This is a genomic window from Pontibacter amylolyticus (genome assembly GCF_014638845.1).
Lineage (GTDB): Bacteria > Bacteroidota > Bacteroidia > Cytophagales > Hymenobacteraceae > Pontibacter > Pontibacter amylolyticus.
The window spans coordinates 57,672-115,342 of the sequence record NZ_BMFP01000009.1 but is presented as its reverse complement, the minus strand read 5'-3'; the positions used below and the strand labels follow the sequence as shown (position 1 = coordinate 115,342).

The following is a 57,671-nucleotide window of genomic DNA, read 5'->3' as shown; positions in this document are numbered from 1 at the left end:
CCCGCGAAGGCCGCAGTTGGAACACCCTGGCCGATGACCTGGCTGAATTTGCCAAAAACCTGCTGAACGAACAGGTATACGAAGCGGTGACAGACTTGCAGGGACTGACTTTAGAGGACTTCAGGGAGATCCGGAAGCAGCTCAAAACACTTCAGGAAGGTATACTGGCCGCCCTGCAGGAGGATGCGGGCAAAGCGCTGCAAGCCATCGACCAGGCCGGACTCTCCCCTTGTGACTTTTACCAGGGCAATCGGGGGCTCTATGGCTATTTTACCAAGTTCAACCGCGAAGCTGACCTTACTTACGGGAATAACTACGCCCGTCAGACGGTGGAGGAAGAGAAATGGTATGCCGGCAAAGCTTCTACGGCCACTAAAAACCAGATCAATGGCATCCGGCAATTGCTCACGGATCTTTATAATAACATAGAGTCGATAAAGGAACAGTATGCGGGTACCTTCACCCTGATCTCGGCGGTGGTGCCGCACTTATATAAGGTGTCGGTGCTGAACGAGCTGGAGAAATGCCTGCAGGAGATCAAGCTTGACCGTAACACTGTGCATATTTCGGAGTTCAACAAGCGCATTATCGACATTGTGCTGAAGGAACCGGTGCCCTTTATCTATGAGCGACTCGGTGAGAAGTACAACCACATCCTGATCGATGAGTTTCAGGACACCTCGGTCCTCCAATGGAACAACCTGCTGCCGCTCGTCGATAATGCGCTGGCCTCGGGGCACTTTAGCATGGTGGTGGGCGATGCCAAGCAGGCGATCTACCGCTGGCGCGGCGGGGAAATGGAGCAGATCCTGCACCTTTACAAAAACAACACGCACCTGCTCTACGAAAACCGACGTCACGGCCACATGATCCGGGAGCGCTACGAGTCGGTGCGGGAGAACCTGGCCCCTGATGTGCTGCAGCAGAATTTCCGGAGCCGTCGCGAGATCATCGAATTCAATAACAAGCTATTCACTTTCTTCAGCGAGCAACACAAGGTATACGGCACCTTCACCTCCATCTACGACGACAAGTTTGTGCAGGAAGCACCTGCATCAGGCAAGTCTGGCGGGCATGTACAGATCATGTTCACTTACCCCGACGATCTGAACTACAAATACGACCTGAGCAGCTGCGTCCGCACCGAAGTATTTTATGATGACTATACCCACGAGCAGGAACTGAGCTACGACGCCAGTACGCTGAACATGGTGATTGAGCTGGTCCGTCAAGGTTTGGCCGATGGCTATACCCTGAAGGACATGGCCGTGCTGTGCCGCACGAACGCCAAGAGTAAACTGATCGCCAATTTCCTGAAGGAAAAGCAGTACGATATCATTTCTCAGGACTCTCTGTCGCTGCAGTTTGCCGAAGTGATCAACCTGATCATTGCCATGTTCCGGGTGTTTAACCGGCCGAACGATACCCTGGCGAAATCTGAAGCGCTATACCTGATCTATACCGTTACGCAGGGCAAGGTGCCCACTACGGAACTGGCCCAGACGATCGCTCGCATTTCCAACCAGACGGATCGGCAGCTGTTCTTTGACTACCTGCGGGAAGTTGGTTTTGATGTGAAAGAGCGCGAGACGGGTAACCTATCGATCTATGAGCTGACCGAGCAGCTGATCCGCATTTTCAATTTGCTGGGGCATAACAACGAATGCGAGTACCTGTTTCGCTTCCTGGACCTGGTACTGGAGTACAGCCTGAAGAACAGCAACAACCTGAACAACTTCCTGGCTTATTGGGATGTGCAGAAAGAGAAACTGAGTATCAACACACCCAAAGACCGCAACGCCATCACCATCACCAGCATTCACAAGGCCAAAGGGCTCGCCTACCCGATCGTGATTGTTCCGTTTGCCGACTGGAGTACCGAACCGCAGACAAGGGCCCTGATGTGGAGCCGTTTGTCGGACGACAACAAGGTGATGGGCAAGTTGCGTAGCGTGGCGGTGAATATCAGCTCCAAACTGGAGCATACCGAGCTGGCCGGGCAATACAATACCGAGATCGAGAAGACCTTTATTGAAAACCTGAACATGCTGTACGTGGCGCTCACCCGCCCGAAGGACAGGCTATACCTGATCGGCAACGGGAAGGATTTGCTGGAAGAGCGAAAAGCACTGAAGGCGCTGGAAGGAACAGCCAAAAACGTGAGTCATCTGCTATACCGCTACCTGGTGGCGGAAAACCTGTGGGAGCCTGGCAAGCTGTGCTACCAGGTATACGCAGGGCAACAAACAAAACAGGATAGCGGCAGCCGTGAAATCGGGCCAGTCTATACCCTGGATTACCTGCAGACAAATGACTGGGCGCAACGGCTGCAGCTTAAGCAGCATGCCAACAACGTGTTCGACTTCGAGACGCAGACCGAGCAGCGCATCCAGAACAAAAAGCTGCACTACGCCCTCTCCCGCATCCTGACTGCCGCGCAACTCGACGATGTGCTGCGGCAGATGGTCTACCAGGGCATCATCAGCGACCGTGATAAACTCGCACTGAAAGAGCGTTTGCAGGAAGTCGTAAACCACCCAAAGATCAGCCATTACTTTTCGGAAAAAGTGATCGTAGAGCACGAAAAGGAACTGCTTGATGCCCGCGCCTACCTCTACAAACCCGACCGGGTGGTATTCGACGGCGATCAGGTGGTGCTGCTTGAATTCAAACTGCCGCCACCCCAGGAAGAGCACCGCAACAAGCTCGATCACTACGCCGTGCGCTTCAAGCAATTGGGCTATGAAAAAGTAAAATGCCTGCTCTACTACTTCGATACAGAAGAGCTATACGAATGGTCTTACGGCAGCAAAAGCCAACAGATAGGCTTGGCGCTTTAGGAAGGTATAATGAGTATTGATTAATGAAGAATTACTCTTTAGTCATAACTCGAACAATCATTATTCATTACTCACTTTTCATTAAATATTAAATAACAACATGGACAAAGCAGCGCAAACCATGATCGACAACCTGGAGAAGAACACAGGGAAGTCACTCGCAGAATGGATCAAAATTGTGCAGGACACCGGTTTGCATAAGCATGGCGAGATACTGAATTACCTGAAGTCGGAACACAACTTCACGCATGGCTTCGCTAACATGGTGGCCCTCAAAGCCAAAGGAACGGACGCGGGTTCAGCAGAAAATCCGGAGGACCTGGTGGTGAAGCAGTACAAAGGCAAAGAGCAGCTGCAACCTATCTACGAAGCGCTTGTGGCGCAGCTAAAGCTGTTGGGTACTGACGTAGAGCTGGCTCCTAAAACCGCCTACGTGAGTGTGCGCAGCAAAAAGCAGTTTGCCCTGATCCAGCCTTCCACTAAAACCAGGCTAGACGTGGGCATTAACCTGAAAGGCCGCGAACCGGAAGGCAGACTCGAAAAGTCAGGCAGTTTCAATGCCATGTGCACGCATCGTGTGAAACTGCAACATGCAGAGGAGGTCGATGCCGAACTGATCGGCTGGTTGAAAGCGGCCTACGAAGAAGCCAGGTAAGGTAGAGCAGGTATAGGTATAGGTATAGGTATAGGTATAGCAGGCAGAATAGAAATTAGCTGGAAAGAGAAAGAGGAAAATTATGGAACAGAGAATTACACTTATTACACTAGGCGTCCGGAATCTGCAGCGGTCGAGGGAATTTTACCAGCAGGTGTTTGGCTGGCAACCGCTGGAGAGCAGCACAGAGAGCATCATCTTCTTTCAACTGAATGGCCTGCAGTTGGCCCTGTTCCCACAGGAATCGCTGGCAGACGACGCCGGATTGGAAGCGGATGGCAAAGGCTTTAAAAGTTTTTCGCTGGCTTATGATGTTCGCTCTGAAAAGGAAGTAGATGACCTGGTAGCAGCGCTTGCCGGCAAAGGCGCCCGTGTGCTCAAACAGCCGGAAAAGGTTTTTTGGGGAGGCTACAGTAGTTACATCGCTGACCCGGACGACAACCTCTGGGAGATCGCCTACAATCCTTTCCTCCCGATGGATGAAAAAGGAAATGTATTAAGTTAGAAAGTTTAGAAGTCAGAAAGTTAGAAAGTTGAATAAGCAGTAAGGACAGGTAGCGTCATATCCGAATCGAGCACTAACAATTTAACCATTCAACAATTGAACCTTCAACAAAATTTAATAATTCACTCCATCACTCATTCACTAAATCACTCCATAACAAAGTGCAGACCTTTCTTGAGCTAGCGGCAAAATACGTATACGAGAAGTACAAAGAGAACATCAGCGAGCTGTGCATTGTGCTGCCGTCGCGTCGTGCGAGTTTCTTTTTCAAGAATGCTCTGGCGCAGGCCGCTCCCGAACCGATCTGGTCGCCGGAGGTGTCGGGTATGGAGGACTTCATCACCAAGCTGGCCAAAGTGGATGTGCTGGAGCCGATCAATCTGCAGCTCGAGCTCTACGACCTGATGCGTGAGCAGGACCCGAACCTCGACTTCGACCAGTTTATTACCTGGGGAGGCACTCTGCTCGACGACTTTAGCCGCATCGACCAGAACCTGGTGGATACTGCCAAGCTGTTTGATTATGTGAGTGAGGCCAAAGCCCTGGAGCGCTGGGACCCGGCGCACCTCGGCAAGGAATTGACGCCCGCCGTTAAAAAATACTTCAGCCTTTGGGACAACATCGAGAAAACCTACCATAACCTGAAAGACCACCTGGAGGAGCGTAAGCAGGCCTACACAGGGATGGCTTTCAAGATGGTAGCCGATAACATTGAGCAACTGGCCAAGTCGCCTGAATGTGCCCAATACCTTTTTATTGGTCTCAACGCCCTCACCAGTTCAGAGGAAAAGATCATCCGGACGCTGCTCAAACATAACAAGGCCGAAGTGCTCTTTGACTCCGACGACTTTTACATGGAGGAGGGAACGCCTAACCGGGCCGGTAGCTTCCTTCGAAGGTATAAGAGCACCTGGAATCTGCCGGACTGGCGCTGGCAGCAAAACATGTTGCTGACTGACGAAAAAGAGATCAACGTAATCGGGGTGGCCAACGCGAGCATGCAGGGCAAACTGGCGGGTCAGCTGATTCAGGAGATCCGCTCATGCGACAAGCACGCACAGGTAGCCGTGGTATTGCCCGACGAAACACTCCTGCTTCCGGTATTGCACTCTATACCGAACGAGGTCCCCAACTACAATGTGACGATGGGACTCAGCTTTAAAGGCACGCCGCTCTACAACCTGATCGACCTGCTGTTTGATGTGCACCTTACGGGCGTGACCCAGCTGCAGGAGTCGGGCTACAAGGTATACCAGTACCATCACCTCACGGTGACCAAGCTGCTCTCCCACCCTTTCATCCGAAGGTATGAGCTATACCTGAACGAGCAAGCCGACAAGCAGGAGTTCCACGGTTTTGTGCAGCGTGTGCTGGACCAGATCGTGCAGGATAACCGTGTGCTGATAACGGCCAATGATTTGCTGAAGATGGGCAAGCACGAGCCACTCTTCGAAGTGCTGTTCAAGTCCTGGCGCGACTGCGATGACATCATCGCCTCGCTATACCAGCTGATCGACCTGCTACACAAAATGTACAGTCACCAGCCCAGCACCATCGAAACCGAGTACCTCTACATTTTCTATACCATCGTCAAGCGCCTCGATACAATCTTCGACTGCCGGGAACAGAAGATATCGGTACGCAGTTTCCGCAAATTCCTCAACGAACTGATCGCCCGACAACGCCTGCCTTTCAGCGGGGAGCCCATCTCGGATTTACAGATCATGGGTATGCTGGAGACCCGTGCACTCGACTTTGAGAATCTGATCATCCTGTCGGTGAATGAGAATACACTGCCAGCTCCGAAGCGTCATGAGTCACTGATGCCTTTTGATGTGCTCAAGCAGTTTGGCCTGCCTACTTATGCCGAAACCGAAGGCGCCATGGCCTACAATTTTTACCGCCTGCTGCAGCGGGCCAAGAACGTAAACCTGCTTTATGTACTTCCCTCCGACACCTATGGCTCGGGCGAGAAAAGCCGCTTTATCCTGCAGTTGCAAAACGACCTGGCGCTGCGTAACCCGAAGATCAAGTTCCGCGACCTGACGGCCACCGTGGAGTTGCGCGACCAGAAAAAATACGACGAGGATATTGTCATCCACAAAGACGCCCAGACGCTGGAGCAACTGCGACAGGAGCTGAAGCGTGGCCTCTACCCTTCGCACCTGAACATGTACATCAACTGCTCACTGCAGTATTATTTCAGCCGCATTGCCAAGATCAGAGAAATTGATGAGGTGGAGGAGCAGCTTGGAGCAGACCAGTTCGGTACCATCGTGCACCAGGTGCTCGAGGATTTTTTCCGGCCATTCGAGCAAAACGGACAGCCGATCGAGAAGCAGCATGTGGAGCAGATGCTGCAGGCCTTACCGGCCAAAGTGGAAGAAGAATTCAGGAAAGTAACGCGCGGCGCCAGTCCGGAGCGCGGCATGAACTTTCTGCTGTTCAAAGTGGCCGTGCAGGTGCTCGAAAAGTACCTGGAGAGTTTGCTAAACTCAGAGGATGAACTGCCGCTCTACGTATTGCGCCTTGAGGAACAGCTGGAAACCACACTCGAGGTGCTGGTGGGCGATGAGCTTATACCTGTGAAGGTGGCAGGCAAAGCCGACCGTATCGACCTGAAAGGCGCCGAGCTCCGCGTGATCGACTACAAGACCGGCAAGGTGGAGCGCAACCAGGTGAACGTGAAGCCGGATGATGTGGCCCTGCATTTTATCACCTCGCCCAGGTATGACAAAGCCCGGCAGTTGTGGCTCTACGAGTACATTTTGCAGCGCAACCTGCAGCAAAAGCCGGGGCTCTTGCTTCGTAATGCCAGTCATATGGACCCGGCGCGAATCGTACCCAAGTCAGGTATACTGTCGTTCCGCAACCTCGACGCCGGTGTGCTCACCGCTGACTTTCCGTTTGAACAGGCTACCGGCCAGGATTTTATCACAGCATCTGAGGCCTTGCTCACCCGCTTTGTACAGGAACTGCTCGACCCGAAAGAGGTCATCCGGAAAACGAAGGAACTGGAGATTTGCCAGTACTGTCCGTACCGGGGCATTTGCGCGCGTTAAGCAATAAATATCTAAATTTTACAATATTATTTAATGGAACGTGCAACGTTTCGGCGATTATGGGTATCATGCATTTAAAAGAAAGCCCATGAAACGAAAGCATTTATTCAGAGCCAACGCCCTCTTCTGTTTATTACTGTTCCTGTTTTCTTGTGATAAAGAAGAAGTAATAGAACCTGTAGAAGCCGTCATTCCGCTGCAGGTTGGCAATGAATGGGTGTATGATGTCATCGAGTATACTTCGGATGGCAAAGTCTTGTCAACCAGCTCGTTCAGACGACAGGTGGTAAAAGACACATTGATCCATAAAACCACCTGGTACATACTAAATAACGGCATGATTGTTCGGAATGACAAAGACGGCTATGTGCACTATCGAAAGGATGCCAGAGAGCAGTATATCACGTACCCTAGTCCAGAAATGTCCGGTATAGCATACGGGTATCAATACCCGAACTATACCTTATGGATTTACCACAGAAGAGCGCCGGGCCTGGTGGAGGTGCCTAATTCATCTCACGCGAGCCAGGCGATTGAGTTCAGCTTTGAAAGGCAAACCGAACAAAAAGCATCCTCCGCTCTGAGCACTACGTGGGTGAAAGAATACGTGACTCCTGAAATTGGCATGATCCGGACGGACTGGTACTACGCCGACTCCGACAAGCTGATGCGGCGCTATGAGCTAGTCAATTACCGGGTACAGTAAAGCTTGGCTAAATCTACTTTGTCGAAGGCTCAGTCATCTGCTTTGCTCAGGTATAGCGCCTTGCTTTACTGATCTCCGATTTTAATGACGGGCTTCACTGTAACGCCTTTTTCAGAATCTTCCACCGCTTGGTTTATCTGGTCGAAAGGATATACCTTGATCAATTTGTCGAACGGGAACTTGCCTTGCTGGTAGAGTGCAATCAGACGCGGGATGAAGATGTCCGGAATGCTGTCTCCTTCCGTGATGCCTCGTAGCGTAAGCCCTTTCCCAACCAGGAGGTTGGGGTCGAGTTGCACGAATTTATCAGGCGGCGTTACCCCCACAATGCCGCACACACCTTTTGAAGCCAGCGATTCGAGCGCACTCACTATTACCTGGATGTTGCCGGTGGTGTCGAAAGCGAACTCTACCCCATTCTCCATAATTTGAGCCAGAGTTTTACCCAGGTCCTGGTCTTTGCTGTTGATGGTGTGCGTGGCACCGCACTGCTTGGAGAACTCCAGCCGCTCCTGGTTTATGTCCACAGCAATGATGGTGGTGCAACCGACCACGTTGGCAGCCATAATGGCAGACAAACCCACGGCTCCGGTCCCGAAAATGGCTATACTTGATCCGGCATCCGGGTTCAGATTATTCATGACAGCGCCCGCGCCTGTCTGAATGCCGCATCCCAAAGGACCGAGGATCTCCAATGGAACATCATTAGGCACTTTCACCACATTTCGTTCAGTGGCCAGCGCATAAGTGCCGAAAGAGGATTGCGAGAAAAAATTGCTGCTCAGGGCTTTTCCGTTCTGGTGCAGGCTGTGTGAGCCGTCGAGCCGGCTGCCTCCGAAATTTAGGGGCAAGATATAGTAACAGTAGGCGGGAAAGCCTTTCTGGCAGTTCGGGCAATGACCGCACGAGCCGAAGGACATTACTACACGGTCACCGGGTTTCACTTTGGTAACATCCTCTCCCACTGCTTCGACTATACCTGCGCCTTCATGCCCCAGCACCACGGGCAAAGGCGTTGGCATTTGCTGGTCGCGTACAGCCATGTCGGTGTGGCACATGCCGGTTGCCACTACTTTTACCAGTACTTCATTGCTTCGTGGTTCATCCAGCTCGACTTTTTCAAGCACAAATTCCCCACCCTTCTTTTTCGTAATCGCCGCTGTAATCTCCATAATTATAAATTTTAATAATTCTTATACCTAATTGTACGGAGATGTGTATAGAGAGGCTTTACTTTTGTTAAAATGTGCAGCTGCTGGCTGGGCGGTGAAAGGTTAAACACTAAGGAAAACAACTGACATGCTTAAACACCTGGCTGGAATGGCTTTTTCTTACACCTGACGGATTAAAGGCGCTATAGTACCAGGCAAAAACGTATCAACCTAAGTAAGATCAGCTATTAATACATGTTACCTTTCACGTATGTTATGAAAAGGTTTGTCATATCCGATAGCCACGGTGGGTACAAAGCACTGGTGCAGTGCCTGGAGCGGTGTGGGTTCGACAAAGGAAAGGATCAGCTGATCTTTCTGGGAGATGTGGTGGATGGGTGGTCGGAAACAAAAGAGAGTATAGACCTGCTGCTGAAACTAAAGCACCTGGTATACCTGCTCGGCAACCACGACCAGTGGGCCTTAAAATACTATACTGGCCAACTCACACAGGAAGCCGAACTAAAAAGCTGGCTTCGGCAAGGAGGTGCTGCTACCGTGGCTTCTTATGGAGAAAGTAAGTCCATGCCGCCGGAGCACTTGGAACTGCTGCAGCAGGCAAAGCTATACCTGGTTACGGACGATAACCTGCTGTTCGTGCACGCTGGCTTCGACACCAGTAAACCTTTGACTGAAACTGATGTATTTACCCTCATCTGGAGCCGGGACTTCATCGAGAATCATTACCGCAGCTACCAGAAAGGAAAACCGTTTCACATTAACGGCTACAAAGAAGTCTACATCGGTCATACGCCCACCATTCTGCTGGATAAAAAACAGACAACTCCCCTACGAATGGATAACCTGATCCTGCTGGATACCGGTGCGGGCTATACGGGGCGTCTTTCCATCATGGACATCGACAGCCAGCAAGTATGGCAATCCGACCCGGTGATGACCCTCTACCCGCAGGAGGAAGGCAGGAGCGGCCTTAGTTGGAATGACAGAAGAGCATTGGGCCTGGTATACATCTGATACCAGCACCTGTTAATTTACTTATGATAGTGTAGGATGTACTTAAGTTTCAGCGGAGGCTTCATGTTGGGCCAACAAAAATCCCGCATCAAATTACTAAAGCAAGCTTTCACCGCAACCGGTTTATACCGAATCACTTAGCCTGCTTTGGCTTTTCAGGAGGAAAAAAACAGGAAATATTTTCAGATACACCCCGTTAAAAAACAAACTCAGGAGCTGAAAAATTAGTATGGGTAACTTCGCTCCTTAAAATAGTTTTTATCCTTCAATCATTTTTAGTAATATCGGAAATACAAAATATGCCGGTAAACCTTATTGCATTGCGTACCTCTATTCTCACCCTTCTTCTTGCGCTTTCATCTTTTGCTGCGTTTGGGCAAAGCTCCCTCCTGGAAGTTGTTGCTATGCCCGGCGACGGAATCTATACCTTGCTGCGGCGGCACGGCCTTAATCCTCCGGAGCATCTTCAGAAGTTCGTGGAGATTAACAAGGACCGCTTCGGAAAAGACAATGGCCTGATCGTGGGCAAAACTTATACCTTGCCTGAGGGTGCATCTTTAGCAGAGAACACCACCGTCGCCACTGACAATACCCGGGTTGCTCCTGTGGAAAGTAAAACGCGTAGCGATGTAACCGCTGGTCCTGCCAAAGTGGCCGCCCGCGTGCTCGAGATGCCGCTGTTTGGTGAAAAATATTCCCGTGTGGAAGTAAAATCAGCTAAGCTACAGGGCGCTGTCTACTACCTAAGCTCCGGCCATGGCGGACCTGACCCGGGCGCTGTGGGCAAGTATGGCAACCACGACCTGGCCGAAGATGAATACGCCTACGATGTGACCATCCGTCTGGCCCGCGTGCTGATGGAGCACGGCGCTACCGTATACATGATCGTGCAGGACCCCGATAACGGTATACGGGACGAGGGAATTCTGAAAATGGATCGTAACGAGGTGGTTTACCCTAACAGACCGATTCCGCTCAACCACAGCGCTCGCCTTCGCCAGCGCACCGAGGCGGTGAACGGCCTATATCTGAAGCACAAAGGGGCCTACCAGCGCATGCTGGCCATCCACGTCGACAGCCGCAGCGAGAGCCAGAACATCGATGTGTTCTTCTACCATCACGAAAACAGCAAAGACGGTGAGCAACTGGCCAAGAGCATTCACCAGACGTTCACGAACAAGTACAGGCGCTACCAGCCCAACCGCGACTACTCCGGCAATGTAACGCAACGCAGCAGCCTCTATGTCATTAAGTATAGTCACCCGCCTACCGTCTTCATCGAGCTGGGCAATATTCGCAACGTAAAGGACCAGCGTCGCTTTGTCATATCAGACAACCGGCAGGCGCTCGCAAACTGGATCTATGAAGGTTTACTCTCTGATTATGTAACCCAATAAAATAAGGGGCAGGCGATAGTAGTATCGTCTGCCCCTTTTGCTTGTCATAATCTTTTGAATCGCCCCTCGCTTTTCCTTAGCCTTTTTCATGCTGACATTAACTGGATAGTTAGTGATTTTCACTACGGATCAAGAATTGAGTCCAATTTACATCAATTCCGATCATAGGTTTTAATTACATGTAACTATCTGTATATAAGGTGATTTAAACAAAACTCATGGAGTTGCGTTATTATTAATGTTTATACTTTAATAATTTAGGTACAATTAATTACTGATTTTTAATACTACTCCTATGAAAAGATTTTACATACTATTTACATTATGCGCCTTGTTTTCAACTGGCAAGCTGCTGGCGCAGGACACCGAATTAAATGTTGAAAAACCCCAAACTTCGGCTGATGTGGCCAATGAATCTGTAAGGCAAGGAAACTGGCTGGTGGGTGCCAGTGTGGGCTCACTTGGCTATAATTTTAAATCGGAAACTTTCCAGTTTATCCTGGAGCCTAGAGCAGGTTACTTTATCAGTGACAATGCCGTGCTTGGGGCGCAGGCTCAACTTGGCCTTACGTTTTATGATGGCGGTGAAAACTTCAGTTATGGTTTAACACCATTTGCACGCTATTATTTTCCGGAAGGAGCCTCTCCTAACAGCCGCTGGTTCGGTGAAGCCCTGGCAGGTTTTGCCGGCAGCTCATTGAAAGACAGCGACGGCGACCGTATTTTCGGTTCTGTATTAGGATTACGGGCAGGCTACGCGCACTTCGTTGCCCGAAACATTGCCTTGGAAGCCACACTCAACTATACCCGTACCAGCGCCGATATCACGGTCGACACCGGCACCTCCGGACTTTCGGTTGGGGTTGGTTTTCAAATTTACCTGCCCGGACGAGGCAATATGTAAAATACGTCCTTCACAGATAAATATAAAAGCCCGTTTCCTGAACAGAAACGGGTTTTTTGCGTGCTTTAAGTATATTTGATTACTGCAGTGCTTTTTCGATCAGGTGTCTGCTGCCATCAATTTTATGGGTATAAGGCAATCCTAGAATCTCGGCAATCAGCGGATAGACGTCTACGTTCTCGAAGGTGTCGACTTTCACCCCCTGTTTGAAGGCTGGTCCCCAGGCATAAAAGACGGCGTGCATTTCTTTCACCTTGGTGGCGTCGTACCCGTGCTGGCCAGGTGCTGGCGGACGGGATGAAAAATGGAACACCTTTGGGGCGTCTGACAGCAGCAGGATGTCGCCCACGCGACCGTACTTGTCGTCTTTGGCGCCATAATGCAGGTGTTTGGGCATCTTTTTTCGCGTGTATACCTGGTACTCCTTCGCTTCCTTCTTCAGTTTGCGGTAGGTAGGCTTGATGGCTTTCTTATCCTTAGCATGCAACTCTACTACCATACCTCCCCCGGATACCATAAACTTAGCCGTATCAATGGCGGCTGGCATGGGCAGCGTATTCTTCGTATCAACTCCAAGCATGCCGTGATCCGACACGAACACGTAGTTTACGGGCAGGCCTGTTTTGGCAACAGCCGCCGTCAGTATCTGCATGTGCTTGTCCAGGTCCAGAACCGCTTGTTTGGTTTGTGGCGCATCTGGTCCGTGGCGGTGTCCGGCATGGTCTACTTCAGGCAGGTAAAACGTGATCAGGTGCGGGCGCTTCTCTGCCGGCAGATTCAACCAGTCTACTACCGTCTGGATGCGGCGCTCGATCGGCATCACCTCGCTGTACTGGTAATGGTAAGTAGGCAGTATACCTTGAATCGGTGCCTCGGAGCCTACCCAGAAAAAGCTGGCTGCTACCATTTGCTGCTGCTCAGCCAGCACCCAAAGCGGTGTGCCGCCATACCAGCTGCCGTCTTCCACTTTGCTGCGGTCGCGCATCGTGTAGTGCTCTTTGCGTTGCGGGTCATAGAAGTAATTGTTGATCAGGCCATGACTGGCCGGGTAAAGGCCCGTCACGATGGAGTAATGGTTCGGGAATGTTTTGGAAGGAAAGGCCGGCAGCATCGACTCCGCCTCTATACCTTGCGCCCGCATGGATTTCAGGAATTGAGCGTCATACTTATCGGCGTAATCGTAGCGGAATCCGTCGGCTGAGATCAGGATCACATAAGGTTTTTCCTGTTGCGCCGGGCTGTTATACCTGTCAGAGATGACGCGCTGCACCGTGTCTACTTGTGCGAATGCCAGTCCTTGCCAGAGCAGGCAGACCAGCAAAAAGAAGATCTGTTTCATGGCGCAAAGATATGGCAAAAGCGGTGGAGCTGCCAGGCTGCTTCTTTTAATTTACTGTTAAGCATCAAACAGGAAGGCTACCCTAATTTAATTGTGAAAAAGAAACATTTATCATTATACAACATATCAGTATTGTATAACTTGTGCGTACCCACTAGCCTTCTAAAAGATGCAACAAGATATTCCTCCATTCACACTGACTTTCCTGGGCGGAGCCGGCACCGTAACCGGTTCCAAAATACTGCTCAAAACAGATAAGCACCAGTTGCTGATCGACTGTGGTCTGTTCCAGGGACTAAAGCAACTGCGCCTGCTCAACTGGCAGAAACTGCCCTTGGATGTAGAGCAGCTGGATGCTGTTATCCTGACGCACGGTCACCTTGATCATTGCGGCTATCTGCCCGTGCTCACGCAAAACGGCTATAACGGTCCCATCTACGCCACTACGCCCACCCGCGATGTAACAGAGATCATTCTGCGCGACAGTGCCAAGATACAGGAGGAAGATGCCGCGGAAGCCAACCGGGGAGGTTACTCCAGGCATCACCCGGCCAAGCCGCTGTATACCGCCGGGGACGTAGACCTGACCATGCCGCTCTTTGAAACGCATGATGACAACGAGTGGGTGATCATCAATGAGGATATGAAATTCTGCTTCCGGAAAAGTGGCCATATCCTGGGCTCTGCTTTTGTGGAGTTGAAATGCAAAGGCCGCACCATCGTGTTTTCCGGTGATATCGGGCGGCGCAAACCGCTGCTGATGGAGCCGCCCGCTTTTGTGCGAGAGGCCGACTACCTGGTGCTGGAGTCAACTTACGGGGACAGACTGCATGAACAGGCTTCGCCTTACGATGAGTTGCAGGCCTATGTGAAGCACACCCTGGCCAAAGGCGGCGTGCTGGTGATCCCGAGTTTTGCGGTGGAGCGGGCGCAGGAACTGCTGCTGATACTGAACACCCTGCGTGAAGAACGCAGCATACCCAACATTCCCATTTACCTCGACACGCCCATGGGCATTGATGTGACGGAGCTATACCTGCACCACCGCGACTGGCACAGTCTGAGCGATGTCGAGTGCCGCACCATGATGAACAATGTGCATGTGATACGTGATTTTAACCAGACACTTAGAGTGCTGGACAAACCCGGTCCGAAGGTCGTGATTGCAGGCAGTGGCATGGTAACGGGTGGTCGGGTGCTTTACTATCTGCAACGCCTGATTGGCGACTCGAAGAACACCGTGCTGCTGGTGGGATTTCAGGCGCCGGGTACCAGGGGCAGTTTGCTGCTCAGCGGCGCCAGCGAGATCAAGATGCAGGGCAATTATTACCCGGTGCAGGCCGAGATACAGCAAATCTCCTCCCTTTCTGCGCACGGCGACCAGGCCGATCTGCTGTGGTGGCTCAGCCATTTCAAGAAGGCGCCGCAGCAGGTGTTTCTGAACCATGGCGAAGCCCAGGCGCTGGAGGCCCTCCGCTTGAAGATAACGGACACGCTGGGCTGGGGCTGCATCATTGCTCAAATGGGCACCACCTACGAACTGCATTAAAAGCGGGTTATTTGATAAACAGGCGCTTGTCAAACACAAAGGGCTCCGTTTTGAGGATGCGCACCTTGTTGAAGTCTGGGTGTCTTGGGTTAACCAGGTAGTTGAACGTACCCTGTACGGTAGCGGAGGGTACTTTCAAGATCAGGTATACCCCGTCCCTAACGTAGCTGTCCCCGACCTTTTGGGTGACGCTGCTGTGCGGAAATGATTTCCAGGACGAGACCAGGTCTTTTTCCTGGACCTCTCCGATGGGGGCATCATCCGGAAGTTCGATGGTAACGAGGTAGTAGTCTTTGGGAACAATACCCAGCGGCATGTGCACGGCTATTTCCACGGTGCACAGCGCAATGGATTCGCTGGTGTAGAGTACGGCGGTGCCTTTGCTGTTCCAGCGGCCGCCCGCCAATTCGGCGCCTTTGCCAGACAGGTCATTGCAATACAGTTTTCTACTGAGACGGTATACGATCATGCGAGCACGCCGTGTTCAATGCGGGTCAGTTCGTCGCGCAGCAGACCAATGCCGAAGGTGCTGTCGAGCAGTTCTTTTGGGCGTATACCTCCCAGGGCCACGTTTTTGGCCTCCAGCCAGGCATCAAAGTCTTCTTTTTCGCCAAATACTTCTACCCCTTTGTTATAGACCAGGGTGATCTCCAGGATTTTCTCGGAATGCAGCGGATCGAACTTGCGCTGCTCTTTTTTATAGCGCTGAAACGTACGCTCTGACAAGTGCAGAAACTCCGACCATTCGCCCAGACTGAAAGGAATCTTGTTGGCGATATTCTGGAAGGTGGCATATTTTATGCCTTCCCTAACGGTCGTGATCAGCATAAAAACGTCCCTGTCGTCTAACAGACTAAAGTTTATGCCGCCGTTAATTTTTAGTGCCTTTCCCATATTCATTTCCTTTTATCAAATATACGAACATTGTCGTAAATTATACGACAAGTTGCGTGATATTTTTATCCCTTACCCTGCGTAGGTATAACTTGTCAGCGAACACCCGATATTGAATAGGGCTATACCTTTGAGAAACTGGATAATTAATCCAATCTCCACCAGATGGCTTTGGGATAGGCACTATTTCAAAACATGCGTCGTTTGAAGCCAGAATCAACCCGCGTTACGCATGCGAAGTACCCTTATTGCTTTTGGATTAATGATAGCAGGCTCGATGGCCGCCTGTACCTCCCAGAACGCCATCACCGAAAACAGAGAGTCTCCAAGACCAGAACTTACCATGGCCGATGTCATCCCAGCAAAAAAAACATTAACAGCTGCGGAAAAGCAAAGGCAAAAGAAGGCGCTTGACACCGATGCAAAACGCTTTAAAACCCGCAAGGCGGCTTCTGCCTACTATGTCCTGCAGGCAAAACGTACCTTCAATGAACAGAAGCTGGACTCGGCCAGCCAGTTTTTCGGGCGGGCCTGGCTGATGGACAGCACCAACAATGAGGTATACTGGGGCTATGGACTGGTGTACGGACAGCAGAAGGCCTACGACAAAGCGCTGTTTGCCCTCTATCACGCGCTGGAGAAGGAACAGCACAACCCGAGGCTGATCACCGACCTGGCCACCAGTCACCTCGGCCGCTTCTATGCCGAAAGCAACCCCGAAGACCTGGTGCAGAGCCGCAAACTGCTCGAAAGTGCCGTGCGCTACTCCCCCGACGCTGCGGACGCATATTACAAGTTAGCCATCAGCTACTATTATCTGCAGGAATACGGCAAGGCATGGAGTTATCTGCACAAAAGTATCAGCAAAGACAAAGGTATAGCCGACGCCGCGTTCATTGCCGCCCTGCTGGAGAAGCAGCAGGACCCGGCCGGGAAATACAGGTAAATGACAGGACGGCATTTGTAATTTCAAGACAGGTGGTGTAAATTTAAACCAGGAAGGATTTCCATACCTAGCTGATACCATCACACATGAAAAGAATTTTCCTGGCTGCGGCCACTATTTTACTGGGCGCCTCCATGTCCTTTGCACAGGAGCAGCAACCTGAATTACCCCCTAAAGTGCGCCCCATGTTTGGGCAGGTAGCCAAAACAGATGCGGAGCAGAAAGCCGATGAAAAATTCCTGACCAGTTGCGACAAGAGCTTTGAAAGCCGCACGGAGGCCAGCAACTTTTTTATGGAACGCGGCTGGGAGTTTATGAACGAAGGGCAGGTAGACACGGCTGTGTACCGCTTCAACCTGGCGTGGCTCCTCAATCCGGACAACTACAACACCTACTGGGCTTTCGGGGTGGCGGAGTACAACAGAGGCAATGTGGGCGATGCGATCGGGATGTTTGACCGCGCATTGAAATACCAGCCGAATAATTCTTTCCTGCTTTCTGATATAGGCTCTGCTTATCTGCAACAGTATATCGCAGACAAAAAGAAGAAGAACCTGAAGCAGGCCGCCGCCCTCCTCGACCGCTCATTGAAGGCGGATCCGAACAATGCCTTTGCAATGGCCAATTTAGCGCAGGTGCACTTCCACAACAAGAAGTACGCCGAAGCCTGGGATTACCTCCACCGCGGCCGTGACCTCAATATCATGTCGCTGGATTATAATTTCCTGTCAGACCTAATGGCCCGCATGCCCGACCCGAAGGGTATGTTCCGCCTCGAAACCGAAGCTCCTGCGCCAGCTAACTAAACAAAGGACCACACTTACGTACCATCCAACCTTAACGATTGATATGAAAAAGAATTTCTACAGAGCTTCCCTCTTCCTTTTGGTCGGGAGTCTTTCGCTATCATCCTGCGTTGTTTCCAAAAAGAAATACGATGACCTGATGACGCGCAAAAATGCCCTGGAACTGGACAAATCTGACCTGGAGCAGCAAAAGTCGTCCCTTGAAAAAGAGAAGGCCCAACTCGAGCAGGAACGCGCCGAATTGGAAAAACAGAAGGCCGAGTACCAGCAAAGCCTGCAGCAGGCCCTGAAAGAGGGCAAGGCACTGGGCGATAACCTCAACATGAGCAAGTCGCAGATCGACAAGCTGAACGCCGACCTCAAAGCCCGCGAGCAGCGCCTGGCCGAACTGCAGCGCATTCTCGACGAAAAAGACAAAGCGGTGAACGCCCTGCGCTCTAAAGTGAGCAATGCCCTGCTTGGCTTCAACGACAAAGACCTGACCGTGAACATCCGCAATGGCAAGGTATACGTGTCGCTGGCCGAGCAATTGCTGTTCAACTCCGGCTCTACCAAAGTGGACCCGAAAGGTGTGGAGGCGCTTAAGAAACTGGCCGCCGTACTCAAAGAGCAGCAGGATGTGAACGTAGTGGTGGAAGGCCATACGGATGATGTGCCGATCGCCCGTGGCACCGTGGGCATGCAGGACAACTGGGACCTGAGCGTGCTCCGCGCCACCGAGATCACCCGCATCCTGACGCAATCCGGGGTGCAGCCTGACCGCGTAACCCCTTCCGGTCGCAGCCTGTACGTGCCGCTTGACAATGCCAAAACAAAAGAGGCCCGTCAGAAAAACCGCCGTACCGAGATCATCCTCACGCCTAAGCTGGACGAACTGTTCCAGATCCTGGAGTCAGCCTGATCGGTATAAAGTATAAAAGAAAGCCAGCTTCGTTAAGGAGCTGGCTTTCTTGTTTTACAGGTCTCAGGTATAAGCGCTATAACTTATACGTGAGCCTGCACTTCGGTTTCAGGTATAGGTATGACCGGTACAGTCACCTCAGGTATAGAGTCGACAGGTATAGATTTGGTAACCACTGCCGGCTTTGGCAGAACCCGTTTTAATACAGGAAGTAGGGCTAGGTATAGCAGCCCTCCAACAGGCAAAGCCAGGATGGCCCAGGCCGAGACGGCAGCCAGGTTGGCCACCCAAAGCTTGTTGAGCGCCGCGAGCCAGTCCAGCCTGAACATGGCAATCATCTCGTCAAGGCTTAGTTTCAGCTCTTCGAGCCCAAACATGAAGATGCCCGCTTTGATAAAAGGTATGATCAGCAGCAGTTGCAGCGGATGCACCAGGTAACTCACCAGCACCGTGGCTGCGATGTTCAGTCTGAAGCGGGCCGCCAGCGCGGTTCCCATCACCGTCGTGACGCCCAGTGCAGGCAGTATACCGACCACCGTGCCGAGCGCAACCGTAACAGCCAGCTTGTGCGGCGTCATGCCCTGCCTAAGCAGGTTGAGCACGGGCTGTATAATGCGGCGTTTGAAAAAGGCGGTGATGATGGAGGTAGACAATCCGATGGCTGAGTTTAATTTCGTTGGGTGACAGGACTATAGAGAAGACGCCCTAAAACGTGAAAGAGTTGCATGTGCTGTGACTTAAAAAATGACGGGCTATATCTCTTGGGTTAATGCCGGAAATCCACTAAAGTAACCTGTCTGCACCTGCAATGTTTGGGTTATTTTCAATTATCAAATAAAGGCTTCGGATTTCGATTTTTATTTCCTGACACGCAGAAAACGTAGGATTTTATCTACTGTGAGCGCATGTTCTTCGGTGCCTTCCGTACCGAGCATGAATGCGTAGGCCTGCAACTCCGGACTATTGTCAAAGTAGATTTTGAACATGCCCATAATGGGCACCGCGACAAACATGCCCGGCAAACCCCACAGCATGCCCCCCACTATAATGCTGAGGATGGTGAAAAGGGGATTGATGTTGACACGACTGCCGGTGATATTTGGCGTGAGGATGTTGTTTTCGGTGAACTGAACCACCAGAAAAAAAAGCAGCACCGCAACCGTCTTCTGTGGATCACCCTGCACAATTAAGGTATAGAGCAGCGGAACGGCTCCGCCGATAAGGGTGCCGAAATAAGGTATAAAATTGATGAAGGCGGAGACGATGCCCAGTAAAATCGCGTACTCCACACCAATGATGAGTAGGCCGGCGGAGTTGATAAAACACAGGATCAGAATAACGATGACGACGCCACCCATGTAGTGCTTCGTGACATTAGAAATTTCGTCGATCATCACCTTTACTTTGCCATGTTTGTGGGAGGGCATCGCTCGGAACAAAAAACCCTCGAACTTATTGCGATAATACAGCATCAGGAAAATGTAAACCGGCATCAACGCAAACTTTGTGATGGTGCTGGTAGTGGCCAGTAAGATGTTTTTGATTGCGCTGCCGATCAGATCCAGCGCATTGCTCACCTGCATGCGGAGCCAGCGCTCGTTGGCCTGACTCTCGTCACCAAACTTCCGGTCGATGTGTGCCTGCAGCATATCAATGTTGGCTAGTGCCTTCTCCTTTAGCTCCGGAAAATCGGTCAGAAAAACAGACAGTTGTTTGTACAGCAGCAATAACAAGCCGACAAAAAGGGCCATAGAAATAATAATTGTCACGAAAGTGGCGAGTATGCGTGGAATCCCCCACTTCTCCAGGCGCTTTACAACAGGGTATAGCAGGTAGGCAAAAAGCATCGCCATGACAATCGGATAAAGAAACTCGCGGGTTTCAACCAATACAAATACCAGCAATACCAGAAACAATAGCCAGTAAGTAAGCTTTTTTACCCGCTTGTGATCATTTGCCATACCCCTCATACTGAAAAAATAGTGGAAGGGATATATTAGAGCTTAAGGGTTAACTAGTTTGGTAGTTTATAGATTGTATGGCTTGTAGAGATGAATTGAAAAGCAGGAGAGATGTATAGGCAAGGTATAAAAAACAAGTTGCAGGTATAAATCCGTACCTTTGCGCTTCACGTACGCATGCCTATGGCTTCTTTTGATCAACTGGGACTCTCCCCTGCGCTGTTGGAGCGCCTTGCTGAGCTTGATTTTCACACCCCTACTCCTATTCAGCTCGCCGCTATACCTGCGCTACTCAAAGGACAGGACGTGGCCGGACAGGCCGAGACGGGCAGCGGAAAAACTGCCGCCTTCGGTTTGCCGCTACTGCAACAGATTGACACAAACAAACAGGTTGTACAGGCGCTGGTGCTGGTGCCCACCCGCGAACTGGCCGTGCAGGTGCGCCATGAACTGAAGCAACTCGCCCAGAAGATCGATAACCTCAAGATCAGCGCTTTTTACGGAGGCCATTCCTTCTCGCAGGAGCGGGCATCGTTGGCTTTCCCTCCGCAGGTACTGGTAGGTACGCCCGGTCGCCTGACCGATCACCTATACCGCCAGACCGTTGACTTTGGTCAGGTGCGCATGCTGGTGCTCGACGAAGCCGATAAGCTCCTTGAAATGGGTTTTGCCGATGAGATTGACCAGATACTGGAAGCTATACCTAATAAGCGACAGGCCGTTCTTTTCTCTGCCACCATGCCCGACGAAGTGAAGCAGCTGATCGCAGACTCGCTTAAAAATCCGCAGTTTGTGCAGGTGTCGCCCAACGCTATACCTGATCAGGTGCGACTGACAGGTATAAAAGTGGCGCAGCCGGATAAGCAGCAGGCCTTGCTCCACCTTTTGCAAAGCATCAACCCAGCCGGTACGGTCGTGTTCTGCAATACCCGCGGCGCCTCCGACGATGTGGCGGCGATGCTGGCCAAGCACGGCTTCGGGGCCCGTTCCCTGCATGGCGGCATGGAGCAACAGGACCGGGATAAGGCCATGACGCTCTTTCGCAATGCCACCACACAGGTGCTGGTCGCCACCGACCTGGCCGCCCGCGGACTCGACATCGCCGCACTCAAAAACATCATCCATTACGAACTGCCAGACGACGAAGCCGCTTACCTGCACCGCAGCGGTCGCACAGGCCGTGCCGGGCGAAGTGGAGAAGTCTATACCTTCGCTAACACCCGCGACGAGCAAAAGCTGCGTGACTGGGGTTTGGTACGGATGGATGAATGGCTGAACACCGCTGAACTCGCTTCACGGGTTGAGAAAGCTGAACCAGAATCCACAGAGGCCTTTGCCACGCTCCACATCAACGCCGGCCGGAAAGACAAACTCAGTCCACGCGATATCGTGGGCGCCCTGATTGCAGCCGCAGGCCTGAAAGCTGACCAGATTGGTCGCATCGAGGTGCAGGACAAAGCCAGCTATGTGGCTATACCTGCAGATCGGGCAAATGAAATTGTGGAGGCACTGACTACTGGTAAAATAAAAGGCCGCAAGTTCAGGGTTGGGCTGGTGAAGTAAATCCAATTGTCATCTAGAACACTACTGAGAGATCTGAATAAATCTAGTATGATGCTTATGGTTCGGATTTCTCGCGATGGTCGAAATGACACTCACATCGGATCTTGCACTGGCTATACCTGAAACAAGAAGGGGTTTTCAGATAAATCTGAAAACCCCTTCTACTATGTTCTGAAAGCCTGAGGCTATTTCTTTATTTCCTTGGCAGCTTCGGCTTTCGGTGTGTCTTTTTTGGAACAGCAGGACTTTTCAGAGGCTGCGGTAGTTGCTTTCCCGTCTTTTGCGGTTGCGGTTCCCGCCATCATGTGGCAGGACTCAGCTTTGTCGCCTTTTTTGGATTTTTTGCTTTTGCCATCTTTACCGGCGTGCTCCATCTTGCATACGCCGCCTTCGCAGGCTAGGGCTGGTGTGGCCATTCCGGCACCTACAAAACCTGCCAGGGCCAGGGCTAAAACTAGTTTCTTCATATCCGTTGGTTATCGAATGTTTAAACAGAAATCAACCTTTCTTGTTGAGTGAGTAAATATACACGTTCTAGGCAATCAGCAAAATGATCATTCTCACTTTTTAATACCTTGAGCCACAAAACCAACAGTTTACTTGTCCTGACCGCCATTGCAATCCTGACAGCACTAAGCGTGTTCTACGCCTCCCGTTTGCGCTTCGACTATAACTTCGACAACTTCTTCCCGAAGGGTGATCCGGATCTGGCCTACTATTTCAGCTACCGCGACAAATTCGGCAACGACAATGATTATATGCTGATCGGCCTCGAAAATGCCGGTAGTCTGTTCGACCAGGCTTTTTTGCAGAAGGTAGACACCCTGACCCGCTTCATGCAGCAACAGCCGCACGTGGAGTCGGTGCTCTCTCCCACTACCGTCAAAAGTCCCATCATTGAGCAATTTGGTTACTTCGAGATCCCCTACCTGCACCCCGACGAGCCCGGACGCTATACCCAGGATTCCACGCTGATCTACCAAAGCCGTGAGCTGGTAGGCACCCTGTTTTCAGAGGATGCTTCGGCAGTTTCTCTTTTCGTGCAGACCAGCGACAATCTGGCAAAAGAGCCCGGCGACTCTCTGATCGCTGCTATGTATGGTGAGATTGAGCGACTGGGTTTGCAAGAGCACCATGTAGCCGGCAAGGTACTGGCGCAGTCGGTCTTTATCGAGAAGATGAAGATAGAGTTGGCCATCTTCATGTCGGCCTCCATCCTGTTGGTTATCCTGTTCCTTTGGCTCGCCTTCCGTACAGTCTGGGGGGTGCTGGTGCCTTTGGTGGTAGTGCTGCTGTCCGTGCTCTGGAGCCTCGGGGTGATGGAGCTGTTCAACAAACCGATCGATGTGATGACGGTGCTGCTACCGACCATTATGTTCGTGGTAGGTATGTCCGACGTCATTCACATCATGTCGCGCTACATCACCGAGATCGGGCAAGGGGCTACTAAAATTCAGGCGTTGCGGGTCACAGTCAGGGAAGTGGGCATGGCCACCTTGATGACATCCCTCACCACCAGCGTAGGTTTCCTGACCCTGCTCACTACCTCCATTGTGCCAATACGAGAATTCGGGGTGTATACAGCCATTGGTATTGCGCTGGCTTTTGTGCTGGCCTTCACCTTGCTACCAGCCATTTTGCTGCTGACGAAACGACCAAACCCCCGATCAGCGCGTCGAACAGACTTTTCCTGGCCGATGCTGTTGCGACGCGTCTATACCTTCGTATTACGTAAGCCATACCCTATTCTCTATACCAGTATAGGCGTGGTGCTGGTCTCCCTGATCGGCATCAGCATGATCAAAGTCGACACGACCCTGCTGGAAGACCTGGGCGACGACGATCCCATCATCAAAGACTTCCAGTACTTTGAGGAGAAGTTTTCGGGGGTGCGCCCATTTGAACTGCACCTGATGGCAGGCTCCGGAAAAAGCATGTACGATCTCGAGGTGCTACAGGAGATCGATCAGCTCGAGACTTACCTTTACCAGACATACGGCCTGAACTTCATCACCTCTCCTGCCACGGTTGTTCGTTCTATTCATCGCGCCCAGAATGGTGGTCTGCCGGACAACTATACCTTGCCCGCCAACGAGCGGGAGATGCAACAGATACAGCGACGGCTAGCTGCTTTCAGCAAACGAAGCGAGCTACGGGCGGTTGTGACGGCTGACCAGCAGGAAGGAAGACTGGCCGGAAAAATGAAAGACGTGGGGAGCGTGCGGGCGGCGGAGTTAAACGACTCGCTGGAGGCCTTCATCGACCAGCATATCAACCCCGGATTATTACAGACACGCCTCACCGGCAGTGCTGTAATGCTCGATAAAAATAACGATTACGTGGTCAGCAACATGCTGCAGGGCTTGCTGATCGCTTTCCTGGTGGTGGCGATTCTGGTGGGCTTTATCTTCCGCTCCCTTAGGATGGTGGTGATTTCGCTCGTGCCCAACATCATCCCTCTGCTCATGATCGGGGGCATTATGGGTTTTCTGGGTATCAACATGACGGTGTCTATCTCCATCATCTTCACCATCGCCTTTGGCATCGCCGTGGACGACACGATTCACTTTCTTGGCAAACTCAAAGTGGAGCTGCGCAAAGGCAAGTCACTGCCTTATGCCATTAAAAGTACATTTATTTCGACCGGCAAGGCCATCATCATCACCTCCTGTATCCTGATAGCCGGCTTCCTGACGCTGGTGCTGTCTACCTTTGATGCCACCTTTTACGTGGGGGTGTTTGTAAGCCTCACGCTGGTGTTTGCCGTGGTGGCCGACCTCTTGCTGTTGCCCCTGCTGATACTCTATTTTTACAAGCCAATCAAAAAATAATTTGTGCCTAATCCAATAAGGATGGCCATATTTGCGTGATAGATTAAAGCATTTCCCTTTTTTATGATGATGAAGAAACTACTGGCTATTTGTATTTGCTGCCTTTGGTTTGTGGGCGCGCAGGCACAGGAACAAGCAACACCGCAAGAGGACAAGCTTAGCCGCCTGATGGGCGAGCGCGAGCAGCTGATTCTGGAGTACCAGTACTACAGCGGGCAAAACAGCAACTTCTGGGGCAAGCAATCCAAAAAAGACCTTCTCAACATCATCGATACCCTCAAAGAGATCATCCGAAAAGACTCTGAGCTGATCGCGGCCGTGAAGGAAGCCAGTGTGCGCCGGATCGCCGAAAGCACCGTAGAGAGCCAGCGGGCCGGCAAAATGAACCAACAGGACGAACGCCTGATCAACAACCAGATCACCGACCTCAAAGGGCAGATCAGCACCCTGGAAAGCCAGGCCAAGAAACGGGAGCGCGTAATTCTGGACCTGAAAGAGCAACTGAAAGCGACCGATGAGGTGCGCTACGGCAAAGACCGCGTGATCGCCATACTGGGTGGTGCTGCCTTTCTCTTTTTCCTCTATGCCGTGTTCCTACAGGTTAGGTTGAGCAGCAAAAAGTCGCCAAAAAAACGTAAGAAGGCTTAAGGCCGTATAGTTGCCACAGGTATAGGAAACAGCCTGTTGCGGCGGAATTATTTAGCACACGCTTTTTGTTGTAAAACGATACCCTTTCAGGTATAGAAAACAAGACAAAAGCTATGGAAAAGGCTGGCGCTACATACCCAGCCTTTCTTTTTTAGATACGCATGATCGATATTTTTGAAGAACTGCGGCAGGTACAGGACCTGCTGAAAATTGAACAGGAAGAAGACCGGCAGCAATACAAGCTGAAGGCACTGAAAAGCACGATCACGGAGCGCAAGCAAATGGGCCTTTGCTGGTATCCAGTCGTGATTTCAAAAGAAGAGATCGGTTTTGGCAACAAGGTGGTGATTGAGCTGGAGCGTACCTCCGACCGCGATCAACTACACCTTTTCCAGCCCGGCAAAACGGCAGCGCTTTTCGTGAATAGCAGTGAAAAATCCAGCCTGAGTGGCGTAGTACTGGGCGTCAAGCGCAACAAGGTGATCCTGGCCACCAACAAAGAAGACCTGCCCGACTGGGTGGGGACCGGGCGTATGGGCATCGAGCTGACCTTTGACGAGATCAGCTACCGCGAGATGGAGATCGCCATGAAGAAGGTGCAGGAGGCCAAAGGCAGCCGGCTGGCCGAGCTCCGCGACATCATGCTGGGTATAAAACCCGCCACTTTCACAGACGAGAAACTGGAAGAGATTCAGGTGCTGAATGAATCGCAGAACGAGGCCGTGCAGAAAATTGCGCAGGCAAAGGATGTGGCCATCATCCACGGACCTCCGGGCACTGGCAAAACCACGACGCTCGTGCAGGCCATCCTCCATACCCTGAAATCGCAGAAACGCCTGCTGGTAACAGCTCCCTCCAACACGGCCGTTGACTTGCTCACCGAAAAGCTTGCCAATGAAGGCGTGAACGTGATCCGCATCGGCAATCCGTCGCGCGTGTCGGATGTGCTCCTGGAGCATACCCTGGATGCGCAGGTGATGGCGCACCGGGCATACAAAGACCTCAAAAATCTGCGAAAGACGGCTGAAGAGTACAAGCGCATGGCCTTCCAGTTCAAGCGCAAGTTCGGGCACCAGGAGCGCGCGCAGCGCCAGCTATACAAAAACGAAAGCCACCGCCTGCTCGAGGAAGCCGACAATGTGGAGCATTACATTACCGAAGACCTTCTGGACAATGTGCAGGTGATTACCTGTACCCTGGTGGGCGCGGCCAACAAAGCCATCCGCCACCTGACCTACGACACCGTGTTTATCGACGAAGCGGCACAGGCCCTCGAGCCGGCGTGCTGGATTCCGATCAGCCGCACGAACCGGGTGGTGCTGGCCGGTGACCATTGCCAGCTGCCTCCTACCATCAAATCACTGGATGCCGACAAAGGCGGCCTGAGCGTGACCCTGTTTGAGAAGTGCATCAACCGGCAGCCGGAGGTATCGGTGATGTTGAAGACGCAGTACCGCATGCACCACCACATCATGCAGTTCTCGAACCAGCAGTTCTACGGCGGTGAACTGGTGGCGCATGAAAGCGTGCACAGCGCCGAGCTGCATGGGTATAGCACCATCTTCGCACCCGACATGGCAGTGGAGTTCATTGACACGGCTGGCTGTGGGTATAACGAAGCCGAAATGCCCGACACCATGAGTTCTGCCAACCCGGAGGAGGGCGATCTGTTGCTCAATCATCTTTCAAACCTGTTGAAAGACTACGACGAGGATGCTGAAGTAGCACCGCTGAAAATTGGGGTGATTGCGCCATATCGGGCCCAGATCAACTACCTGCAGGACAAAGTGGAGCATACCCCGCGCCTGCACGACTTGCACCAGAAACGCCAGTTAAGCATTGGCACCGTGGACAGCTTTCAGGGACAGGAGCGCGATATCATATGTATGAGCCTGGTGCGCAGCAACGAGCGTGGTGAGATTGGTTTTCTGGCGGATGAAAGACGCATGAACGTGGGCATGACCCGCGCCCGTCGCAAGCTGATCATTGTAGGAGACAGCGCTACGCTTTCCACCAACCCGTTTTTCGCTGCCTTGATCGCCTATGTCGAAAGCATAGGGGCCTATAAAAGTGCCTGGGAGTTAACTGAGAGCCTTCCTTAGCGTAGGTATAAGTTTAGATTTTAATTTATTCATCGTCAGAAGGTCATGCAAGTTCAGCCGCAGGGGTTATGCTTCTCCGGTAAATCTTTTTACCTTTCTGATACAAAACCAAAATACAGCATAATGAAAATTGAAAAAAACAGAGTGGTGACGCTTACTTACGAGCTTCATATTCAAAGCGAAGGCGGTCAGCAAACCCTCGTTGAAACTGCCAATACAGAAAATCCAATGGTGTTCATATACGGCATGAGCGGCCTGCCAGACCAGTTCGAAGAAAACCTGGACGGCAAGAGCGCCGGTGACAATTTCGAGTTTAAACTGGACTCAGAAGCCGGTTACGGTGAGTTTGACCAGAACGCGGTAGTGGAGCTGCCAATGAGCGTGTTTGAAGTAGAAGGCGGTATACCGGAGAACATGCTGGAAGTAGGCAACTTCATTCCGATGGCGGACAGCGAGGGCAACCAGCTGCAGGGCCGCGTAGCCGAAGTAAGAGAAAACGCCATCCTGATGGACTTTAACCACCCGCTTGCCGGTAAAGAGCTTTACTTCAAAGGCAAAGTAGAAAAAGTGCGTGAGGCAACGACCGAAGAGCTGGACCACGGACACGTCCACGGCGAAGGCGGTGTGCATCACCACTAGTCTTTTTGACAAAGGACTATTGGACAAAGGACAAAAGACTTTTGAAGCCATAATTCACTTTTTGAAAAGCCGAATTGCTAAACACAAAAGAAGAGCCGCAGGTATAGCGGCTCTTCTTGTTTTATAGGTATAACAGGAATATCCTTGCATGAGATGAACTGAACTCTGGTCTTATACCTTCCTAAGTAGATTCATGACCTCCCGAAATGTCCTTTGTCTTTTTTTAAACAACCCTTGTACTAAAACCTTTGTCAAACATTCCTTTGTCAAATTTCTATTTCAACTCCGGCAGCACCGCTTCTACATAAGCGATCAGCTCCGGGAAAAAGAGCGAAAATTCCGCATCGTACAAGGTATAGTTCTCCAGCAACTCCTCTCCCGCCCTTTCCATACCGGATTCAAACGAAGTCCGTCTGCTCAGTCCGCCGAGGGCCTGTGCTATACCTGATACCTCGGCATAGGATAAGAGCCAGTTCTGCCGCATCATGTAGGGAAAAAAGTACTGCACCCGCTCCGGCAGGTTCGGCAGCTGCCGGTCAATCAAGGTATAGATGCGGGAAGTATAGGCTTGCAAAGGTTCAGAGGAAAACTCAGTAAAACGGCTGGCTAGAAAATGGTCGAAGTACAGATCGGCCACCACAGGGGCGTATTTGCGGAAGTGCGGGCGCAGGCGGGCTTTGGTCTCACTCACGACCGGGTGCGTGTCGGTATAGGTATCAATCATGCGGTGAAGCCGGATGCCCCGGGCTATACCTTCCGGGTATAGCTCCAGCTGTTTTCCCTTCACGGCATCCGCAATAAAATTACCTATCAGGAGCGCTTCGTCGTCGCCGGAGAGAAAAATGTGGGCCAGGTAGTTCAAATCAGTTCGGCGTGATTACGTATTTGTTTAAACATCTTGCTCGATGCCTGGTTGTAAGGAAATTGGGCAGAGGCTAACAAACTCTTTGATGAAAGCACCCGTACTCAAATACTAATCCAATTTACAACATATCACTATGAATAACGAACAAAAAGAGAATCTGAATAAGCTGATAGACTTGGTTAAGGACATTGATTATACCATGATGACGACTATTGATGACGATGGAAGTCTGAGAAGCCGCCCCATGAGCACTCAAAAAATAAGTGAAGATGGGGTGATATGGTTTTTTACAGGTTATGAATCAGGTAAGTCCCAGGAAATCGTGCACGACTCCCACGTCAATCTGAGCTATTCAAAGCCATCGGACAATGTCTATGTTTCTATTTCAGGAAAGGCGAAGCTAAGCAAGGACAGAGCCAAGATAGAAGAGCTTTGGTCACCGGAATTGAAGGCTTGGTTCAAGGGCGGGAAAGATGACCCGAACATCGGTCTAATCAGGGTAGACATTGAAAAGGCTGAATACTGGGACTCCCCCAATAGCGCCGTTACCCACCTGATCGGTTTTGTTAAGTCAACTTTGTCTGGCGAAAGCTACGACCCGGGCGAGAATAAGAAGATCAACCTGTAGGTATAGCAACAAGTCGAAAATAAAGGAGACACCTGCCAAACATTACCGTTCGGCAGGTGTTTTTGATTTATTCCTTTTGTAAATTGCATTAGTACTCACTATTAAAGCCGAACCCTTGCGACGAGTTATCCCACAGTCTGACCGACTTACCACCCTAACGCTTTTCGGTTTTCGGAAAGGCCACATCCGTTGGGGTTTGGCCCAAATGGGCACCAAAGGAGCCGAACTAAACCAGGTTCCAGGATTACTTTTTTACAAATTGCTCGGCAGCGGCCAGGGCAAAGGCTTCAGCATCAAGCCCAACTTTAGAAGGTATGGGCTGATGTGCACGTGGGAAAGCGAAGAGGCGGCCGACGAGTTTCTGGAGCGGTCCGAGCTGATGCTGGAGTACCGCCTGCACGCCTCCGAGATCTGGACCGTGAAACTACTGCCGACCCAGGCACACGGTCTCTGGGACGGGTTGCAGCCTTTTACGCCGCAGCTGTCAGAAAAGCAGCACGACGGTCCGGTGGCGGTGCTCACCCGGGCCTCCATTAACTGGCTGGCGTTGCCGCAGTTCTGGCGCTTCACCCCCAAAGTAAGTAAGTCACTGGATGAAGCAAAAGGGCTGATCTGTTCAATCGGGCTGGGTGAGATTCCGCTCATCCGGCAGGCTACGTTCAGTGTATGGGAGTCGATGGAAGCCATGAAATCCTATGCTTACCAAAGCGCACTGCACAAAGAGGTGATCAAACGGACACGCGCCGAGAAGTGGTACAGCGAAGAGCTTTTTGCCCGTTTTATACCTGTCGAAAGTCAAGGACTGTGGAATGGCGTAAACCCACTTGCCACTGTGATTAGTGTTAGCAAATAAGCTATACCTTTAGCATACCCACTACCCCAAACCCGATTATACTCAGGCTACTGATGATGTTAAGCAATTGGATAGCCCTGGGATTTTGGATGTACCTCCCTAATGATGCGCCAAAAGTTGCCAGTATTGTTTGAATAATGATGCTGCCTAAAAATATGGCGATGGACATGCTTAAGACCTGCCATACCCCAAAACTGGGCTTGACCAGTTGTCCTGAAAAACCAACAAAAGCAATGATAGTGAGCGGGTTGACCATTGTGAGCAAATAGGTGGAAGTCAGATAGCCAAAATCCCCTTTTTGAATAGCCGAATTATTTGAATCTCTTGTTGGGGCGCTTACTTTTAGGCTACCGATCAACATCCACATACCGAATATGATCAGGACCCCGGAAGCTACCCAGGAAAAATATACCTGATTCATATGGAGGTAACTCACGATGATAGAGCCTACCATAAAAGCCACGAGTGCATAGGTTAAGTCTGCCAGCGCAGCCCCTACCCCACTTAGCAAGCCGCTCCGAAAGCCGTACACCAGGCCGCGATTTATAATTAGAATTGCAATAGGACCAACGGCAACAGCCAAGGTCACCCCGAATAAAAATGCTTTAAAAGAATCCATTTCTGTCAACTATAAGGTTTCAGAAAGGGGACGCCTGGATGTATAAAAAGACGCAAAGAAGGAGATTATTTTCTGGAGCGGTTCAGGATATCCTCCATTAATTCAATCTGAATCTCCTGAATTTCGAGCAAACGCTGGTTCTGGTGTACGATCAGGTGGTCAATCTTTTCATGCAGCAGTCGTATCTCCAACTCCGCTTTCAGGTTTACTTTGTAATCGTATTCCGATCGCTGCCGGTCTTTTGCCTCTTTGCGGTTCTGGCTCATCATAATGATGGGTGCCTGTATGGCCGCCAGACAGGACAGGATCAGGTTGAGTAATATAAAGGGGTATGGGTCAAAAGAGCGTGTGGCAAGCAGGTATACGTTCACCAGCATCCAGACGAGAATGAACCCAAAAAAAGCCATAATGAAGCCCCAACTGCCACCAAATGTCGCAATCCGATCGGCCATCCGGTCTCCAACCGATAGATTGTCCCGTAACTCCTCCTCGATGTTGCTGGATAAGAGCTCGTTTTCCTGAATGCTGTCGAGCACTTCCTTTTCCAGCTCTGAAATCTCACCCAGTTCTTTTTCCAACATCTGCTCCAGGTACTTTTTGCGGTACACGTTCAGATTGCCTATCGCCACATACGACTCATCGGTAAAGTCGGGGTAGTCGGCCTGAATCAGCTTGAAGATCGGCCGATGAATAGTGGCTCCCAGTACCAGTTGGTTTAAGGGGAGGTGCCTTTTGGTGAGGTGGCAGACGGCCGTTTTCATGGCCTGCTTCCCTTCAGCGCTTCTTCCAGCTTGGCTTTCATGGCATCGTACAGGCGATAGCCACGGCTCAGCAGACTCAGGTTGTGCCCGACGAGCAGGTATACGCTTGGGAAAGCATTGGCCTGCAGGTGGCGTGCGATCAGGAAGTCCTGTTGGTTCTTCTCTTTCATTTCATCGGAGTGAAACTTCTCCAGGAAAGTGTCTTCTGCTATACCCAGTCCCAGCGCGATCTCAGCCAGCACTTCGGCTTTGGTCACGTTGTTGTTGCGGGCATAAAAAGCGCGCTGCACTTCTTCAGCCATCTCCAGTTCCTTCTCCGGCAACAGGTAGCGCATAGTTATTACGGCGCGGCAGGCAGGCTCTGTATCGTACACAAAACTGTTGCGCTCAAAAAAGCCGAAATCGAATGGCTGTCCGGTGGCCTTCTCGACTTCCTGCCAATGTTGCTGCACCGCGGCTTTCATCTCTTCGTCCATTGGCTCTGTCGTACCCGGTCGCAAACCGCCCAGCACCAGCTTAAAATTCAGCTTGCCCTCCTGTTCCTTTTTGAGCTGATGCAGCACCGGCGCAAAGCCATAGCACCAGGAGCACATTGGGTCCATCACGTAGATCAGGTGCGGCACATCCAGCAGATCGTATTTTTCCATTTTATTCCGTTTTGCTTCAAAATGCAAAGGTACTTTTTTGCTTGCTAATTGCTGATTGTTGATTGTTAAATTGTTAAATGGTCATTACCCAAGAATTTTGATTTGCAAAAATTCGCACTCCAGAATTTGGGAGCAAATTAACCCTAAGTATTTCTATTGCTAAACGGTAGGCCTATACCTGGTACATCACAACCGCCTTTTTAATATGTCATCAAGGCCGAGCTATACCTATACCTATACCTATACCTATCGCACGACCACTAATAACTAACAATTCAACCAACTAACAATGTAGCAATTCAACAATTAACAATTCAACCATTTAACAATTTAGCCATTTAACGTATCTTAGCAGCTTGTTTTGATCAAGCGAATACACGATAAACTATGTCAGAGTATAATTTCAATCAGATTGAGAAAAAGTGGCAGCGCTACTGGGAAGAGAATCAGACGTTTAAAGCCACCGAAAACACCGACAAACCGAAGTACTATGTGCTGGATATGTTCCCCTACCCTTCTGGCGCGGGTCTGCACGTAGGGCACCCACTCGGTTACATCGCCTCTGACATCGTGAGCCGCTACAAACGCGCCAAAGGATTTAACGTGCTGCATCCCATGGGCTTCGACGCCTTTGGTTTGCCAGCCGAGCAATACGCCATCCAGACCGGTCAGCACCCGGCCATCACGACCGAGCAGAACATTGGCCGTTACATCGAGCAGTTGAAGAACATTGGTTTTTCTTACGAGTGGGAGCGCGAAGTGCGCACCTCTGATCCGAGCTACTACAAATGGACGCAGTGGATCTTCATGCAGCTCTTCAACAGCTACTATAACTACGCTTCTGACAAAGCCGAGTCCATCGACAAGCTGATCGCCTCGTTCGAAAAAAATGGAAATGCAGGTATAGATGCTGCCTGCGACGAAGACACCCCGGCCTTCACGGCAGAAGAATGGAAAGCCATGAACGAGCAGGAGAAAGCGCATATGCTCCTGAAGTACAGACTGACCTACGTAGCCGACGCCGTCGTGAACTGGTGCCCTGCCCTGGGCACAGTACTGGCCAACGACGAAGTAGTGGGCGGCGTGTCAGAGCGCGGTGGTTATCCAGTGGAGCGCAAACTGATGCGCCAGTGGATGATGCGCATTACCGCCTACGCCGAGCGCCTCTTGCAGGGCCTCGACACCATTGACTGGCCAGATCCGGTGAAGGAAATGCAACGCAACTGGATCGGTAAGTCTGTAGGCGCCGAGCTGGACTTTGCCGTAGAGGGCGGCGCCTCTGAAAAGATCAAGGTATTCACGACCCGCATCGACACGATCTACGGTGCCACCTTTGTGGTGCTGGCGCCAGAGCACGAACTCGTAAATGAAATTACGACCGATGCGCAGCGTGCTGAAGTGGAGCGCTACGTAAACGTGGCTAAGAACCGTTCGGAGCGTGAGCGTATGACGGATGTGAAGACCGTAAGCGGAGTGTTTACAGGAGCCTATGCCATCAACCCGATCTCTGAAGAGCGTGTACCGATCTGGATCGCGGACTACGTGCTGGCTGGCTACGGTACTGGTGCCGTGATGGCTGTTCCCGGACACGACTCGCGTGACTATGCCTTTGCCAAACATTTTAACCTGCCGATCAGGGAAGTGGTAGCCGGCGGCAACCTGGAAGAAGAAGCCTATGCCGCCAAAGAAGGAAAGATCATCAACTCCGGTTTCCTGAACGGGCTGGAAGTGAAGGATGCGATCAATGCAGGTATAGCCAAAGCCGAAGAGCTGGGCGTAGGCAAAGGCCGCACGCAATACCGCATGCGCGACGCGGTGTTCAGCCGACAGCGTTACTGGGGTGAGCCGGTGCCCGTTTACTTTAAAGACGGTATACCACACTTGCTCGACGAAAACGAGCTTCCATTGGAGTTACCGAAGATCGACGCCTACCTGCCAACCGAGACAGGCGAGCCACCTCTGGGCCGTGCTGTGGGCTGGAAATATAACGACCAATATGAGTATGAGTTGAGCACCATGCCGGGTTGGGCAGGCTCGAGCTGGTACTGGTACCGCTACATGGACCCGCAAAACGATCAGGCCTTCGCTGACAAAGACAAGGTAGCCTACTGGCGCAATGTGGACCTTTACATGGGTGGTGCCGAGCATGCCACAGGTCACCTCCTCTACTCCCGCTTCTGGAACAAATTTATGTACGATCTGGGGCTGGTGGTAGAGCAAGAGCCGTTCAAAAAGCTGATCAACCAAGGTATGATTCAGGGACGTTCGAATTTTGTGTATAAATTGGTTTTAGTTGTCACCAGACATTTTGATGCAGCTAATGAATCAACGGAAGACATAAATGATTTAGAAACTTACGGCCTGCCCGAAATATTTATATCAAAAACGATACACGATAGGCTTCAAAAAGATGATAAAGAAGTCAAATCATACATTAAGTCTAAATTGATAGATTTGGAGGCTGCTGTGAAGAGCGAATTTCCTGATGTTGATAACGTCGACATTTTAATGTCTTACTCTAGTCATGTGGACGTTAACTTGGTTCAAGATGACATTCTTAATATAGAAGATTTCAAAAAATGGCGTCCTGGTTATGAAAATTCAATTTTTATATCTGAAGAAGACGGCAAGTACATCTGTGGTGTGGAGATCGAGAAGATGTCGAAATCGAAGTACAATGTGGTGAACCCGGATATACTGGTGGAGCGCAACGGGGCCGACACACTGCGAATGTACGAAATGTTCCTTGGCCCGCTGGAGCAGTTCAAGCCCTGGAATACCCATGGCATGGACGGCGTAACCAAGTTCCTGAAGCGCTTCTGGAAGCTCTTCCATGACAACGATGGTAACTTCGCCGTGTCAGACGAAGAACCAACAGCCGCAGAGTTGAAATCGCTGCACAAAACCGTGAAGAAGGTGGAGGAAGACATCGAGCGCTTCTCGTTCAATACCTCCGTTGCCACGTTCATGATTTGCGTAAATGAGCTGACGCCTTTCAAAACAAACAAGCGAGCTATTCTGGAGCCATTGACCATTGCGCTGGCCCCATACGCGCCGCACATCGCCGAGGAGCTTTGGGAAAAGCTTGGCCATAGCGAGAGTATCGCCTTCGCTCCGTTCCCGGCCTGGGATGAAAAGTATTTGGTTGAGAATACGTTCGAGTACCCGGTATCCGTGAATGGCAAGACACGCGGAAAGATGGCCTTTGCTACGGATGCGCCGCGTGAGGATATGGAGAAGGCGGTGCTGGCTGACGAGCAGATCGTCAAGTTTTTGGAAGGAAAAACACCAAAGAAAGTAATTATCGTCCCTAACAAAATCATCAACGTGGTGGTATAAGGAGTTCCATCTTACCACTAACTTTTCCAAAAGCCGCTAAGACCCCAAATCTGGCGGCTTTTGATTTTTTGTAGCAAAAAAGAAGGATAGCCTGGTGAGCTATCCTTGTCATGTGGTGAGATGTTTTTTTACACAACTTCATTAAGCTGAAGGGCGGCGGCGAGACGTACCTCTGCGGTGGAGATCGACTCCCGTGCTTTAGCCAGCAGGCTGGCCAGTGTAGTTGCCTCTTCCTCGGTTAGTCCTTGCAGCAGGTTATCGAGCTTGTACAGGTTATTTCCTATATGATCCAACAGCCTGAATCCCTTGTCAGAGATTACGATGTTAACCAGACGCTTATCAGTACTGTTACGCTCCACGTCCACCAATCCTTTGGTTTTGAGACGGCCAACCAGTCGGGAAGTATCCGACATTTTGTCGAGCATGCAATTGCGCAATACTGAAGTGGACACCGGTTTGGGATAGTGTTCGCGTAAGATGCGAAGAATGTTGTATTGCTGGCCTGTTACGTCATGTTTTCTAAAAAACTCTTCGTAACTGTTAAGCAGTAAACTGTTTGTTAGGATAATGTTAAGACTGGCATGCTGCCATTCGTTTCTGTAGGCAAAAACGCCTATTCCTTGTTGAGAGTGCATAGTGAGATTTAGGGTGAATAGTTGCGAAAATGATCTTAATATACATATAAACTTTTGTATATGTTACAATCTTCTCATCAACAATTTCACGCTCAAATCTTCATTTAAAATGTTCCAAATACTTTTTCGGACAAAACACTCAAAAACAGGCAACAAAGTGTATCTTATGTTATAATGCAATGCAGGTTTGTGCGGGTTTCACATTTTTTGAGGCAAATTCTAGAGCCAAAAAAAATATGTTGTAACGATCTTTTCTGATTTTATTATCTAAACAGGCTTCTGCGCTTTCGGTAATTTCGCTACTACTAAGGCATAAGACTGGTCGATCAGTGATTTGATAAACTCCAATGTTAAGCCTGCTTCAGGAAGTACAGTGTTCCAATGCTTCTTACTCATATGATAGCCGGGCAGTACCTGGGTATACTGCTCTCGTAAAAGAACGGCCTCCTCAGGATCACATTTCAGGGCTATCCCTTTTTCGTATTCCGACAGGCTGCAAAGGGCAAACATTTTACCGCTCACCTTGAATACAAGCGTGTCTTCGTCAAAAGGCATTTCCTCGGTGGTACCCGGTTTCGCCAGACAGTAATCTCTGAGGTCTTCGATGTTCACGGCAGAAAGCTGGTTACCAGTGCTTGATCACGAAGTAAACCATGGCCGCCAAAAACATCAGAATCGAGATCTTGTTGATGGTGTGCATGGCCCGGAGATTGAAATTGCTTTTGCGGTTCGGGTCTTTTTTGCGGAAGAAGTAGGTAGCCACCTCTGTGAAGTCAAATAATCCTTTCATTGTGCGGTATTTAATATTTTAAAAAAATGGTGGGCTCTTATACCTACAACCACTTACGTCTCTTTACATCAGTCTGCCAATCTGCATGGAAGCATTAAGTAGGCTCCTATGCTTCCAACTGCACAGGTTCGATCCACTTCTCATCCTCCCGGATCAACTCGATCAGTTCATCTACCGCCCTGTCTGCAGGAACTGATTTCTTGACAACAGTTTGTCCACGATACAGGGCTATTTTGTCTTTCCCGACGCCTACGTAGCCATAGTCAGCGTCTGCCATTTCACCAGGTCCGTTCACGATGCAGCCCATAATGCCAATCTTCACGCCTTTCAGGTGATCGGTTCTTTTGCGGATCATAGCAGTCGTTTCCTGTAAATCGAATAAGGTACGGCCGCAGCTTGGGCAACTGATGTATTCAGTTTTACTCATGCGGGTGCGGGCAGCCTGCAAAATGCCGAAGCTCAGGTTGTTGAGCTTCTCAATTGTGTGTAACCAGGCGCCTTTCTCCTGTGGCGGCAACAGCTCCGTGCCCAGCATGATACCATCCCCAAGTCCATCGATCAGCAAGCCACCGGCATCCGTAGAAGCGTAAAGCTGTACCTCATCCGGGGTTAAGGCGCCGTAAGAACGCTTGATAATGGCCGGCGTGTTGATACCGTTGTTCATCAGGCGGAAGAAACATTTGCGCAGCTCAGGCATAGCGTGCTCATTGTCGGTATACAGGACCAGCACAGCCGTACGGTCACCTCTCAGGCGTTCCATCAAATCTTCTGAAATACCATTGATATCGGTTTCTATGAAGTTCAGCTTCGGATGAAGTTGCGTAGCCTCCAGGTACTGCTTCACAGTGAGCAAAGGATGGCGGTGCTCCTGGTCTTCCACCAACTGCCAGGGCACATAGTTGATAATTTCCTTCAGACCGTTTGGCAGCATGAAGTTGATCGGATGGTCGCCTGTGTAGATGTAGTCGGCTCCCAGATCGTTCATGTTGAACTTGTCGAGCAGCATAGAGTACAGATGCCCGACACTTTTCAGGTCGGCGTATTGTATATCGCGCAACTGGCTCAGGTCAGCCAGCACGCGCGGAACATTCTGGTGCCCCACATTCTCCACTTCCGCTGTTTCGCGACGATGGTATTGAAAAGGATCGATCGGAATGTTGCACAGCGGCTTAATGGGCTTGGCTTTTTCGGCCCGGTAGGTATAGCGGTCGATGAGAGCTTTGGCCACCGGCGCTTCGGCTTCCGGTGCCTCTGTCAGGGATACACGCACGGTGTCACCCAAGCCGTCTTCCAGCAGAGTGCCTATACCTACAGCCGACTTAATGCGGCCATCTTCGGCCTCGCCGGCTTCTGTTACGCCCAGGTGCAATGGGTATGGCTTCAGTCCCTCCTCTTCCAGTTTCTGTACCAGCAATCGGTAGGCCTGCACCATCACCTGCGTATTCGAAGCTTTCATCGAGATGACGATGTTATAGTACTGCTCGTCCTCACAGATGCGCAAAAACTCAAGCGCACTCTCCACCATACCCAGCGGGGTGTCGCCATAGCGGCTCAGGATGCGGTCGGACAGGGAACCGTGGTTGGTGCCGATGCGCATGGCGGTGCCGTGCTCTTTGCAAATTCGTACCAGCGGCACAAAGCGCTCACGAATCCGGTCCAGCTCTGCCTGGTAGGTTTGGTCGTTGTACTCGATTACCTCAAACTTCTTCTTATCGGCATAGTTACCCGGGTTGATGCGCACCTTCTCCACGATACGGGCAGCGACCTCAGCGGCATTTGGCGTAAAGTGAATGTCGGCTACCAGCGGGGTGTTATAACCACGGCGGCGCAACTCTGCTTTAATATGACGTAGGTTTTCGGCCTCCTTGATGCTCGGCGCCGTAATGCGGATGTATTCACAGCCCGCTTCGATCATGCGGATGCACTGCTCCACGGAGCCCAGCGTGTCCATGGTGTCCACAGTCGTCATGGATTGCACCCTGATCGGGTGATGGGCTCCCATCGGCACCTCGCCGATCTGTACTTCAATGGTTTCTCTGCGTTTATACGCCGTCAGGCTGGGGCAATAGATCTTGTTCATATATACATGAGGCCTTACAGGCCTTCGCTATAGCTTCGTTCTCTTAACTTATTTCAGACCTGCTTTGTTCAACAGGCGTGCAGCGTAAATTTAGCATCATTATTTTAAAGAAGTAGAAGTCATCATCATTTGTAAACCGGAATTAACGCCATAACTTATATCCGCATCAAATAACTAAATAATAGTATGTGTTCAAAAGCGCTTATTATACTGGCCAGTGCGAGGAAAGAGAGCGACACGGCAAAGCTGGTAACACGCTTGTTTGGCACAGAAGGAGCCGACCTATTGAACCTGCTAGATTACAACTTATCGCATTACCGTTATGAAGCAGATTACCCTTCAGATGACCAGTTTAACCTCATAATGGAGCGCATGCAGCAATATGATCAGCTTGTGTTTGCCACCCCTGTATATTGGTATGCTATGAGTGGCCTTCTGAAAGTGCTGTTCGACAGGCTGACTGATATCGTGACGATTAGAAAAGAAATCGGACGCAGCATGCAGGGTAAGCAAACCTTTCTAGTTGCCGTAGGAGCTGACGAGGCCCTACCACAAGGCTTCGAAATGCCTTTCAAGTTGACCTCAGATTACCTGGCAATGGATTTTAAAGGAACATATTATTGCAAAAATTCCGAAATTAACGTTAAGGATGATAAGGCTGATCTATTCAAACAGTTTTTCTGTACTAATAACAAAACAAGATGATACACATGAGCGCCTACATACCTAAAAACGCGGATGTGAAACTCCGCTCCCTCCTGCACTGGAGCAAGCTTCGGCAGGAGCAGTTGGGTGAAGCCTTTCTGATCACCAAAGACACCGTATTGGGCTTTCTGAAACGGCAAATTGAGCACGGCAACTGGCGAAGCGTGCTGGAGGTGTTGAAAGGGAAGCCGATGACGCAGGCCGGCCGGTATATGCTGAGCGAATTACGAAGCAAGGCGGTCAGAAAACTGATCATGCGAATGGGGCTGCGACCTGTCATTGCCACGGCGCTGGTCATTTTGCTTTTACCTATTATACTGGCCAAAGTGGCTGGCGAAGTCATCGGCTGGATCAGAAACAGAAACTAAATAAAAAGAGCGCCTATTACGGGCGCTCTTTTTATTTATAGGAATTTGGTGCTAGCGTCTGAACATCAGCTCGCGGTATTTTACCAGTGGCCAATCCTCGTCGTCCACCATCAGCTCCAGTTTGTCTACGCTCGTACGGATCGCTTCGAAATAAGGCATCACCATTTCGTTGTAGAAGATCGCTTTCTCACGTACGTTTTCGATCTTGTTGGCCACCTTGCGCTGCTGGATCATATCAACGGCGTTGGTCTGGATCGTTTTGATATGGCGGGAAATACGCTTGATCGAGTCTAGCGTGGATTCTGTGAACTCGTCTTCCAGCCCCAGGTCCTTCAGGCCGCGAATGTTCTGGATCAGCTTGTTCTGATAGGCCACAGCCGTCGGTATCACGTGGTTGAAGGCCAGGTCGCCCATAACGCGTGACTCGATCTGGATTTTCTTGATGTAATCTTCCAACAGGATCTCGTGGCGGGCGTGCAGCTCTTTTCTGGAAAGGATGTTGTGTCGCGCGAATAGGTCCTGCACATTTTCACTGCTGTATACATCCAGTGCACGAGGTGTCGATTTGATGTTGGACAAACTACGTTTGGCAGCCTCGTCCTCCCATTCTTTAGAGTAGCCGTTGCCCTCAAAACGGATCGCTTTGGAAGCGGCCACGTACTCGCGCAGCACCTGAATGATGGCCAGTTCCTTCTTCATGCCTTTGTTATCGATCAGATCGTCCACCGCTACACGGAAATCGATCAGCTGATCGGCCACGATCGTGTTCAGCACAGTAACAGAGGAAGAGCTGTTGGCAGAAGAACCTACGGCACGGAACTCGAATTTATTACCCGTAAAGGCAAAAGGCGATGTACGGTTACGGTCGGTGTTGTCGCGCAGGATTTCCGGGATCTTGTCTATACCTAGTTTCAGGTACATGTTATCGCCCTTCTCCATTGGTACCTTGGCGGTACGCTCCAGTTCTTCCAATACTGCCGTCAGTTGCTGCCCCACAAAAACTGACATGATAGCTGGAGGCGCTTCGTTAGCACCAAGACGGTGGTCGTTGCTGGCAGAGGCAATGCTGGCGCGCAGTAAGTCGGCATGCTTGTGCACGGCCATCACCGTGTTCACAAAGAACGTCAGGAACTGTAGGTTTTCCTTGGGCTTCTTACCAGGCGCAAACAGGTTAACACCCGTGTTGGTGCTCATGGCCCAGTTATTATGCTTTCCACTGCCGTTTACGCCTTTATATGGCTTTTCGTGAAGCAATACTTTAAACCCATGGCGCTCGGCTACACGGTCCATGATGTCCATCAACAGCTGGTTGTGGTCCACGGCCAAGTTGGCGTCCTCGAAGGTCGGGGCGCACTCAAACTGGTTAGGTGCCACTTCGTTGTGGCGGGTGCGCAACGGTATACCCAGCTTCAGGGCCGACTTTTCGAAGTCTACCATGAACGAGTGTACGCGGCTAGGTATAGAACCAAAGTAGTGGTCTTCGAGCTGCTGGCCTTTGGCCGGCGCATGGCCAAACAAGGTACGGCCCGTCATCACCAGGTCAGGGCGTGCTTCGTACAGGGCGCGGTCAACCAGGAAATACTCCTGTTCTATACCCAGGGTGGTATTTACTTTCACTACGTCCTTGTCGAAATACTGGCAAACCGGAACAGCAGCCTGGTTGAGCAGGTTCAACGATTTTAGCAGTGGGGTTTTGTAGTCCAGCGCCTCACCGGTATAGGACACGAATATTGTAGGTATACACAGCGTGCGGGTGCCGTGGTTCTCGATCAGGAAGGCTGGTGAGGAAGGGTCCCAGGCAGTGTAGCCTCTTGCCTCGAAGGTATTGCGTATGCCACCGCTCGGGAACGAGGAAGCGTCTGGCTCCTGCTGCACGAGGGCACTGCCCTTGAAGCTCTCAATCGGGTCGCCCTCACCGGTCAGGTCAAAGAATGAGTCGTGCTTTTCGGCTGTAGAGCCTGTCAGCGGCTGGAACCAGTGGGTATAGTGTGTAGCTCCTTTGCTCATGGCCCAGGTTTTCATGGCAGCAGCCACGGCATCCGCCAAAATGCGATCTACTTTTTCACCCGCATCAATGGCAGCGCAAAGTCGTTTGAAATTCTCAGTAGACATGGTGGCACGGAGAGCCGAATAGCCGAGCACGTTTTCTCCGTAATACTCTGAAATTTTACTGGTTGGCAGCACTAGCTCTGCCGGTTTGCGCTGACTTACCAGTTCGAGCGCCTTGAATCGAAGAATTGCCATGGGGAGAAAGAGGTTAGGTATAAAATCTGACCAAAGGTAAAAACCAGATCAATAGGTTGTATCCGATAGGGTATGTTTTTTTAGGGGGTAAACTAAAATAATTTGTGAAATACATCAGGGGACCCCTCTTAATAAAGGGGTGTCTCAGGAAAACACTATTATAAAAGCATTCATAGAGGTACTTGTGACCAGAAGACAACCGGCCTGAATTATAATTGAACAAGCAGCGTTTAAGAGAGGACACATTAGTCGTATATTTGCAGCCGTGAAACGAAGCTTAATATATCAGCCACTCTATTTTCTTTTCTGGGTGCTCTACTTTGTTGCAGCAAGGGCTATATTCCTGCTTTACCACGATAACCGCACTCAGGAGTTGTCGCAGACTGACCTTTGGACCATTTTCGCAAAGGGCTTGCGCCTCGATCTTTCGTTCAGTTCCTATGTGAGTGCCATCCCTTTTCTGGCTATCCTGGCCACTACCCTGTTCCCGGGACTGCGGGTGCGTAAGTTTATCCGCTACTATACCTATACTATATTAGTGTTGCTGTCTGTGTTGATGGCCGTAGACCTGGAGCTCTATACCTACTGGGGCTTCCGGCTCGACTCCACTCCCATGCTATACCTGAACACACCCGGCGAAATGGCGGCATCTGCAGCGGCAGCCCCGATCCTGCTGCTCATCATTATCGCACTGGCTACCAGTCTGGTGTTCGCCCTGCTTTTCCGTTTCACTTTCGATTACAGGAACTACCACCTTAAGTTCTCGAAGCTACGGTATGCAGGTATAGCCCTGTTGTTCACTGCTCTGCTGATACTGCCTATGCGCGGAGGCTGGCAGCAAATACCGATCAACCAGAGTGTGGTGTATTTCTCCGAGAACCCCTACGCTAACCACGCCGGCCTCAACATGCCCTGGAACCTGATGGATACCATGCTGAAGTACAACGAGGAAACGCGGAATCCCTATCAGTACATGGTCCATGAATCCGCCGCCGCGAAAGTGGCCGAGCTTTATGCCGCCACTGCGGACTCTTCCGAGAAAATTCTTCGGGTAGAAAAGCCAAATGTGCTCTTTATCATCCTAGAGAGCTACACGGCCAAGTATGTGGAGCATCTGGGCGGATTGCCGGGCGTAACCCCCAATCTGGACAAACTGGCTAAAGAGGGGGTTAGCTTTACCAAGCTCTACTCGAGCGGCGACCGCAGCGAGAAAGGGATGGTGGCGCTGTTGAGCGGCTATCCGGTGCAGACCACGACATCTATCATCAAAAACCCGAAGAAAACAGAGAAACTCCCCTACCTGAGCCAGGTATTCAAACAAGCCGGGTATGGCACGTCCTTCTATTATGGAGGCGAGTTGGAGTTTGCCAACATCCGCTCATACCTGCAGAACGGCAAATATGACCGCCTGATCGACAAGCATGATTTTCCCGCTAGTAGCTACAACTCCAAGTGGGGGGCCCATGACCATGTGCTGTTCGAGCGTGTACTGAAGGACCTTTCCAGTGAAAAAGAACCTTTCTTCAGCACCGTCTATACCTTGAGCAGCCACGAGCCTTTCGAGATTCCTATACCTGCCAAATTCAAGGGAGACAAAACAAGCGACAAGTTCAAGAACTCTGTCTACTACACTGACTGGGCGCTGGGCCAGTTCATCGAGCAGGCACGACAGCAGACGTGGTGGGACTCTACTCTGATCGTGCTGGTAGCGGATCACGGCCATCCGCTGCCTTATGACGACCCCAACTACCGCAGCACCAAATTCCGCATCCCTTTCATCTTGACAGGGGGCGCCGTAGCCGAAAAGGGCCGAATGATATCCACCATTGGCAGCCAGACCGACATCGCCACGACCCTGCTCTACCAGCTGGACTTGCCTCACCAGGACTTCAAGTGGGGCCGCAACCTGCTGGCACCAACTTCCTATCCTTTTGCGTTTTATGTATTCCGGGACGGCTTTACCTTCATCACGCCTGGCAAGGTGCTTTCCTTCGACAACGTGACCGAAAAACCCATCATCAAAGGCAAAGGGGTAACACCCGAGCAGGTTGAGTTGGGAAAAGCCTATATGCAGTACTCGTTCGAGGACTTTGTGAGAAAGTAGATGGCGGGTAGCGTTTCAGGTATAGCACGTTAAAAAGATGTGGCCAGGTATAAGGTATAGCATTGGCTCACAATAACTTAATTACATAGCGGCGCATTCACGCTTTGAAAATTTTAATTCTTATCTTTGCACCCTTATTATGAAAAAGGTAGCATTTTATACACTGGGCTGTAAGCTCAACTACTCTGAAACCAGCACGATCGGGAGAATATTCCAGGAGCGCGGGTTCGAGAAGGTGGAGTTTACCGATACGCCCGACATTTACGTGATCAACACCTGCTCTGTCACCGACAACGCAGATAAGAAATGCCGTAAGATTGTGAAGGAGGCGCAGAAGTACTCCCCAAACGCTTTTATAACGATTGTGGGCTGCTATGCCCAGCTCAAACCGAAAGAGATCAGTGAGATTCCGGGTGTCGATGCAGTGCTCGGTGCCGCTGAGAAGTTCCAGTTAGTGGACATCCTGGAAACCTTCGAGAAAAAAGAGCAGCCACAGGTATACGCCAGCGCCATCAGCGAGGCCAACACCTTCCATAACTCCTACTCCTTTGGCGACCGCACCCGCACTTTCCTGAAGGTGCAGGACGGCTGCGACTACTCCTGTACTTTCTGCACCATTCCCTTAGCCCGTGGCAACAGCCGCTCCGATAGCATCGCCAACGTGGTGCGCTCAGCCAATGAAATTGCTGAATCCGGAGTAAAGGAGATTGTGCTGACGGGCGTGAACACCGGTGACTTTGGTTTGCAGGAAGGTGAGCGCGTAGAGTCTTTCTTCGGGCTGGTGCAGGAACTGGATAAAGTGGCAGGTATAGACCGTTTCCGGATCTCTTCGATCGAGCCTAACCTGCTGAAGGATGAGATCATTGAGTTTGTGAGCCAGAGCAAGCGCTTCATGCCACACTTCCATGTGCCCCTGCAGTCAGGCTCTAACAAGATCCTGAAGCTGATGCGCCGCCGCTACCTGCGCGAGCTGTACGCTGACCGTGTCGCCACGATCAAGTCGCTGATGCCGCACTGCTGCATTGGTGTGGATGTGATCGTAGGTTTTCCAGGCGAGACAGAAGAAGATTTCCTGGAGACTTATAATTTTATTAACGGCCTTGATGTGAGCTACCTGCATGTGTTCCCCTACTCGGAACGCGAAAACACCATGGCACCCGATATGCCGGGCAAGGTGAGCATCAAAGACCGCAACCGGAGGGCCGATATGCTGCGCATCCTTTCTGAAAAGAAAAAGCGCTATTTCTACGAGCAAAATATTGGCCGTGAGTTTACGGTACTGTTTGAGGATGATGTGAAAGATGGCGTTATGGAGGGCTGGACGGAGAATTATGTGCGTGTAGCGGCCAAATACGACCCTGTGCTGGTCAACGAGACAAAGCACGTGCGGCTAACCGGTATCAACGAACAGGGCCTGATGGAGGCCGAAGAAACTTATATAGAGGTACTGAAACATTAAAAATTCTGAATTTTTAAAAATTAGCCCTATATTTTCAGTCTGAAACAATCAATAACAGTTTAATTAACTACTTGTGAACCTATCTAGAATCGTTTTGGGAGTCGCTTTGGGCGCTCTAGTGACTGCTTGTAACACAGATCAAAAACCTCAGGCAACGGGCACTGCCACTACTTCGGCATCCAGCACAGACACCCTGGCTACCGCTGGCACAACTGACATTGTGTTCATTAACTCAGACTCACTGCTGACCAAGTATGAGTATTTCAAAGACGCTCGTACGCGTTTCCAGTCCAAAACGCAGAAGGCAGAGAAAGATCTGCAGTCCAAGGCAGCCGCTTTCGAGAAAGATGTGCAGAACTACCAGCGTAACGGCGGTGGCATGACCGTGGAGCAGCGTGCCTCAACAGAGCAGAAACTGGCACAGCGCCAGCAGCAGCTGCAGCAGCAGAGCCAGAATACCGGTAACCAACTCGCTAACGAAGAAGCAGAAGAGATGAAAAAGATCTACGACCGCGTAGAGGCATACCTGCAGAAGCTGAGCCAGGAAAGAGGCTACAAAATGGTGCTGACCTACTCAAGAGGCCAGAGCGCTATTTTGTACGGCGACAACTCACTGGATATAACAGAAGAGGTGCTGACTGGTTTGAACAACGAGTACGACCAGGAGAAAGCAGCGGCCAAGACAACTGACACGGCTGCTACCAAAAAGAAATAACCTGACAAACAGGTATAGTAAAAGAAAAGGCGGACTCTTTAGTCCGCCTTTTTTATTTCATCCACTTACTGCAGTAGCTGATACCCCGTTATCCGAAACACCTCTCCATCCATTGCATACGGTATACTATACCTATCCAGCACCTTTTGTATCAAATCCGTATAGTCTTCCTGCAGCGTGGGCGCCAGTAGACCGGCACCAATTTCTTTTAGTGCCTTTATCTCCAGCCACTCAATGTTTTTCAAACCCGTCTGCTCCAGTTGTTCCCACCAGATGGGTGAAAAGCCAACCGGCTCCTGATCGTCCTGCAGGTATTTGATGCGCACATTCAGCTCAATCAGCGACAGCTCGCACATGGCCCCAATCAGCTCCTGCCACTTCGTCTGATTCAAGAGCGGCACCAGTCGTTTCTCTTCTAGGAGGCGCATCAGAACGTCGTTAGGTTCGGCCATTGGCTATTCGTAACGGAGCGATTCAATCGGGTCGAGTTTAGAGGCACGGCGTGCAGGGTAAAATCCCGAAAGCACTCCCACCACAACGCAGATCGTTAAGCCGACAAACACCCAGATCCAAGGTACGATGAACCCGCCCTCTCCAATTAGCGAGGCAATGCCGTTGCCCATCAGGATGCCTAGGAAAATGCCTACTATACCTCCCAGAATACAAATCACAATCGCTTCAATCAGAAATTGCTGCTGAATCTGCTGAGCGGTTGCTCCCAGCGCCTTGCGGATACCGATCTCACGCGTACGCTCGTTCACAGACACCATCATGATGTTCATCAATCCCACTGAGGCACCCAGCAGGGTGATAAAGCCGATCACGAATCCGCCCACTTTCAGGTAACCGGAAATCTCGTTCAGGCTCTGGATCAGGGAGTCGCTTCTTCTGATCTCAAAGGATTCATCCTGCCCCAATCTGTCCTGACGCACGTTGCGCATCACCCCGGTCGCTTCGCCCATCACATAGGTGAGTTCTTCGGGTCTGGAGATGGAGGTCTTAATATTATAAGTCAAAGTGCCGGTACCTGCCTGCGGAATCTGGCGGCCCGTTTCGAGCGGAATCAGGATCATGCGGTCACCGCCGCTGCCTCCCATGCTGCTGCCGCGCTTCTCCAGTTCACCCACAATCTTGAAACGGCGTCCTAAAAAAGTTATGTATTGGTTGATTGGGTCTGTTTTTGGGAAAAGCTTGGCAGAAATCTCTTTGCCAATAATGGCGACATTCGAACCAAACTCCAGTTCATAGTTCGAAAAAGAACGACCGCGCTCCAGGTTCAGGTTCTGGCCACTCAGGTAGAATTCGTCGCCGCCTATTACGTTTATGTTCGGGTTCGTTTTGTCTGTGGCGCTCTTCACAACTGTGGCACCTGACACATTTGCCGAAATACCGACCTGCGCCTTTGCTCCCATCAGTTCTTTGTACTTAACAGCCTGGTCGTAGGTAATATTCGGGTATACCTTTTCCGTTCTGCTCTGTCCGCCGCTGCCATTGCCGCTGTTGAACTTCTTGCGGATATCAAAGGAGTTGGCCCCCAGGCTCGAAAAGGTCTGGTTCAGGGAATGCTTCATGCCGTCTACTGCCGTGAGGATACCGACCAGCGACATAATGCCGATCGAGATGATCAGGCCCGTCAGGATAGTGCGGAGCAGATTGTTTTTGATGGCTCGAATACTTTCCCGTATATTTTCGAACAGGTCCATAGGTTGGGTCTTATATGCGAAACGTTCCCCCTTGCGTTAAGTATAAGAAGGAACCTCTGGTTTCTAATTGACCTCTAATATCTGAAAAAAGAACCAATTTCAATACATTTGTTACCATATGTTAAGCCCATGAAGTCATTTCGCCTTATACTACTGCTTGCCGCATACCTGGTGCTCCCTTTCCAGGCGTTCAGCTCCACGGTGCTGATACCGATGGACGAAACGCAGAAAGACCACCTGAAATCGTATGGGGCAGCTTACTGGGTACTTTCGAAAAGCGTGTCGGTTGACTGGCTGCTGAACTTCAGGGGCGGAAGTTTCGCTTTTCAGCATTCGCCGCAGCTCGAAAATGAGTTGGTAGTTCGGGGCATCAGCTACCAGGTGATCTCTGATGCGCAATACAACACCATCCTCACCCAGATCAGCGATCCGGAGGCGAACATGGACGTGATGAAACTGGAGAAGGTGCCGAAGATAGCCGTCTATACCCCAAAGTCTAAAATGCCCTGGGACGATGCCGTGACGCTGGTACTGACCTATGCTGAGATTCCTTACGATAAGGTATACGACGAGGAGATTATACGCGGCGACCTGCCAAAGTACGATTGGTTACACCTTCACCACGAAGACTTTACGGGGCAATACGGCAAGTTTTACTCGAGCTACCGCCACTATCCCTGGTACCAGGAGCAGCAACGCGAATCAGAAGCCTCTGCCAAATCGCTCGGCTTCAACAAAGTGTCCGAACTGAAAGGCGCCGTGGCGCGTACTATCCGCGACTTCTGCGCCGGTGGCGGATTCCTGTTTGCCATGTGCTCGGCCACCGATACCTACGATATTGCGCTGGCAGCTGAAGGGATAGATTTTATAGAGGCAATGTATGACGGAGACGGTGCCGATCCCAATGCGCAAAGCAAGCTGGACTTTGGTAAAACCTTTGCCTTCAAAGATTTCTCATTGGTGCGTAACCCGCTGGAATACGAGTATTCCAACATTGATATGCAGCCACAGGAGCGCGGCCTGACGGAACCAAACGATTTTTTCCAGCTCTTCACCTTCTCAGCCAAATGGGACCCGATCCCTACAATGCTCACACAGAACCACGCCAAAACTATTAAAGGATTCATGGGCCAGACTACAGCTTTCCGCAAAAGCCTGGTGAAGCCGGAAGTGGTGGTAATGGGTGAGAACAAAGAAGTAGGTGAGATCCGCTACATGCACGGCACCTTCGCCCGTGGCACCTGGACCTTTTATGGCGGCCATGACCCGGAAGACTACCAGCACCTGGTGGGCGAAGATCCGACCGACCTGGCCCTCCACCCCAACTCCCCCGGCTACCGACTTATCCTGAACAACATCCTGTTCCCGGCAGCTAAGAAGAAAAAGCAGAAGACGTGATATAAGAAAACATAAGCCCCTACCTGCGCTGGCGGCAATATGCTTGCACAGGTAGGGGCTTATGTTACTATAAATTTTAATTTAGATCATCAGTTCTAAGGATTAATAATAACTTTTCTGGTCCATACCTGGTTGTCTGATACAATTCTGAGCACATAATAGCCGTGAGGAAGCTTATTAAGTTGAATCGGTATCTTAGATACTTGGCGGTAGTTGCTCTCTATTAACCTGGCACCAGTTCCTACCTCCTGAAGCGTGACTTGTGCCGTGCTCAGTGCTTCAGGCAATTCCACCTGCAAAACTCCTCTGTTCCTGGCTGGATTAGGATAAATCAGGATGTCTTCAGATGAAAAGTCCGCTGTAATTTTAGAGGATGGAGTTTTTGCGGCAACTGCTCCACGGCACGGACCTCTGTAATTCCAATCACCTTTTGCTTGACTACTATGCGATGGGTTGCTCCCAGTTGATGAGCGTTGCGCTTCATAGGCGTTTCCATTCAATGTCGCAAGTGCTCCGGCAACATATGCAAAGTCTGGGCGCCAGTCTGGAAGTTCACAGCTGTTCCTGTTCCCACCTCCGTAACCGTTTACGACTGTAATACTGATAGGATCTGAGGCATATGTTTCTCCTTGATGATTTACTGCTACGGCGTATACTTCATACGCCCCTTCTCTTATACCTTTCCAATGGAATGTATAAGGAGCGTTGCTGGTAGAACCCAATAGCTTATTGCCCTGATAGTAGGCAATCTTTTGAATAGAGGTATTGTCAGGCATGTCTAGTGCTACTGCAAGATCCACAGCAGCGCCAGCTTTAAAATAAGTGCCACTTGTCGGAGATACTAAATTAACTGCTACAATCGGAGAAACGACTGGTATATATCCACTGATAGAGTATTCCCCTAGTGAACCATATTTTGAATAAGCGCCATAGACGGAGGTTCCGCCTTCAATTGAAAGAAAATACCGGCCCGATTGAAGTTCCTCTTCAATAGTGACATAAGGCTGCCCCACGTCATGTACCCTTATCACCTGGCCGCTCTCACTCCGCAGTACAAGCAAAGGGTTTAGATTAGAATATTCCCCAGTTGGCTGTACGCGCAGATTAACTAAACCACCGGTGGTTTCAAATGAAAATACATCTATATCATTTGAAGTGCTGATGTTCCCTACATTTGAGGCCGGCAAGACCACCCCTGCCCCATCAGTCTCTAAAACAGAAGACGCTTTAGGATGGTCGCCATGATCATCCGTTCGATACCCGAAACCATTGCGTGTGGCAATTATAGCCAGATCATCCTCTGTGTTATTGGCAAATGGATAATCCCCCTTACTCCATTGAGCAAACGGAATAAAGGCTGCTCCCATAATGGGTGCCCAACTTCCGTTTCCGTAGTAGTATTCTTCTGCCGGCGAAGTTCTTCCATCGTGCAACAAGTATAGCATGTGCCCAATCTCATGGGAAGCCGTATTCCCACCATTTACCACTCCTGTATTCCAGACGAAACTAGGTGTTTCTCCCCAAATACCGCCTCCAAAGGTAAAAGAGCCGATGTAAGCACGACCACCATCTCCAGGAGAAAAATAATTTGTCGGCGTGAATATGACTCTTCCACGTCTGTTGACAGGTGCCCGGTTGAATACCTCCTCACTAGTTGTGATGTTGACATCAAATGCGCTGAAGTCTGCACTGATCAGGGCCCACATAGCTTTTATCTCTAACTCGCTGTAGTACATGGGCATTGCATCAATGGGATTACCGCTATTGAACATATCGTTCCAAAGTGTGCCGTCTACATAATGCCCATCATAATCAAGCAGCACAACGGCTGTGGCTCCGGGCAGACTTTCGAGGCTTGGAACTTGCAGTGTAGCCGCGCCCATTGCATTATCGCTACGCCCTGACTCAGCCTCATGATGCTGCCTGTAGTCAACACAAAGCACTTTGTCAATAGGCTCTTCCTGCAGGTATACATCGCCGTTCAGCTCTGTCTTAAATCGGTAATAGCGTTTCTGATCAGGCATCATAATATCACCTGTCACCCGATTGTCTGATACTTTCAGGAAGAATTTACTATTAGGAGCATTGGCAACTTCCCCGTAATAGATCTCGCCGCTCCTTTCGCTTTTACTCTTGCGGATAGATAGAGCAATGGATTTGTTACCAGGTAGTTGATGGCGTACCTCAGGAGCGGTGGAACGCTGGGATTGTTTTACGTTTGCTTTGCTTTTGTAGAGTTGGGAAATCTCAGCAGCCTTTCCAACCCGGCTTTTACTTTGCGCTAAGCCTTGTTCCCTACTTAAGCATACAATAAGCAGAGCAAGTAAAATACAGTAAGCTTGTTTCATAATTAATTGATTTGAGAGGTTATACATAGATAAAGTATACTCTTCTCGAATCAATTAGTATGAACCAAATTATAATTAATTAAAATAAACGAAGTAGGCGGATGTAATTACATGGCCAAACATAGAAAGTTTCTGATGGACAGTAACTTAATGCATCCTGTCTGGGCGGGGTTCCAGGTTCCGGATGATCTCGGCTTCAATCTCGAGCAGTTCTTTCAGGCGGGCGTCCACCACATCAGCAGGCATGTACTCCTTTGCCAGTTTCACAAAGCTCACGTAGTGGCCGGCTTCTGAAACCATCAGTTCGTAGTAGAATTTCTGCAGGTCCTCGTCCTGTATGTTTTTCCAGAGTAATTTGAAGCGCTCGCAGCTGCGGGCTTCGATCAGGGCATTGACCAACAGGTGGTCCATCAGCTGTCTTTCGCGCAGGCCTCCTTTCCGGATGTGTTTGGTTAGTTCCACCACATACTCGTCAGGACGGTTGCGCCCCAGTCCCCAGCCACGCTTTTTCAATTCTGCCAGCACACGCTCGAAGTGGCTCCACTCCTCGGCTACCAGGTCCGTCATTTCTTCCACCAGACGTGTTTTGTCCGGGTATTTCACGATCAACGAAATACCTGAAGTCGCCGCTTTCTGCTCGCAGTAAGCGTGGTCTACCAGAATCTCTTCGATGTTTTTTTCGGCAATATTCACCCAACGTGGGTCTGTCGGGAGTTGCAGGCGCAGAATGGTTTTGGTGAATTGGGAAGACATAGGTAAAAAATCAATTAATCGAAGAACATCCACTTGATGCCGAACACAAAGCTCGTCCGCATACCCGGATAGTAGGGCGTGGTAAAGTAACCGGGCGCTGTCAGATCGGAAGCGATGTTCGACATCTTCAGAAACACGTTCAGGCTCTTGATATCCGCTGTGATGAACACATCCGCTATCGGGTAGGGCTCAATGGTAAAGCCATTCTGCAAATGGAATTGCTGCGTCACCGGCATGTAGGCATCGGCCATGTAACTTGTTGGTGTGTATACCTGTACTCCGAACTGTCCTATCAGCGCTCTTCTAAACAATGCCCCCTCAAAGTAAAGCTTGGAGTCGAAGAGCCACTCCGGTATGCGGATAACGGGGGCTTCGCTGGTATTGGTATAGGCAATAAAGTTTTCGAAGTGCATCTTGCCGAAACGAATGTGGTGCTGCAACTCAACCCCAAACACCTGCTGATTGTCTGCATACTGCGCAGGCACGGCAAGCGTATCGAAGTAAATGTGGCGCTTGATGTGGTTGAAGTGACCGGTCAGCCGCACAAACTGACGCTCGCCCAGCTTGCTGGCAAAGGTTGCCTCCAGGCGATCGGTTACCGAGTTGTTAAAATAGTTGATCCAGTCAAAGTGGTTACTGATCAAACGCTGCTCCACAAGAGAAGGTGAACGCAGGATACGGCTAACATGCCCCTGCAGAGGGCCTAGTTTGGCAGTAGCGCCAACTTTATAGTCGTTCGTCATCTGAAACTCCCCGTCAAAGGACAGCAGCGCCTGCTTGTACATGAGCCGGAACTCACCACCTACAAACAACTGGTTCAGGCTATTGCTTTCTTCTTTGTATAGCTCAGCAGTCGAACTCTGGTCTACTGTGCTTAGCACCCTATAATCCAATTTGGAGTTTCGGAACTTGGCGTAGGCTTTGTAAAAAGAGATTTTGTTGTTGCCCGTTACGCCCGCCACATTCTCCATTTCGCGGTAAGCGCTGCGGTCATCCGTTCGGTTAAGCCCCGAAAGCACGCGTGGGTAAAAAACAGGCGTACGTTCTTCATTTGCCTGTCTTGGAATAGCATCATCCTGAAAAATATTGTTTTGGCTGCCCCAGTCAAAGCTATGGAAGAGTTTCAGATTCTCGCCCGCCAGTTTGTACATGTGCAGCAGGTGGTAGTTGTTGCGGAGCTCGCGTGTGGATGCCTGGTTCAGGTTAGTAGTCGCCTGCTGAAAAAGAAAGCGGTTCGCCTCCTCATCTATTATACCTCCAAACTCGATCTGCTCATGGTTGAGATGGGTGAAATTGGCAAAAAGGTGGTATTTCTCGTCCTCTGAGCGGTAATGGGTAAAAGCCTTCACCGCCTGGCTGCTCAGGATGCCATCCCGATTGGTTAAACCAGGCCCGATCTGCCTGTTACCGGAAATGATCTGGTAAGCCACACCGGCATTCCAGCGCGGGGTGATGTTGCGGGCATGTGTAGCCTCGAAAATCTGCTCACCACGCTGTCCCTGAACATAATAGATATGGGAGTAGGGAGAACGCGTGTCATAATAGTTGATGCGGCGCGGGTCATAGGCGTAGCGGTCAAACACGTTTTTACCCAGGCGGGCGCCGATCTTGTTCGGTACTCTGAAAAGGATAGGTTTGGAAGCGGTGCCCACATTGCCCAGATGCTGAAAATAGGCCGTGTCCTGATACCAGAAACGTTCGTTTTGCATGTTGTTGATGCTGGTATCAATGCGCTGCAAGAGGTAGCGTCCTTCCAACACGTCGTTTTCAAACAACTGCAGGGTTGTTTTAGGACTGAAGAGCGCTTTCGTTGTGTCGTCAATGATCTGGGACTGCGCCTGCGCGGCACCAGCCAGACCCACCAGGAGCCATATTACTGCTAAGAGCTTACTTTTCACAAGCCAAAATTAGTGATTTTCGTGCAACCCGTATACGTACTGACAGGAAGTATCAGGTGCATTCGTTTAAATTTTATCCGTTTCAATAGATTTTGCCGCTTCATAAGAACGGAGGTGCTGCCTGATCAACGCATCAAACGCCTCCCCCTGCTGCAAAAAATATACCTCAATAGGCACATAAAAAATGGGCAACTGGCTGGTATGAGCTGCCAACGCCCTATCAGTTAACTTCACAGCATCTTTCCGGGTCGTGATGATGCTTAGACCTTGACCCTGCTCCTGCTCCAGTAAAACTTTCAGCTTCTCCAGATCGGCTAAGGTATAGCTGTAGTGATCCGCAAACGCCAGGTGCTGTACCACTTCGTAACCCTTATCAGTCAAGTGACGCAGCAGCGGTGCAGCATTGGCTATACCTGTCAGCAGCACCACCCGTTTCGTAAGCTCTTCTGCATTGCCTATACCTACCGGATTTCCATAACGAAATGCGCTGAAGAAAACCGGCGTGTCGGGTCGGCTATACCTGTGTACCTGCCTGGTAATGTCAGTTAATTGAGCTTGAGTCAAATCAGCCGGACACTTGGTCACGATGACGGCATCCGCCCGTCGGGCGCCCTGCCGTGGTTCCCGCAGCAAACCGGTTGGCAATACGTGATCTTTGTAAAACAGGCGTCCGTAGTCCGTCAACATCAGGTTCAGCGAAGGTCGGACAGGCCGGTGCTGCATGGCATCATCCAGGAGCACAACCTCCATGGCAGGTTGAATGTGAAGCAGCTGGGCTATACCTGCGGGTCTACTTTCGGATACGGCCACCAGTGCATCCGGAAAATCGCGATGGTACTGAAAAGGCTCGTCTCCCAGCGTTTCGGATGTCGCGCGTTCATCAGCCAGCACAAAACCCTTGCTTTTCCTCCGGTAGCCTCTGCTCAGCACGGCCGTTTTTTTATCGGTCATTAGCCGCAGCAGGTATTCGACATGCGGTGTTTTGCCAGTGCCCCCCACCGTCAGGTTGCCAACCGAGATAACAGGCAGATCAAATTGCTCGGATCGCAGCCAGCCTTTGTCGTAAAGCCAGTTCCGCAGCAGCATGATGGTGCTGTAGAGGATCGAAAAAGGCCATAAGAGGTAGCGCAAAACAGTCATAGGGGGCAGCTATTCCTTGCAAAGGTATAGAAATATGCGCAAAGCAGCGTTTGTACTTGGTTCTTATACATTGAATATACTATATTTAGTACCGACATTATCCGACCCAACCTCCTTCACATGAAAACGAACCGTACCATTGCCTGTATAGTGCTCTCGCTGTTGCTCGGTGCAGCGGCCTGCTCCCCCTGCGCCACGATGCGTTCTGACCCGCCGGCACCTGTCTCCTTCTACCTGGTGGATGCCTCTGGCAGCAGTCCGTTCAACAACCCCAGTGCCGGCATGCACCCCGACTCTATTCAACTGATACTGGATGGGGAACCCTTTAACTACCTGTTTACAGGCACCGACGAAAAGGTGAATAACCTGATCTTCGAAACCTATCCGGTTATGTATACCAAGTCGAGGGTGCGTATGCTGCTGCGCCTCAACAGCCAGAACACGGACACGCTCGACATTGCCTATACCGTGAGCCGGGGCAAGTGCTACACCGACTATACCTACTCCGCCTTTTACTTCAACGGCAAAGAGCTCAAACGCCAGCCGGATACAGGCTATCTGCAACTCCAGGTGCTTTAAATTTTCAGGGCTGTCCTGATCTTCGTAATTTGGTGTTTTCAAAAGCAGAAGCAGTATGAAAGAGAACACCACCATTGGCGACGTTATAAAGGTACTCGAGCAGTACGCTCCCATCCCCTACCAGGAAAGCTACGACAACTCCGGCCTGCAGACCGGCCATGCCAGCGACACTGTGATAGGCGTGCTGCTGACCCTGGACTGCACTGAAGCTGTTGTTGAAGAAGCCCTTGCCAAAGGCTGTAATCTAATCGTAGCGCATCACCCGGTCATCTTCAAAGGCCTCAAAAGCCTGACCGGTCGGAACTACGTGGAGCGCACCATCATTAAGGCCATCCAAAACAACATTGCCATCTACGCCTGTCACACCAACCTGGACAGTGTGCACAATGGAGTCAATGCCAAGATCGCGGAAAAGCTGAAGCTGCAGAACACCCGTTTGCTCACCTCCAAGCCGCACACGCTGATGCAGCTGGCTTTTTTTGTCCCTGTTGAAAATACGGACGAAGTGCTGGACGCCATTCATAAAGCCGGAGCCGGTCAGATCGGCGAGTACAGCGACTGTAGTTTCCAGGTACAGGGCACCGGCCGCTTCCTTCCCTCCGATAA

General features: G+C 50.7%; 50 protein-coding genes (2 of these 50 cut by a window edge). 28 read left to right on the top strand and 22 right to left on the bottom strand.

Annotated elements, in window-relative coordinates:
* From IEV97_RS18995 to IEV97_RS18975, 5 genes are all read left to right on the top strand, one after another.
* Positions 1–2,840, top strand: the 3' portion of a protein-coding gene (locus tag IEV97_RS18995) for a UvrD-helicase domain-containing protein (RefSeq protein WP_188503073.1). It extends 559 nt beyond the left edge of the window; 2,840 of the gene's 3,399 nt are visible here — the last part of the coding sequence; the start codon falls outside the window, past its left edge; it ends in the stop codon at positions 2,838–2,840.
* A 100-nt stretch (positions 2,841–2,940) separates the two neighbouring features.
* Positions 2,941–3,495, top strand: a complete 555-nt coding sequence (locus tag IEV97_RS18990) for a DUF4287 domain-containing protein (protein WP_188503072.1) — start codon at positions 2,941–2,943, stop codon at positions 3,493–3,495.
* An 82-nt stretch (positions 3,496–3,577) separates the two neighbouring features.
* On the top strand, positions 3,578–4,000 hold the full coding sequence (locus IEV97_RS18985; protein ID WP_188503071.1) for a VOC family protein: 423 nt from the start codon (positions 3,578–3,580) through the stop codon (positions 3,998–4,000).
* A gap of 161 nt (positions 4,001–4,161) precedes the next feature.
* Positions 4,162–7,062 carry a PD-(D/E)XK nuclease family protein gene (locus tag IEV97_RS18980; protein ID WP_188503070.1) on the top strand — a complete coding sequence of 967 codons (2,901 nt, stop codon included), beginning with the start codon at positions 4,162–4,164 and terminating at the stop codon, positions 7,060–7,062.
* A gap of 88 nt (positions 7,063–7,150) precedes the next feature.
* On the top strand, positions 7,151–7,768 hold the full coding sequence (locus tag IEV97_RS18975; RefSeq protein ID WP_188503069.1) for a hypothetical protein: 618 nt from the start codon (positions 7,151–7,153) through the stop codon (positions 7,766–7,768).
* A 65-nt stretch (positions 7,769–7,833) separates the two neighbouring features.
* Here IEV97_RS18975 and IEV97_RS18970 read toward each other — a convergent pair whose 3' ends face one another.
* A complete protein-coding gene (locus IEV97_RS18970) occupies positions 7,834–8,940 on the bottom strand; it encodes an NAD(P)-dependent alcohol dehydrogenase (RefSeq protein WP_188503068.1) in 1,107 nt (368 codons plus the stop codon).
* Between the two features lie 255 nt (positions 8,941–9,195).
* On the opposite strand from IEV97_RS18970, the gene IEV97_RS18965 reads away from it, so the two are divergent.
* From IEV97_RS18965 to IEV97_RS18955, 3 genes are all read left to right on the top strand, one after another.
* Positions 9,196–9,954 carry a metallophosphoesterase family protein gene (locus IEV97_RS18965; protein ID WP_188503067.1) on the top strand — a complete coding sequence of 253 codons (759 nt, stop codon included), beginning with the start codon at positions 9,196–9,198 and terminating at the stop codon, positions 9,952–9,954.
* A gap of 299 nt (positions 9,955–10,253) precedes the next feature.
* Complete coding sequence (locus IEV97_RS18960; RefSeq protein WP_188503066.1) at positions 10,254–11,351, top strand: N-acetylmuramoyl-L-alanine amidase family protein; 1,098 nt, start codon at positions 10,254–10,256, stop codon at positions 11,349–11,351.
* A 295-nt stretch (positions 11,352–11,646) separates the two neighbouring features.
* Entirely contained in the window at positions 11,647–12,255 is a 609-nt protein-coding gene (locus tag IEV97_RS18955) for a hypothetical protein (protein WP_188503065.1), read from the top strand.
* A gap of 79 nt (positions 12,256–12,334) precedes the next feature.
* On the opposite strand, the gene IEV97_RS18950 is transcribed toward IEV97_RS18955, so the two are convergent.
* Positions 12,335–13,594, bottom strand: coding sequence for an alkaline phosphatase family protein (locus IEV97_RS18950; RefSeq protein WP_188503064.1), 1,260 nt, complete (start codon positions 13,592–13,594; stop codon positions 12,335–12,337).
* Positions 13,595–13,763: 169 nt separating this feature from the next.
* Between IEV97_RS18950 and IEV97_RS18945 the strand changes: the two genes are divergently transcribed.
* The gene (locus tag IEV97_RS18945) at positions 13,764–15,143 is read left to right on the top strand and encodes an MBL fold metallo-hydrolase RNA specificity domain-containing protein (protein ID WP_188503063.1); all 1,380 of its coding nucleotides are present in this window, start codon (positions 13,764–13,766) and stop codon (positions 15,141–15,143) included.
* A 7-nt stretch (positions 15,144–15,150) separates the two neighbouring features.
* Here IEV97_RS18945 and IEV97_RS18940 read toward each other — a convergent pair whose 3' ends face one another.
* Together IEV97_RS18940 and IEV97_RS18935 are read right to left on the bottom strand one after the other, a co-directional pair.
* Positions 15,151–15,612, bottom strand: a complete 462-nt coding sequence (locus tag IEV97_RS18940; RefSeq protein ID WP_188503062.1) for an RES family NAD+ phosphorylase — start codon at positions 15,610–15,612, stop codon at positions 15,151–15,153.
* On the bottom strand, positions 15,609–16,037 hold the full coding sequence (locus IEV97_RS18935; protein WP_188503061.1) for an Xre family toxin-antitoxin system antitoxin: 429 nt from the start codon (positions 16,035–16,037) through the stop codon (positions 15,609–15,611). Before IEV97_RS18935 ends, IEV97_RS18940 begins: the two co-directional genes overlap by 4 nt.
* 232 nt (positions 16,038–16,269) lie before the next feature.
* Here IEV97_RS18935 and IEV97_RS18930 point away from each other — a divergent pair, with 232 nt between their 5' ends.
* From IEV97_RS18930 to IEV97_RS18920, 3 genes are all read left to right on the top strand, one after another.
* Complete coding sequence (locus IEV97_RS18930) at positions 16,270–16,983, top strand: tetratricopeptide repeat protein (protein WP_188503060.1); 714 nt, start codon at positions 16,270–16,272, stop codon at positions 16,981–16,983.
* A gap of 86 nt (positions 16,984–17,069) precedes the next feature.
* Positions 17,070–17,789: a tetratricopeptide repeat protein gene (locus IEV97_RS18925; RefSeq protein WP_188503059.1), complete on the top strand. Its 720-nt coding sequence runs from the start codon at positions 17,070–17,072 to the stop codon at positions 17,787–17,789.
* A 43-nt stretch (positions 17,790–17,832) separates the two neighbouring features.
* On the top strand, positions 17,833–18,690 hold the full coding sequence (locus IEV97_RS18920) for an OmpA/MotB family protein (RefSeq protein WP_188503058.1): 858 nt from the start codon (positions 17,833–17,835) through the stop codon (positions 18,688–18,690).
* 83 nt (positions 18,691–18,773) lie between these two features.
* Here IEV97_RS18920 and IEV97_RS18915 read toward each other — a convergent pair whose 3' ends face one another.
* Positions 18,774–19,343, bottom strand: coding sequence for a DUF2062 domain-containing protein (locus IEV97_RS18915; RefSeq protein WP_188503057.1), 570 nt, complete (start codon positions 19,341–19,343; stop codon positions 18,774–18,776).
* Between the two features lie 204 nt (positions 19,344–19,547).
* On the bottom strand, positions 19,548–20,651 hold the full coding sequence (locus IEV97_RS18910; RefSeq protein ID WP_188503056.1) for an AI-2E family transporter: 1,104 nt from the start codon (positions 20,649–20,651) through the stop codon (positions 19,548–19,550).
* Positions 20,652–20,834: 183 nt separating this feature from the next.
* Here IEV97_RS18910 and IEV97_RS18905 point away from each other — a divergent pair, with 183 nt between their 5' ends.
* Positions 20,835–22,214, top strand: coding sequence for a DEAD/DEAH box helicase (locus tag IEV97_RS18905; RefSeq protein ID WP_188503055.1), 1,380 nt, complete (start codon positions 20,835–20,837; stop codon positions 22,212–22,214).
* Between the two features lie 185 nt (positions 22,215–22,399).
* Here the strand turns inward: IEV97_RS18905 and IEV97_RS18900 are convergent, their stop codons facing one another.
* Positions 22,400–22,681: a hypothetical protein gene (locus IEV97_RS18900; protein WP_188503054.1), complete on the bottom strand. Its 282-nt coding sequence runs from the start codon at positions 22,679–22,681 to the stop codon at positions 22,400–22,402.
* A gap of 108 nt (positions 22,682–22,789) precedes the next feature.
* Here IEV97_RS18900 and IEV97_RS18895 point away from each other — a divergent pair, with 108 nt between their 5' ends.
* The 4 genes from IEV97_RS18895 to IEV97_RS18880 all read left to right on the top strand — a co-directional run bounded on the left by IEV97_RS18895 (position 22,790) and on the right by IEV97_RS18880 (position 28,434).
* Positions 22,790–25,045 (top strand): efflux RND transporter permease subunit, encoded by a 2,256-nt coding sequence (locus IEV97_RS18895; protein ID WP_188503053.1) that lies wholly within the window; start codon positions 22,790–22,792, stop codon positions 25,043–25,045.
* Positions 25,046–25,108: 63 nt separating this feature from the next.
* Entirely contained in the window at positions 25,109–25,693 is a 585-nt protein-coding gene (locus IEV97_RS18890) for a coiled-coil domain-containing protein (protein WP_188503052.1), read from the top strand.
* Between the two features lie 161 nt (positions 25,694–25,854).
* Positions 25,855–27,795 (top strand): AAA domain-containing protein, encoded by a 1,941-nt coding sequence (locus IEV97_RS18885; RefSeq protein WP_188503051.1) that lies wholly within the window; start codon positions 25,855–25,857, stop codon positions 27,793–27,795.
* Positions 27,796–27,918: 123 nt separating this feature from the next.
* Entirely contained in the window at positions 27,919–28,434 is a 516-nt protein-coding gene (locus IEV97_RS18880) for an FKBP-type peptidyl-prolyl cis-trans isomerase (protein ID WP_188503050.1), read from the top strand.
* A 274-nt stretch (positions 28,435–28,708) separates the two neighbouring features.
* On the opposite strand, the gene IEV97_RS18875 is transcribed toward IEV97_RS18880, so the two are convergent.
* Positions 28,709–29,296 carry an acyl carrier protein phosphodiesterase gene (locus IEV97_RS18875; RefSeq protein ID WP_188503049.1) on the bottom strand — a complete coding sequence of 196 codons (588 nt, stop codon included), beginning with the start codon at positions 29,294–29,296 and terminating at the stop codon, positions 28,709–28,711.
* A gap of 136 nt (positions 29,297–29,432) precedes the next feature.
* On the opposite strand from IEV97_RS18875, the gene IEV97_RS18870 reads away from it, so the two are divergent.
* Together IEV97_RS18870 and IEV97_RS18865 are read left to right on the top strand one after the other, a co-directional pair.
* Positions 29,433–29,927: a pyridoxamine 5'-phosphate oxidase family protein gene (locus IEV97_RS18870; RefSeq protein WP_188503048.1), complete on the top strand. Its 495-nt coding sequence runs from the start codon at positions 29,433–29,435 to the stop codon at positions 29,925–29,927.
* A 115-nt stretch (positions 29,928–30,042) separates the two neighbouring features.
* On the top strand, positions 30,043–30,780 hold the full coding sequence (locus IEV97_RS18865) for a spheroidene monooxygenase (RefSeq protein ID WP_188503047.1): 738 nt from the start codon (positions 30,043–30,045) through the stop codon (positions 30,778–30,780).
* Between the two features lies 1 nt (position 30,781).
* Here IEV97_RS18865 and IEV97_RS18860 read toward each other — a convergent pair whose 3' ends face one another.
* The 3 genes from IEV97_RS18860 to IEV97_RS18850 form a co-directional block, all read right to left on the bottom strand.
* Positions 30,782–31,399, bottom strand: a complete 618-nt coding sequence (locus tag IEV97_RS18860) for a LysE family translocator (RefSeq protein ID WP_188503046.1) — start codon at positions 31,397–31,399, stop codon at positions 30,782–30,784.
* 65 nt (positions 31,400–31,464) lie between these two features.
* A complete protein-coding gene (locus tag IEV97_RS18855; RefSeq protein WP_188503045.1) occupies positions 31,465–32,160 on the bottom strand; it encodes a DUF1003 domain-containing protein in 696 nt (231 codons plus the stop codon).
* On the bottom strand, positions 32,157–32,807 hold the full coding sequence (locus IEV97_RS18850; protein WP_188503044.1) for a DsbA family protein: 651 nt from the start codon (positions 32,805–32,807) through the stop codon (positions 32,157–32,159). The genes IEV97_RS18855 and IEV97_RS18850 overlap by 4 nt, the downstream gene beginning before the upstream one ends.
* 387 nt (positions 32,808–33,194) lie before the next feature.
* On the opposite strand from IEV97_RS18850, the gene IEV97_RS18845 reads away from it, so the two are divergent.
* On the top strand, positions 33,195–36,146 hold the full coding sequence (locus IEV97_RS18845; RefSeq protein WP_188503043.1) for a leucine--tRNA ligase: 2,952 nt from the start codon (positions 33,195–33,197) through the stop codon (positions 36,144–36,146).
* A gap of 128 nt (positions 36,147–36,274) precedes the next feature.
* Here the strand turns inward: IEV97_RS18845 and IEV97_RS18840 are convergent, their stop codons facing one another.
* From IEV97_RS18840 to ispG, 4 genes are all read right to left on the bottom strand, one after another.
* On the bottom strand, positions 36,275–36,781 hold the full coding sequence (locus tag IEV97_RS18840) for a MarR family winged helix-turn-helix transcriptional regulator (RefSeq protein ID WP_188503042.1): 507 nt from the start codon (positions 36,779–36,781) through the stop codon (positions 36,275–36,277).
* 267 nt (positions 36,782–37,048) lie between these two features.
* Positions 37,049–37,393 carry an MmcQ/YjbR family DNA-binding protein gene (locus IEV97_RS18835; RefSeq protein ID WP_188503041.1) on the bottom strand — a complete coding sequence of 115 codons (345 nt, stop codon included), beginning with the start codon at positions 37,391–37,393 and terminating at the stop codon, positions 37,049–37,051.
* Between the two features lie 13 nt (positions 37,394–37,406).
* On the bottom strand, positions 37,407–37,571 hold the full coding sequence (locus IEV97_RS18830; protein WP_188503040.1) for a DUF6728 family protein: 165 nt from the start codon (positions 37,569–37,571) through the stop codon (positions 37,407–37,409).
* 106 nt (positions 37,572–37,677) lie between these two features.
* Entirely contained in the window at positions 37,678–39,651 is a 1,974-nt protein-coding gene (gene ispG, locus IEV97_RS18825; protein WP_188503039.1) for a (E)-4-hydroxy-3-methylbut-2-enyl-diphosphate synthase, read from the bottom strand.
* Between the two features lie 186 nt (positions 39,652–39,837).
* Here ispG and IEV97_RS18820 point away from each other — a divergent pair, with 186 nt between their 5' ends.
* Both IEV97_RS18820 and IEV97_RS18815 read left to right on the top strand, forming a co-directional pair.
* Positions 39,838–40,356, top strand: a complete 519-nt coding sequence (locus IEV97_RS18820) for a flavodoxin family protein (RefSeq protein ID WP_188503038.1) — start codon at positions 39,838–39,840, stop codon at positions 40,354–40,356.
* Complete coding sequence (locus IEV97_RS18815) at positions 40,353–40,724, top strand: hypothetical protein (RefSeq protein ID WP_188503037.1); 372 nt, start codon at positions 40,353–40,355, stop codon at positions 40,722–40,724. The genes IEV97_RS18820 and IEV97_RS18815 overlap by 4 nt, the downstream gene beginning before the upstream one ends.
* A 51-nt stretch (positions 40,725–40,775) precedes the next feature.
* On the opposite strand, the gene IEV97_RS18810 is transcribed toward IEV97_RS18815, so the two are convergent.
* Complete coding sequence (locus tag IEV97_RS18810) at positions 40,776–42,968, bottom strand: glutamine synthetase III family protein (RefSeq protein WP_188503036.1); 2,193 nt, start codon at positions 42,966–42,968, stop codon at positions 40,776–40,778.
* 265 nt (positions 42,969–43,233) lie between these two features.
* On the opposite strand from IEV97_RS18810, the gene IEV97_RS18805 reads away from it, so the two are divergent.
* The 3 genes from IEV97_RS18805 (at position 43,234) to IEV97_RS18795 (ending at position 47,246) form a co-directional block, all read left to right on the top strand.
* Positions 43,234–45,072, top strand: coding sequence for an LTA synthase family protein (locus IEV97_RS18805; protein ID WP_188503035.1), 1,839 nt, complete (start codon positions 43,234–43,236; stop codon positions 45,070–45,072).
* 139 nt (positions 45,073–45,211) lie between these two features.
* On the top strand, positions 45,212–46,531 hold the full coding sequence (mtaB, locus tag IEV97_RS18800; RefSeq protein ID WP_188503034.1) for a tRNA (N(6)-L-threonylcarbamoyladenosine(37)-C(2))-methylthiotransferase MtaB: 1,320 nt from the start codon (positions 45,212–45,214) through the stop codon (positions 46,529–46,531).
* A gap of 73 nt (positions 46,532–46,604) precedes the next feature.
* Complete coding sequence (locus tag IEV97_RS18795) at positions 46,605–47,246, top strand: OmpH/Skp family outer membrane protein (RefSeq protein ID WP_229734036.1); 642 nt, start codon at positions 46,605–46,607, stop codon at positions 47,244–47,246.
* Positions 47,247–47,311: 65 nt separating this feature from the next.
* On the opposite strand, the gene IEV97_RS18790 is transcribed toward IEV97_RS18795, so the two are convergent.
* Together IEV97_RS18790 and IEV97_RS18785 are read right to left on the bottom strand one after the other, a co-directional pair.
* Positions 47,312–47,698 carry a DUF6678 family protein gene (locus tag IEV97_RS18790; protein ID WP_188503033.1) on the bottom strand — a complete coding sequence of 129 codons (387 nt, stop codon included), beginning with the start codon at positions 47,696–47,698 and terminating at the stop codon, positions 47,312–47,314.
* Between the two features lie 3 nt (positions 47,699–47,701).
* Positions 47,702–48,949 carry an ABC transporter permease gene (locus IEV97_RS18785; protein WP_188503032.1) on the bottom strand — a complete coding sequence of 416 codons (1,248 nt, stop codon included), beginning with the start codon at positions 48,947–48,949 and terminating at the stop codon, positions 47,702–47,704.
* A 129-nt stretch (positions 48,950–49,078) separates the two neighbouring features.
* On the opposite strand from IEV97_RS18785, the gene IEV97_RS18780 reads away from it, so the two are divergent.
* Entirely contained in the window at positions 49,079–50,347 is a 1,269-nt protein-coding gene (locus IEV97_RS18780) for an asparagine synthetase B (protein ID WP_188503031.1), read from the top strand.
* 95 nt (positions 50,348–50,442) lie between these two features.
* Here IEV97_RS18780 and IEV97_RS18775 read toward each other — a convergent pair whose 3' ends face one another.
* The 4 genes from IEV97_RS18775 to lpxK form a co-directional block, all read right to left on the bottom strand.
* Positions 50,443–52,695: a T9SS type A sorting domain-containing protein gene (locus IEV97_RS18775; protein WP_188503030.1), complete on the bottom strand. Its 2,253-nt coding sequence runs from the start codon at positions 52,693–52,695 to the stop codon at positions 50,443–50,445.
* Between the two features lie 147 nt (positions 52,696–52,842).
* Complete coding sequence (locus IEV97_RS18770) at positions 52,843–53,448, bottom strand: MiaE family protein (RefSeq protein WP_116542620.1); 606 nt, start codon at positions 53,446–53,448, stop codon at positions 52,843–52,845.
* A 14-nt stretch (positions 53,449–53,462) separates the two neighbouring features.
* Positions 53,463–55,346, bottom strand: coding sequence for a putative porin (locus IEV97_RS18765; protein WP_188503029.1), 1,884 nt, complete (start codon positions 55,344–55,346; stop codon positions 53,463–53,465).
* Positions 55,347–55,412: 66 nt separating this feature from the next.
* Positions 55,413–56,486, bottom strand: a complete 1,074-nt coding sequence (lpxK, locus tag IEV97_RS18760) for a tetraacyldisaccharide 4'-kinase (RefSeq protein ID WP_188503028.1) — start codon at positions 56,484–56,486, stop codon at positions 55,413–55,415.
* 120 nt (positions 56,487–56,606) lie between these two features.
* Here lpxK and IEV97_RS18755 point away from each other — a divergent pair, with 120 nt between their 5' ends.
* Entirely contained in the window at positions 56,607–57,065 is a 459-nt protein-coding gene (locus IEV97_RS18755) for a hypothetical protein (RefSeq protein ID WP_188503027.1), read from the top strand.
* A 55-nt stretch (positions 57,066–57,120) separates the two neighbouring features.
* A protein-coding gene (locus tag IEV97_RS18750; protein ID WP_188503026.1) for a Nif3-like dinuclear metal center hexameric protein crosses the window boundary here: on the top strand, positions 57,121–57,671 show its beginning. Its footprint extends 556 nt past the window's final position; the window shows 551 of its 1,107 coding nt (coding positions 1–551); it begins with the start codon at positions 57,121–57,123; its stop codon lies off the right edge, out of view.

Excerpts from the sequence above, each read along its gene's own strand:
- IEV97_RS18990 (WP_188503072.1), top strand. The coding sequence starts at position 2,941 with ATGGACAAAGCAGCGCAAACCATGATCGACAACCTGGAGAAGAACACA.
- IEV97_RS18985 (WP_188503071.1), top strand. The coding sequence starts at position 3,578 with ATGGAACAGAGAATTACACTTATTACACTAGGCGTCCGGAATCTGCAG.
- IEV97_RS18975 (WP_188503069.1), top strand. The coding sequence starts at position 7,151 with ATGAAACGAAAGCATTTATTCAGAGCCAACGCCCTCTTCTGTTTATTA.
- IEV97_RS18970 (WP_188503068.1), bottom strand. The coding sequence starts at position 8,940 with ATGGAGATTACAGCGGCGATTACGAAAAAGAAGGGTGGGGAATTTGTG.
- IEV97_RS18965 (WP_188503067.1), top strand. The coding sequence starts at position 9,196 with ATGAAAAGGTTTGTCATATCCGATAGCCACGGTGGGTACAAAGCACTG.
- IEV97_RS18960 (WP_188503066.1), top strand. The coding sequence starts at position 10,254 with ATGCCGGTAAACCTTATTGCATTGCGTACCTCTATTCTCACCCTTCTT.
- IEV97_RS18955 (WP_188503065.1), top strand. The coding sequence starts at position 11,647 with ATGAAAAGATTTTACATACTATTTACATTATGCGCCTTGTTTTCAACT.
- IEV97_RS18950 (WP_188503064.1), bottom strand. The coding sequence starts at position 13,594 with ATGAAACAGATCTTCTTTTTGCTGGTCTGCCTGCTCTGGCAAGGACTG.
- IEV97_RS18945 (WP_188503063.1), top strand. The coding sequence starts at position 13,764 with ATGCAACAAGATATTCCTCCATTCACACTGACTTTCCTGGGCGGAGCC.
- IEV97_RS18940 (WP_188503062.1), bottom strand. The coding sequence starts at position 15,612 with ATGATCGTATACCGTCTCAGTAGAAAACTGTATTGCAATGACCTGTCT.
- IEV97_RS18935 (WP_188503061.1), bottom strand. The coding sequence starts at position 16,037 with ATGGGAAAGGCACTAAAAATTAACGGCGGCATAAACTTTAGTCTGTTA.
- IEV97_RS18930 (WP_188503060.1), top strand. The coding sequence starts at position 16,270 with ATGCGAAGTACCCTTATTGCTTTTGGATTAATGATAGCAGGCTCGATG.
- IEV97_RS18925 (WP_188503059.1), top strand. The coding sequence starts at position 17,070 with ATGAAAAGAATTTTCCTGGCTGCGGCCACTATTTTACTGGGCGCCTCC.
- IEV97_RS18920 (WP_188503058.1), top strand. The coding sequence starts at position 17,833 with ATGAAAAAGAATTTCTACAGAGCTTCCCTCTTCCTTTTGGTCGGGAGT.
- IEV97_RS18910 (WP_188503056.1), bottom strand. The coding sequence starts at position 20,651 with ATGGCAAATGATCACAAGCGGGTAAAAAAGCTTACTTACTGGCTATTG.
- IEV97_RS18905 (WP_188503055.1), top strand. The coding sequence starts at position 20,835 with ATGGCTTCTTTTGATCAACTGGGACTCTCCCCTGCGCTGTTGGAGCGC.
- IEV97_RS18900 (WP_188503054.1), bottom strand. The coding sequence starts at position 22,681 with ATGAAGAAACTAGTTTTAGCCCTGGCCCTGGCAGGTTTTGTAGGTGCC.
- IEV97_RS18890 (WP_188503052.1), top strand. The coding sequence starts at position 25,109 with ATGATGATGAAGAAACTACTGGCTATTTGTATTTGCTGCCTTTGGTTT.
- IEV97_RS18885 (WP_188503051.1), top strand. The coding sequence starts at position 25,855 with ATGATCGATATTTTTGAAGAACTGCGGCAGGTACAGGACCTGCTGAAA.
- IEV97_RS18880 (WP_188503050.1), top strand. The coding sequence starts at position 27,919 with ATGAAAATTGAAAAAAACAGAGTGGTGACGCTTACTTACGAGCTTCAT.
- IEV97_RS18870 (WP_188503048.1), top strand. The coding sequence starts at position 29,433 with ATGAATAACGAACAAAAAGAGAATCTGAATAAGCTGATAGACTTGGTT.
- IEV97_RS18860 (WP_188503046.1), bottom strand. The coding sequence starts at position 31,399 with ATGGATTCTTTTAAAGCATTTTTATTCGGGGTGACCTTGGCTGTTGCC.
- IEV97_RS18855 (WP_188503045.1), bottom strand. The coding sequence starts at position 32,160 with ATGAAAACGGCCGTCTGCCACCTCACCAAAAGGCACCTCCCCTTAAAC.
- IEV97_RS18850 (WP_188503044.1), bottom strand. The coding sequence starts at position 32,807 with ATGGAAAAATACGATCTGCTGGATGTGCCGCACCTGATCTACGTGATG.
- IEV97_RS18845 (WP_188503043.1), top strand. The coding sequence starts at position 33,195 with ATGTCAGAGTATAATTTCAATCAGATTGAGAAAAAGTGGCAGCGCTAC.
- IEV97_RS18840 (WP_188503042.1), bottom strand. The coding sequence starts at position 36,781 with ATGCACTCTCAACAAGGAATAGGCGTTTTTGCCTACAGAAACGAATGG.
- IEV97_RS18830 (WP_188503040.1), bottom strand. The coding sequence starts at position 37,571 with ATGAAAGGATTATTTGACTTCACAGAGGTGGCTACCTACTTCTTCCGC.
- ispG (WP_188503039.1), bottom strand. The coding sequence starts at position 39,651 with ATGAACAAGATCTATTGCCCCAGCCTGACGGCGTATAAACGCAGAGAA.
- IEV97_RS18820 (WP_188503038.1), top strand. The coding sequence starts at position 39,838 with ATGTGTTCAAAAGCGCTTATTATACTGGCCAGTGCGAGGAAAGAGAGC.
- IEV97_RS18815 (WP_188503037.1), top strand. The coding sequence starts at position 40,353 with ATGATACACATGAGCGCCTACATACCTAAAAACGCGGATGTGAAACTC.
- IEV97_RS18810 (WP_188503036.1), bottom strand. The coding sequence starts at position 42,968 with ATGGCAATTCTTCGATTCAAGGCGCTCGAACTGGTAAGTCAGCGCAAA.
- mtaB (WP_188503034.1), top strand. The coding sequence starts at position 45,212 with ATGAAAAAGGTAGCATTTTATACACTGGGCTGTAAGCTCAACTACTCT.
- IEV97_RS18790 (WP_188503033.1), bottom strand. The coding sequence starts at position 47,698 with ATGGCCGAACCTAACGACGTTCTGATGCGCCTCCTAGAAGAGAAACGA.
- IEV97_RS18785 (WP_188503032.1), bottom strand. The coding sequence starts at position 48,949 with ATGGACCTGTTCGAAAATATACGGGAAAGTATTCGAGCCATCAAAAAC.
- IEV97_RS18780 (WP_188503031.1), top strand. The coding sequence starts at position 49,079 with ATGAAGTCATTTCGCCTTATACTACTGCTTGCCGCATACCTGGTGCTC.
- IEV97_RS18775 (WP_188503030.1), bottom strand. The coding sequence starts at position 52,695 with ATGAAACAAGCTTACTGTATTTTACTTGCTCTGCTTATTGTATGCTTA.
- IEV97_RS18770 (WP_116542620.1), bottom strand. The coding sequence starts at position 53,448 with ATGTCTTCCCAATTCACCAAAACCATTCTGCGCCTGCAACTCCCGACA.
- lpxK (WP_188503028.1), bottom strand. The coding sequence starts at position 56,486 with ATGACTGTTTTGCGCTACCTCTTATGGCCTTTTTCGATCCTCTACAGC.
- IEV97_RS18755 (WP_188503027.1), top strand. The coding sequence starts at position 56,607 with ATGAAAACGAACCGTACCATTGCCTGTATAGTGCTCTCGCTGTTGCTC.